Origin of the sequence: Pseudoalteromonas sp. R3 (genome assembly GCF_004014715.1) — a bacterium.
In the GTDB taxonomy this organism is placed as follows: Bacteria; Pseudomonadota; Gammaproteobacteria; order Enterobacterales; family Alteromonadaceae; genus Pseudoalteromonas.
This window is the reverse complement of the sequence record NZ_CP034835.1, coordinates 230,686-288,356: the sequence shown is the minus strand read 5'-3', so window position 1 is coordinate 288,356 and position 57,671 is coordinate 230,686. Positions and strand designations below refer to the sequence as shown.

Here is a 57,671-nt window from a genome sequence, read left to right as displayed (position 1 = left end):
GCGGTTGCCAGGCGCATACTCACTCCTAATTCAGGCTGCCGACTCAGTTAGCAAAAACGAATACTTTAATATTCGTCATCCACTGCAGGACCGGCATAATTGTCGAACCGAGAGAATTGCCCCTGGAAGGTTAACCTAACCTTACCAATCGGACCATTACGCTGTTTACCAATGATAATTTCCGCGACTCCCTTATCTGGGCTGTCGTCGTTGTACACCTCATCACGATAGATAAACATGATCAAGTCGGCATCCTGCTCGATAGACCCTGATTCACGTAAGTCTGAGTTAACCGGGCGTTTATCAGCACGTTGTTCCAGTGTACGGTTAAGCTGTGATAGTGCAATTACAGGACACTGAAGTTCTTTTGCCAGTGCTTTGAGTGAACGAGATATCTCTGCGATTTCTAAGGTCCGGTTGTCTGATAAACTAGGCACTCGCATCAGCTGTAGATAATCCACCATGATCATACTGATACCTCCATGATCTCGTGCGATACGCCTTGCTCGCGAGCGCACATCCGTTGGCGTCAGACCTGATGCATCATCAATGTACATTTGCCCCTTTTCCATCAACAAGCCCATGGTTGAGGATAACCGTGCCCAATCATCATCATCCAGCTGACCCGTTCTTACTTTGGTCTGGTTAATGCGTCCCAGTGAAGCCAACATCCTCATCATGATCTGTTCTGAGGGCATCTCCAGTGAATAGATAAGCACGGGTTTATCCTGCGTCATCGCAGCATGCTCTGCCAGGTTCATCGCAAAAGTGGTTTTACCCATCGATGGACGTGCCGCGACTATGATCAGATCTGAGGGTTGCAGGCCAGCGGTCATCTGGTCAAGATCAGAGTAGCCCGTGCTCACCCCCGTTACACCATCCTGCGGCGACTGGTAAAGCTCTTCAATTTTATCGACGGTTTTTTCGAGAATGCTGTGGATGCTCTGCGGACCTTCGGTACTCTTAGTACGCTGCTCAGCGATTTTGAATACCTTACTTTCCGCCAGGTCCAACAATTCGTGGCTATCACGTCCTTCCGGGTTAAAACCCGCCTCGGCGATTTCATTCGCCACCGAGATCATCTCACGGACCACTGCTCGTTCGCGTACAATACTGGCGTAGGCATCTATGTTCGCTGCACTGGGCGTATTTTTAGCAATTTCAGCCAGATAAGCAAAACCACCGACCGTATCCAGTTGGTTGTTCTTCTCTAGGTTTTCCGAGATAGTGATCAGATCTATAGGCTGACTGGCCTCGACCAGCTTGGTCATTGCCTCGAATATCAGCTTGTGGGTGCGGGTGTAAAAGTCCTGCGCGACAACCAGCTCTGCAACCCTATCAAACGCCTGATTATCAAGCATCAGTCCACCTAAAACAGACTGCTCTGCCTCGATGGAATGGGGAGGAACTTTCAGGGTATCGACTTGTTGATCAGGTTTCGCCATATCACTACAAACACTAAGGGACGGACCTGTTATTGTATACGCAATTGGGGTGGAAATGAATCTAGATTACAGGCTAATACTGACTAAAGGACGCCCTCGCCGAGCGTCCCTCCTGAGTATTACAATTTCTTCAACGTAATACGTCCACTGACAGTATCGATTTCTACATCCACATCACCGTCGTTAATCACGAACTCCAGTTCACGCGACGGCCCATATTTAGCCTTCTTTTCTTTGTCTGCTGACAGTTCATTGATGATGCGCCCACCGGCATGCGCATCGATATCAAAACGCGCCGACAAATTAGCGGGAAAATAAAAGTCGACATCACCACTGACTGATTCAAAACGAATATTAGCTCGCTTTTCCAGAGCTCTCATTTTTACATTAATCTCGCCATTGACGGTGCTCATTCTCAGGTCTTTCAGACTGGCAATATCGAAATCAACTTCACCATTGACGTTTTCAACCCGAATATCACTCGCCTGAGTCATACTCTCAATACCACCATTGACCGCGTTGAAACGTAGCTTTCCGCTGGATGCCATGTCCTCAATATCGCCATTGACCGTTTCGTAGCGGATGTTACCAGATAGCTCTTTACCTTCGATGTCGCCGTTGACGGTTTCCAGTTCAATTTTGCCGCTCGCCTGATTCACCTCAATGTCACCATTGACGGTGGTTACTGCCACACCTGCACTGAAGTTACTGACATCCACATCGACATTCACCCCTTCAAAATCCAGTTCACTCTGTTTCGGCATATAAATAGTCAACCGAGAACCGTCTCGCTTGTTATTCCACCCTTTGTTGCGACGTGGCATTTTGACAATAAACTCTGTTACATTACCCTGAGTTTCTAATGTATAACCCTCAGCCAGCTCATCTAGCTCGCCACTCACTTTAAAGCTTGGCTTGTCCCATGACTTAATAGTGACTTTACCACGCTGGTTTTCGATGACCACTTTGCCATTTAGCGGCACTTCAATCTGCTCGTCAATCTTGTCACCCGCCAGGGCAAACAGCGGCAGCGTGGCCAGTCCTAAAATGATTGCTTTCATGCTTCTCTCCTAAATCTGTTGCCACTGGGGCTGATGTACCTTAGTGATTAAATCTAACTGCTGCTGGTATACCTGGGCCAGCATTTTAAGCAGGGCTGCATTATCGGGATCTTTTGTCAGAGCCAGCTTGATGGCCTGCTCTGCTTCTTCCAGTTCCTGTAATGGAACCTGCCAATCCTGTGTCAGTGCAGGTTGTGTCTCATACTGAACCAGTAACGTCTGTTTTTTCTGCTCAAAGAACGCACTCATATTAGCCATCGTGTCTTGCCTGGGCTGCGTCATGATGACTTGCCAGCTCAGCAGGCCCGCAGAAACGCAGGCCGCAAAGCCTGCCAGCTTAACCCAGGGATTAGTTGAGCGAGGCTCCGCTGCGGGCAAGTTGATCGCCTTTTCAATGCCCGGCCATAAATCTTTTCTCGGCTCAGGAAGTTGATCCTGATCTTGTTGCCGTGGCAGTTGTTGCTTCAGAAACTGCTCAAATGTTGGTTTACTCATTGTCGTACCACTCCTGTAACAATTTCCTGGCCCGGTGAAACTGAGACTTACTTGAGCCCACCGCCATGTTCAACATGCCCGCGACTTCTTCATGGCGATATCCTTCAACCGCATGTAAGACAAACACCAAGCGGGCACGTTCCGGTAACCGCAGAACCAGCTTATCGAGTCCGTTGAGTGAGTCACATTGCGCGATTTCAGTTTGTTCCATACCACTGTCTTCCAGGCTGACGACTTTTTGCAGCCAGTTTTTTTGCTTACGCAAATAACTAATTGCAACATTCGACGTGACGCTGTGAAGCCAGGTTGTGAATTTCGACTGCCCCTGAAACTGAGCGATTTTATGCCATAGCTGAACAAACACTTCCTGTGTCGCATCCTCCGCGTGTGCCTGATCGGCCAGCAAACGCAAACACAGTCCATACACCCTGCGATAACACTGTTGATAAAGCTGTTCAAATGCCACCTGCTCGCCTTGCTGGGCACGTAGCACTAACGCCTCAATTTTATCTTGGTTAAATGCCTCTTTGGCATTGATTATCATAGAGTATTCCCTCGTTACCGAGCCGTCATCGTGACACATCAGATATCATAATGAAAGTGACCCGATTGTACGATGTTTGATAGATAAGACGCAGCCAAAGGAGCAAAAGGTTTAAAAAGAAGGGAAGAATTTTTCTATGCCAACAAAGCGACTATGGCACTATGCTATTCATCATCCTCGTCTGGTGCCTGGTAGTCCTCGCCAGACTCAAAGCGCCAGCCCAAAAATTCGAGCTTAGCCGGCGTAACTACACCACCATTACCAAGGTTAAAGTTTTTCAGTGCTTCATCAAAATGCACGCCACTACCGCCAGTGGCATCTATGGTTGCACCTCGGATGGTGCCGTAAAACTGACCGCTTCCCCGCATTGCGATGCTGGTAACAGGTGCATAAATCACGGCATACACGGAACTGGCACCTCTGAGAGTAATGCCATTTTGGCCAGAGTAAGAAGAGAAGATACTCAAACTTGGAAAGCCGCTATCAGTCATGCCCTCGCGTTCTGTGATCACGATACCACTGGCACCAAAATCAACCTTGCCGGTAACAAAAATCGCCAGACTGCTGCCTGCTTTGATGGTAATACTGGTGTGTCCTGTCATTTTGAAATCACCATCAACCAGCCAGATAACATCTCCTCCCTCAATGGTAATGGTGCCATCACTGGTCAGCTTCATGTTCTTCATGCCATACACATACTCACTACCAGCATTCCCCTGGCCATGATTCTGCGTTAGGTGTTGAAACAAATAAATGTCGGCAGGGCTGGATGACCAGGTGCCACTCCCCCCGCGTATATAACGACCTTCACTCGGGGTAAATACATAATCCGTCTGAGCACCGACTGTAAAGTCAGCATAATTGTTATTGCTGTCGATCACAGAGGGCATATTCAAGGGCAAGGCCAGTGGATCACATTCTTTATCGGGGTTACTGGGATCATAGTCCGGGGAACTTGGGTCGTATACCCGCACCGCCTCTACTTCAGGGTTAACGTTGAAGCGATCTGCTGAATAGTGCAGCCCATCTTGCATATGGCTGCTCTGAAAAGCTCCCGTGCCACCATACATAATGTCTAGCTCTGAGCGGTTTTGATTAAGAATCTCAGCCCCCCACTTCATCGTCACGTCGCCGTTCGCTCGCAGCACACCTGTGATCTGCCCGCCATTGTGTTTTACGAAACCCTGAGTAAGGACATCACCATCAACCCGTACGCCACTACCAGCAGAAATATCGATCCCCGTATTGGATTGCACAGTTCCGACGACGGGCGAAGAGCCTTTAAGATACAAGACACCTGACGCTTTCACATCCCCCATGATAGGAGAGTGACCATTTAGTACCACATCGGCATCGCCAATCACAGTGTTCACATCGCCATTATTGGTCTTAGTGTCTTCGTAACTGCCCTGAGTGGAATCATAACTGTCAACCAAACCACTGCCTGCAAGATTAACTCCTTTACACCCGGTAACGGCGTTTTGGAACACAGAGCTGCGCTCGGGAGGGGTGTATTTAAAGTAAGAGACCATACGCGCCTGGGCCTGATCATCATAACGTTGCCCCAGACTGGCAATCGCTACTTCATCACCGTTGACTGACAACTGCGCATTATAGCTTGTCCCATCCAGCTCGCCCGTCCCCAGCTTTGACCCAACCTGCTGTACCGCCTGCTCAAGTGTCAAATTTGGGTTATTGATAAGTGCTGCTTTGAGTGCCTGTCCCCGTTCGATCACGCCCTTTTCAGCCAATAAACGGGCATTCAGGTCTTTTTGATAATTACCACTGAGACGCTCCTGCACCAAAGTATCTTTAAATGCTGCAAATACGACGACACTGGCCACCGAGCTGAGTAGCATCACTTTTATCAGGGTAAACCCACGTTGTCGCAGTGATTGAATTACCATAATAGTCACCAATTCGCCGTCGCCAGCACCTGCTGACTTGCTGCAATATCTATCTGGATCCCCGCCGCATACTGTACGGGCACACCCACAGGAGTCACTGTTATGGATGTGATCAGGCCATCGACCGAAAAGCTTAACCCATTGACCCCTCGTAACAAGCGCTGGGCAGGCAAGTTATCTGAGCTGATATCGCATAATAAGTAGCCATCAAGCAGAGAAAAAGTCTCGGTGTAATTCACCACAGGAACGCTGCCATCGCAGGCCGGCGTATTGGCAACCTGACTGACTTCTAATGCCTCACCGTTAAGCATGACCTGAGGTGTGGACGCTGTTTGCTTAATGCTACGGGTCATTAGCTGGCTGGTATAACGGATCACTTCCTGTGCCTGTGCCAGCTCCTGATTCACGGCAATAGTGCTACGAATGGTCGAATAGGCCACGGCAATACCTCCGAGCATAAACAAGCCTATCGCCAGTGCGATCAGCAGCTCAAGTAAAGTAAATCCGCGGCAATTCATCAATCGACTCACAAACATTCATTGACAAAACTGGCGTGCAAAGAGATTTGGTCCACGCCTGTATTGGTCATACGTTCATCGTGCCAGCTAACCGTCAGGCTCATATCGAGACTGAAAGTGTCGGGCAGCGTTAGCGTGAAGCGAGGGTCATTCGGGTATAGCCAGGCTGCTGTCGGGTTGGCAACCGGATTCAGGCTGGTATTGACACTCTGATAATGGCAAATGTCGGGCCAAATACGCTCTATCGCATTCTGACCGTGGATCAAAGCCACGGTATAATTAAAACTGTTCTGTGCAAACTGCATGGCCTTGATCTGGGCTGCGGCAAGGCCAAGCAATGCAATGGCTGCGATTACCATAGACACCATCACTTCCAGCAATGAAAACCCCGAAACTACGCGCAATTGTCTGTCGCCTTACCCAACCAGCTTTGCCCACTGTGTAAGATGCATAAACGAACATCGTCCGTTGTTGCATCGTTATCCGATATCAATATGTTACTGAATGCACTGAGCTCACCGCTTGAGCGCAGTGTTCTGTCAACCAGGTTCACGGCTACTGCTGTGTGGTCAATCGTAAACCGTTTTAACGTGATTTCCTGACCCTGCTCGACCACCTTCATTACCCAGTCATTGTTTTCAAGTTCCAGTTTTACCGGCACTTCGCGCTTTACCGCTTCACTGCGGGCAAAGCGATAAAAGCTGCTTAGCTGATTTGCTGTGGTATTCACCCTGTCCTGTTTAATTTGGCCAATTAAAGACGGCGCAGCCGTAACAGCCAGGATGGCAATGATGGCCAGAACCATCAACAACTCAATCAGTGTTACACCGTGCTGGGTGTGCTTACCAACAGTCATTCAGGTTGCCTCCCTGATTGCCTAAATGGTCCAGCGTGAGTACTCCGCAAATGTCGCCATTCTGACCACCTGCAGCCAATGGTGTCGCCTTTAAAATATAGCCCATATTACGAAAATCACCGTTGGCACCTTGTGGCTTATTACGCGCTTCGTAGCTGAACGTGTAGTGTTCAGCAGCAGGCAGGCTTTGAAAAGTCTGATCATTCGGGTAACCACCATTACGGGAATAGATACGCTCCAACGTGGCACTGGTTTGTAACAGCAAGTGCTGTGCATCCAGTCGTCTGCTTTCACGTACATACTGACCATAGTTTGGCAATGCCACACTGGCCAGAATGGCGACAATCGCAATAGCGATCAGCAGCTCAATTAAAGTAAATCCACGCATTCTGGAGGTTTTAAGCATATTGGGTTTCCCACCTAAATGATAACGCTGTCATTAACGCCTGAATAAGACTGTATGACATTTAACCAATAAAAAAAAGTGCCTGTAATAAAAACAGTTAACTAAAATATCACAGAACGAAATTATCTAAAACAGGAACGCGCTTACACGAGATAACAGCCGACGATGTGCCTCAAGGCTACAAGGTGGTCAGACCATTAAATACCAGCGTCATTTGTTCCCATAAAGACTATAAGCCGTTTACGAGCGCTGTTGTTTTGATTTGGATTAAATTTCCGACTTGTGTTGTAAACCTTCCATGATGATCCCGATAATCATCAGATCCACACACTGAAAATTGGAGTTGTTATTGTCTTTCAGAGATTGGGAATACAACCGCGTGCAGATACACGCGGTTGGTGCTTAATATTATTAAGCTTCAGCGATCACGATTACTTTGATAGCTGTTGTCACGTCAGTGTGAAGCTGGATTGATACGTCGAATTCACCTGTTTCTCGGATAGTACCGGTAGGCAGACGAACTTCTGACTTAGCAACTTCCAGACCTACTGCAGTGATAGCGTCAGCAATATCGCGAGTACCGATAGAACCGAACAGCTTACCTTCGTCACCCGCTTTAGAAACCAGAGTCACTTCAGCAAGTGCTTCTAGTTTTTCAGCGCGCGCTTGTGCAGCAACTAGCTCTTCAGCGATTTTCGCTTCAAGCTCAGCACGACGTGCTTCGAAAGTTTCGATGTTAGCTTTAGTTGCAGGAACTGCCTTACCCTTAGGGAAAAGGAAGTTACGTGCGAAACCAGATTTAACAGAAACCTGGTCACCTAGGCCACCTAGGTTTGCGATCTTGTCTAGTAGAATAACTTGCATGTCTCTACACCTTTTAAAAACTGTTAATCAGCTGCTTACTTGTGTAAGTCAGTGTACGGAAGAAGGGCTAGGTAGCGAGCACGCTTAATAGCAGTTGCTAGCTGACGCTGATATTTAGCGCTAGTACCTGTGATACGGCTAGGTACGATTTTGCCACTTTCTGTTACGTAGTTTCTAAGAGTAGCCAGATCTTTGTAATCGATTTGTTGTACGCCTTCCGCTTTGAAACGGCAGAACTTACGACGTCTGAAATAACGTGCCATGAGTAAATTTCCTCAATTAATTCTTTCAATATGTTGTGCATGTAATACAAGTTGACTCAAGCCACTTCGGCTCTCATGTCGGTTTAAAAAACCGCGTACCTGTAAGGTCTGCCCAACGCATAAATGCTCTAGTTGAGTCCGGAACTGCTGTCCGCTGGCAACCACCTGAATACGTACATAACTGTTACGATTTAGGTCAGCTTCTACCTGCATCGACTTATGTTCTAAAACAAAAATACAATGCGCGATGCCCGCGGGGCTTTGACTGTACTTAGGTGGCTTACAGACCATGCCGGATAATACCAGCTGGTTTGTATACAGTTCAGACTGAGTGCTCACCAAACTACCAGGTCAATTCCGAATCAAAAACGATTAAGCAGTTGCTGCTTCTTTTTTCTCTTCTTTAGCAAGAGGAGACGCTTCAGTTACAGCGTTCTTAGTACGCATAACCAGGTTACGAAGCACTGCATCGTTGTAGCGGAAAGAAGTTTCAAGCTCGCTGATTACTTCAGTAGGTGCTTCAACGTTCAACAGAACATAGTGTGCTTTGTGAAGCTTTTCGATTGGGTAAGCCAGTTGACGACGACCCCAGTCTTCTAGACGGTGGATTTTACCGCCAGCTTCTGTGATGGCACCAGTATAACGCTCGATCATACCAGGTACTTGCTCACTTTGGTCTGGGTGAACCATGAATACGATTTCGTAATGACGCATGGATATTCCTTACGGTTAATATAGCCTTGTCCCGTTTCGGCCAGTCGGGGTAAGGCAAGGAACTAAAGTTAGTTAGGCCGAAAGAGCGCGTATTTTACGTGTCGAACTAAAAATAAGCAATCAGTTTATCGATGAAAATTGGTGGAATAAGATTTAAAGTTGAGTGCGTAAGTCAGAGTGAAAAAATAAAGATATAAAGAGAGGAGAGAGTTGGAGCGGCACACGAGGTTCGAACTCGTGACCTCGACCTTGGCAAGGTCGCGCTCTACCAGCTGAGCTAGTGCCGCATTCCTGATTACTCACGTTTTAAACGCTGATGCGCGACGGGTCGCATCTAACGTTTTAGCAGCTGAGCTAGTGCTGCATCATAGAAAATATCTAGTTTATACACCTGAAGAAGTGTTGGAGCGGCACACGAGGTTCGAACTCGTGACCTCGACCTTGGCAAGGTCGCGCTCTACCAGCTGAGCTAGTGCCGCATTCCATAATTGCTCGATTGTTTTAAACGCTGGTGCGCGACGGGTCGCGTCTAACGTTTTAGCAGCTGAGCTAGTGCCGCTTCATAGAAAACATCTAGTTTATACACCTGAAAAAGTGTTGGAGCGGCACACGAGGTTCGAACTCGTGACCTCGACCTTGGCAAGGTCGCGCTCTACCAGCTGAGCTAGTGCCGCATTCCATAATTGCTCGATTGTTTTAAACGCTGGTGCGCGACAGGTCGCGTCTGACGTTTTAGCAGCTGAGCTAGTGCCGCTTCATAGACAGTATCTAGTTTATACACCTGAAGAAGTGTTGGAGCGGCACACGAGGTTCGAACTCGTGACCTCGACCTTGGCAAGGTCGCGCTCTACCAGCTGAGCTAGTGCCGCATTCCTGATTACTCATGTTTTAAACGCTGATGCGCGACGGGTCGCGTCTAACGTTTTAGCAGCTGAGTTAGTGCCGCTTTACAATACTATGCCCCAAAGACAAATAAGCTTTGCCGTCTTAAGCGGGGCAGGATTCTACAAGATAGAAAAAGCATTGCAAGTACTTTTTCTAAATTTTTTAAAGATTGAAGAATTTTTGCTGGTAAACCTTCAACTCCATAATGGAGTCTTTGATGTCGTCCAGAGCCAGATGAGAGCTCTTTTTGTGGATCCCATTTAACAGCTCAGGCTTCCAACGACGTGCCAGCTCTTTAATTGTGCTGACGTCCAGGTTGCGGTAGTGGAAATATTCTTCCAGCTCAGGCATGTATTTGTTGAGGAAGCGACGATCCTGGCCAATTGAATTACCACACATAGGCGATTTACCCGGCGGTACCCATTGTTTCAGGAAGTCTAATGTTTGTTTGATTGCATCAGATTCAGAGTGAGTGCTGGCCTTACAACGCGCAGTCAGACCGGAACGGCCATGCTGGTTTGTACACCACTCATCCATATTATCAAGTAAGTCATCACTTTGATGGATAGCAATTACAGGTCCCTCGGCCAGTACATTCAGATCACAGTCGGTGATCACAGTGGCAATTTCGAGGATCCTATCTGTTTTAGGTTCCAGACCCGTCATTTCTAAGTCGAGCCAGATCAGGTTTGATTCATGAAAAGACATACACTACCTAACGGTACTTTCCTTTAGATCCAATGCAATTAGATATATCATATTAGCTTCATCACTCGACCAAAAGCTTTTTTTTACAAAGCGGGGCAATTTATTGAGTTATAGTCCATGATTGGCCTGTATACCACTCGATAGCAATAAATCGTGTCGCGAGTTTATAAGATATGGCAAAACGCAAAAAACTCAGTAAGGGCCAGTCCAGACGGATCAGTGCCAACCATCAAAAACGCTTGCATAAAGCGAAACAACAATCCGACACTCAGGTGACTTGGCAAACCGATAACCTGGGCCCCACAGAACCCGCGGTGGTGATCAGTCGCTTTGGCCAGCATGCCGATGTCGAGTGCGAAAATGGCGACGTGCTGCGCTGTAATATTCGCCGTACTGTCACCAGCATAGTATGTGGCGACGAAGTGATTTTTCGCCGTGCCAAAGTCAGCGAAGGCGACCTGGCCGGCGTGATAGAAGCCGTCGAGCCTCGCCGCTCTCAGCTCACCCGCCCGGATTTTTACGACGGCGTAAAAGTGGTGGCAGCCAATATTGACCAAATTTTAATGGTGTCCGCTGTAGTGCCTGAATTCACCCCGCAGATCATTGATCGCTATCTGGTCGCCTGTGAAGACATGGGTATTGAGCCAATTCTGTTGCTTAATAAAATCGATCTGCTCGATGACGAAGGCCTCGACTATGTCGATGAAGTGCTGGATATCTATCGCGAACTAGGCTATCGCGTCCTGCTGGTGAGTAACAAGACTGGCGAAGGAATTGATGAGCTCAAATCCCTGCTGACAGACAAAAACAACATCTTTGTCGGCCAATCCGGGGTGGGTAAATCCACTCTAGTGAATACCGTCCTGCCCGATGCCGCCATTCTGACTCAGGAAGTGTCTGAGAACAGTGGCCTGGGTCAGCACACCACCACGGTTTCTAAACTGCATCACCTGCCCAGTGGCGGTAACCTGATAGACAGTCCGGGGATCCGTGAATTCGGTCTGTGGCACCTCGAAGTAGAGCGGGTAACCTGGTGTTTTAAAGAATTTCGTGAATTTATCGGCGGCTGCCGTTTTCGTGACTGCAAACACCTCAACGATCCGGGCTGTCTGATCCTGGAAGCCGTAGATGAGGGCAAGATAAGCGAACTGCGCTTTGACAGCTATCACCGTATTCTGGAGTCAATGGCGGATGGCCGCGCAGGTGCGCGCGCGCCAAGAGTTTGATACTATCTTCAAAATTTTTTCAGGAATAATAAAAGTGAACTTGGATAAACTTAAGATTGCCCTGCAATATGCTTTACCCAAACATGCCGTATCACGTTTGGTGGGAAAACTGGCCGCAGCTGAGGCGGGTGCACTGACGACCACCTTAATTAAATTGTTTATCAAACAGTACAAGATAGACATGAGTGAAGCCCTGCATGAAGATCCAGCTCACTATAAAACCTTTAACGAATTCTTTACCCGTCCGCTGAAGCCGGGGATCCGCCCACTTGCAGAAGAAGCCAGCATTGTGGCTCACCCGGTCGACGGTGCCATCAGCCAGTTAGGTAACGTAGTCGATGGTCAGATCATTCAGGCCAAAGGCCATGACTACAGCCTGCAAACCCTACTGGGGGGCAAAGAGTCGGACGTAGCGCCGTACCTTGGCGGCAAGTTTGCCACCATTTATCTGGCGCCCAAAGATTATCACCGCATTCATATGCCCCTTGATGGTACGCTGAAAAAGATGATCTACGTACCTGGCGATCTGTTCTCGGTAAACCCGCTTACGGCGCAAAACGTCCCCAACCTGTTTGCACGTAACGAGCGGGTTGTCGCTATCTTTGACACTGAGATAGGACCACTGGCTATGGTACTGGTGGGCGCCACCATAGTGGCCAGTATCGAAACTATCTGGGCCGGCACTGTCACGCCACCAGCCGGTAAAGACGTCTTCAGCTGGGATTACCCGGCAGAGGGTGACAACGCCGTCAAACTGAAAAAAGGCGACGAAATGGGCCGCTTTAAGCTAGGCTCGACGGTTATTCTGGCCTGGGGAGAAGACAAGGCCGACTTCCTGGCCAACCAATTACCAGAAACCGTTACCCGTATGGGTACCCCATTTGCGACCATCCGCGACTAAGCCGGATAATTCGCTCAAAAAAGCCCGCTTCTGCGGGCTTTTTTAATCGTCTGTGGCATTAGCCACACACATCACATGCCGCATCCCTTTCCAGCGTAAACTGCCTTTGCTGCAAGCTCAAAGCATCAACCACCATCATTTCACTGTGTTTATCAGGTGAATCAGAGATAATTAAACTGACTGCTTTCATCGCCTGCATAGAGCCGATTATGCCAAGTAACGGACTCACCACACCTGCGTTCTGACAATTCAATACCGGTTGCGCCGAAGACTGTGGAAAAATGCAGTGATAACAGGGCGAGGACGCTCTGAAATCAAAGGTCATAAACTGGCCCTGAGTGCCCAGCGCAGCCCCGGAGATCAGGACCTTACGGTGTTGTACGCAATACTGATTGAGCAAATATCGCGTGGCGAAGTTATCACTGCAATCCAGGATCCAGTCACTGTCTTGCAATATGCTGTCTATATTGCTGCTGTCGAGCTTCACAGGCCGAGGAACAAGTGAGATTTGGTTGTTCAGGCTCGCTAAAACCTTACTCGCGGCTTTCGCTTTTGGCTGGCCAATATGACTGACCTTATACAAAATTTGCCTTTGCAAATTAGACAGTTCAACCGCATCATCATCACAAAAAGTCAGCTGCCCGACTCCGCTTGCCGCCAGGTAAAACAGCGCAGGGCTACCCAGCCCCCCACAGCCCACCACGGCCACCCGTGCTTGTTTAAGGCGCAGCTGACCGGCTTCCGACACCTCATTGAGCAGTAGATGGCGGCTGTACCTCAACCGCTCTTTGTCACTGAGCTCTGTACTCATGACTCGCCTGTGGCCCGTTTCAGGTCAATAATAGCCTGTTTATAATCCGCCGCCTCGGTGATGGCGCGCACCACCGCCACACTGCCCACTCCGGTGGCGGCAACCTGAGGAGCGCGAGTCAGGTCAATGCCCCCAATAGCCACAGTCGGATAGGTTTCACGCATCAGAGGCACAAAGTGCCTGAGCTTTTCGAGCCCCTGGATCTGTCCGGTCATGTCCTTGGTGGTGGTCGGGTAAATCGCCCCAAATGCCAGATAACTGGGCCGGTAGTTATGGGCTCGCAGCATTTCATAAAACCCATGCGTGGACACCCCAGGCGTAATCCCGCCTGCTGAATGGCAACCAGATTCGCCGAATCCAGATCTTCCTGACCAAGGTGTACCCCATAGGCGCCATGGCGAATGGCCAGCTCCCAATGGTCGTTAATAAAGACCCGGCCCTGATATTTCTCACCCAGGGTAATAGCACACTGTATGTCTTCTTCCAGGGTCGCATGATCAGCCTGTTTAATTCTGAGTTGCACTGTTTTTACGCCCTCAGCCAAACACTTTTCAACCCAATCTACCGAGTCTACGACGGCATAAAGCCCCAGCTCTTCTCCGACTGGGGCAAAACCGGCTGCAAAGTTAAACTCTTCACTGACGGCAAATTCCAGTTCATCACCGAGCCAGCTTCCAGGTTCTATCACCTGAGGAAAGTCCGAGATATTCTCTGGGAACCCGGCATGTGCCAGTGGCCCTCGCCCCTCGCCAAAGCGCTGCGCTAATTTCAGCCCCTGGTTGATATAAGCTTTGGCCAGAATGAAAGCATCTTTGATCGGATAACCTTTGGCCAGACAAGCCGCGACAGAAGAGGCAAAGCTACAGCCGGTGCCGTGACTATGGGGCGTTTGTATCGCCTCATTACCCAGCCAATACTCTTCATCTTCACTCCAGCAATAATCAATACAATAACCACTGGGGTAATCCCAGTGACCTCCTTTAATGATCACCGATTTGACGCCAAATTCACGCAGCTTGCGGGCAGCATCTCTGACGGCATCCGGACCAATCAGGTAAACGCCAGTCAATACTTGCGTCTCCTGCGTATTGGGTGTGATCACATCGACCAGAGGTAACAGGTACTTTTTCAGCGCATCCAGGGTATCTTCTTCGGTTAGCGCATCGCCACTGGATGCAATCGCAACCGGGTCGAACACAATCACAGGGGGATTGTCCCAGCGACTCTTATACTGCGCCAGATGTTCTGCTACCAGCTGGATCTGTGTGCTGTTGGCCAGCATGCCAATCTTAATCACAGTCGCTTTTAAATCGGCTTCGAGTGCCAGCAGCTGAGATTCCAGCACTTCACTCGAGACCGCGTTGATCTCTTCAACCGCCAAGCTATTTTGCGCCGTCAGCGCTGTCACGGCTGTGCAGGTTTGCACACCAAAACTGTGCATTGCTTTGACATCCGCCTGAATCCCGGCGCCGCCGCCCGAATCCGACCCGGCAATGGTCCATACCAGTTCAGCCACAATTACTCCTACTTACTCTGTTGAATATGGGCGCATGATTAAGTACTTTGCGCCACAAAGGCTTAGCGTCACTATAGCGCGTGTTTAATTCTGATGCCAAAAGGGCATCCCCATCGTCGGGGTGGAAGGCGCTGCAACTTCTTTCTCCGGCATGGCCTGCGCCACATAGGCGGCACGCCCGGCAACTACCGCATGATTAAAAGCACTGGCCATGGTTACCGGACAGCCAGCACCGGCAATGGCAGAATTCAGCAACACGGCATCGTAACCAAGTTCCAGGGCCTGTACAGCATGCGAGGGTAAACCGAGTCCTGCGTCAACAATCAGGGTGTGATCAGGCAAACGCTCACGAATGGTTTTCAGATTATAAGGATTAAGTAACCCTTTCCCGGTGCCAATGGGGGCACCCCAGGGCATCAGTACTTCGCAGCCCAGATCCGCCAGGCGCTGACACACCACTAAATCATCGGTGCAATACGGCAGCACTTTAAATCCCTGCTTTATCAGGATTTCGGTGGCTTCAAGCAGCGCGATCGGATCGGGTTGTAAATTGTATTCATCGCCGATCAGTTCCAGCTTGATCCAGTCAGTCGCAAACACTTCCCGACACATTTGCGCCAGTGTCACCACTTCTTTAACACTGTGGCACCCGGCGGTGTTAGGTAACACCCGCAATCCGGTGTCCTTGATCAGTTGCCAAAAGTCGTCTCCGGCTGACACTGAATTCTGGCGTCGCAGTGAGACGGTGACAATTTGCGCCTGCGAAGCCACCAGGCTTTGCTGCATAATTTCCGGCGAGGGGTAAAGTGCTGAACCTATCAGCAAGCGACTGTCGAACTGCTCACCGTAAATGGTTAACGGTTTATCACTGTGCATCATTAGCCTCCCTGAATAGGCGATAGCAACTCGATGCTGTCACCCTCTTGCAGTCGCTGCTGGGCCAACGTGCTGCGCGGCACAAATTGCCCGTTCAGCGCCACCGCAAAGGGCGCCTTTGCCCCTTGTGCTTCAATCACTTCCAGCAAAGACTGTGGCTGTGACAGCGTGAGCGCCTGACCATTGTAACTTATATTCATAATACCCCTTGTTGTAACGCTTGTTGCACTACTGCTGGTGCCAGCAAAAAGCCATGTCGATACAAACCGTTAATGCGGATCACATTATCAGTGACGCTAATATGCGGGCGATTATCTTTATACGCCGGGCGCAAACCTGCGCGCAGCGACATCACCCGTCCCTCAGCAAAGCCACTGTGTACCGTATATGCGGCAGAAAGCAACTCCAGTGTTGAGCGGACCGTGATCTCGCCTCGATCCTGAGATTCAATTTCGGTCGCACCGATAACAAACTCGTGATTTGGTTTGGGCGCGATATAGAGCGGATAACGCGGATGCATCAGACGCACCGGGCGCTGTAAACTCACTTCGGGCGCATAGATTCGGGCAACCTCACCACGCACGCCACGCAGCCCCGGGCTGTCGTCTTTGGCATCCAGCCCACGGCAGTCAATGATCCAGTCAAACGCCTCACCATTGACCCGTCCTTGTGCGATGTGTGCACTTGACCCTTCATGAAAGCGCGCGCCCCTTTTCTGCAAGGTGTTAAGGCTGGCAGCAAAGAATGCCAGATTATCGAGCTGACCCTCACAGGGTAAATACAACCCCTGATGAAAACGGCCTGCCAGCTCAGGTTCCAGCGCACCAATGCCGTGACCATCCAGGCTTTGCGCCTGATGGCCAGCCAGTGGTTTAAGGCGACGCTGGAAACTCAGCAAATCGCCCCTGTCTTGCTGATGCGCAACAATCACTGTGCCCTGCTGCTGAAAGAACACCGGCTCGTCAAGTTTGGCCAATAACTCGGGCCATAAGGTCATGGCATGTAAGCCCTGCTCTGCCAGGTCTTGTTCACAGATCACGGATTCGGCCATGGGGGCGAGCATCGCCGCCGCTAAAGTGCCCACACTGGCTGGGGTCGCGACCAGGTCGCGCTCAAATACGCTCAGCTGATACTGCTCTGCCAGCATCAGGGCTGCAACCCGCCCTGTCAGGCCAAAGCCAACAATAGCAACGCGTGGTTTGTTTGTCTGGGACATCTTGCCTCCATGCGGACCCAGGTGGGTCCGCTATCCTAAATCACAGCGCTTTGTGGTAAAGCTCCGACCCCGTCTCTTTGAACTCGCGTGATTTATTTTTCATTTCGGCTTCCACATCAATCATTTTGATGGCGATGGCTTCGCCGGCATTGTTTGGATCTATGCCCTCGGCTTCGAGCTGTTTGGCATAGTCGCGCACATCCTGGGTGATCTTCATAGAGCAGAATTTAGGACCACACATAGAGCAGAAGTGCGCCACTTTGCCCGACTCCTGAGGCAGTGTTTCATCGTGATAAGACAATGCCCGCTCCGGGTCCAGACTCAGGTTGAACTGATCGTGCCAGCGGAACTCAAAACGTGCTTTAGACAAGGCATTGTCACGGATCTGCGCACCTGGATGACCTTTGGCCAGATCCGCCGCGTGCGCCGCAATCTTGTAGGTGATCAAACCTTCTTTTACGTCGTCTTTATTTGGCAGACCCAAATGCTCTTTTGGCGTCACGTAACACAACATGGCGGTACCGTACCAGGCGATTTGCGCCGCACCAATACCGGAAGTGAAGTGATCGTAGCCCGGCGCAATGTCTGTGGTCAGTGGGCCAAGGGTATAAAAAGGCGCTTCATGGCAGTGCTTTAATTGCTCATCCATGTTTTCTTTGATCAGATGCATTGGCACATGGCCCGGCCCTTCAATGAATACTTGTACGTCATGCTTCCAGGCGATTGTGGTCAGCTCACCTAAGGTGCGCAGCTCAGACAATTGCGCTTCGTCATTGGCATCGGCGATTGAACCCGGACGCAAGCCATCGCCCAGAGAGAAACACACATCGTACTGCTTCATAATCTCGCAGATGTCTTCAAAGTGGGTGTACAGGAAGTTTTCTTTATGATGCGCCAGACACCATTTGGCCATAATCGAGCCACCGCGCGAAACAATCCCCGTCACCCGCTTCGCCGTCATAGGCACATAGCGTAACAGCACACCCGCGTGAATGGTGAAGTAGTCAACGCCTTGCTCGGCCTGCTCAATCAGCGTATCGCGGAAAATTTCCCAGGTCAGATCTTCCGCCACGCCGTTCACTTTTTCCAGCGCCTGATAAATCGGTACCGTACCGATGGGCACCGGTGAGTTACGTACTACCCACTCACGGGTCTCGTGGATATAGCGGCCTGTCGACAAGTCCATCACCGTATCCGCACCCCAGCGGGTTGACCACACCAGCTTTTCCACTTCTTCTTCAATCGAGGAAGTCACCGAGGAATTACCTATGTTGGCATTCACCTTCACCAGGAAGTTGCGGCCGACAATCATAGGTTCGGTTTCCGGGTGGTTAATGTTGTTTGGCAAGATAGCGCGGCCTCGTGCAATTTCAGAACGCACAAACTCAGGGGTAATAAAGTCCGGGATCTCAGCACCAAAGGACTGGCCCTTGTGCTGCTGCGCCAGTAACTCTTCACGAATTTTCGCGCGGCCCATGTTTTCACGAATGGCGACGTATTCCATTTCCGGCGTCACAATACCGCGACGTGCATAGTGCATTTGTGTCACATTCTGTCCGGGCTTAGCACGACGTATTTTTGGCAGGTTTTCAAAACGAATATGATCTAACCCTTCATCCGCCATACGCTGCTGAGAAAACTGCGAAGTGACCGACTCAAGTACTTCAGTGTCGTCACGGTCTAAAATCCACTGCTCACGGAACTTAGGTAAACCTTTGCGCACATCCAGCTTAAAATCAGGATCTGTATAGGGGCCAGATGTATCATAAACACGAACCGGCTCATTCTTTTCGAAGATCGGATCTTCTTCCGTCCCGCCGATAAAAGAGTCGCTCAGAGTGATTTCGCGCATACCAACGCGAACGCCTGCCTGCTCACCTTCGACATACACCTTCTCGGAATTGGGGAAAGGTTGTCCGGTAAGGTTATAGATAAAATCCGACGCGGCCTCGCGCGACTCACGACGTGATAACTTGCTACTGTTGTTTGACATGACATGCCTCATTATTAAGTTAAGGTGTCTTGTCAGAACTCCACAAAGGGAGCGAGAAGGGTCCAAACCAATCCCACAGTCTAATGCTGTGTGCTGGTTTCATTCAGTGGATCATGTTGGCACAGGCACAACATGGCTGGCAACCTAGATATCTTACGATATACCAACTTAGGTAGCTTGTTCCCTACGCAGGCATTAACCTGATCAGGTCCACGGATCCCGCAATACTGCGATCTCAGCCCAGATGGGCACTCCGACAAGTAACGAACTGTGAAAAAGTGTACTGAATCGCGCCTAGTTAGTCAAAGGCTCTGCGTCCAGTGCTTTAAATTGCCAGGTTTGCCGACCTTTCAGTTGTAGCTTGTGATTCACAAAGGTCACACTGGCACCTTGTTGTAGCATCTCTAAAAATTGCATTTCCTGCGTATCAATGGTGTCTGAGCATGACTTGCGGGTCATCCCCAATTGACTCAATGTGAGCATCTCAGATTCCATGTTGCCCTCGGCAAAAAACCGATTGCAGCCAGCGAAGCCAACCACCTGTAATGCGTCCAGAAATTCTATCTCTATGGGTGTGGCCTCTGTGACAGGACGACCATCAACCTGAATTAACTGCCAATGAGAGTGCTTAAGCTGTTCCCTGGTTACCTTCCCTGTACTGGAACATGCCATTAATAATACGCACATCAGGCATAAAAGAATGGAAGTTTTCATGGTAAACCAACCGCTTAAAATATGATTAATATTATAACGTCAGGCGGCGTGGAAAAGGCAGTAAAAATCTGTAATTTTCTGCCTTTTTAGTCAAAAAATCAGCCAAAAAGCTGATCAATTTCCTCTGGTAGGAACGGACGACCTCGTTCGTTCACGGAAGTGCCGGTAACAACCGCATCCAGCATCAGTTTGTTGTCCTCTGCACGGATAATACGCTGGATAAACGCAAACTTAAGTTTACTGACCCGCAATGTTTCAACCTCGACATAAAATGCGTCGCCTGGTTTCAATGAATCTTTGTAATTCATTTCAGAGCGGATCACCACCAGGTTGATTTTTTGCTCTGCAAGTGCAGCAAAATCGACACCATTAGCAATCAAAAACTCATGTCTTGCATGCTCCAGATAATTAAAATACACACTGTTATTCACTATGCCCTGTAGATCACATTCGTAATCCCTGACTTTGAAATCAAGCTTAAATGTCATGGCCTTTCCTCTTGACTAAGTTGCCGAATTTATAACACATATTAACTGTTAACTGGTCGGGCTTTTGCTACACTGTGCGCAATCAAAAATGGAACAAGATAAGACATGAAGCTTAAACTTTCTTCGCTTAGCATCAGCCTGTTGGCTGCCCTGTCATACCAAGCCGCAGCTGATGAACCTCGTACCGCCGCGCCCCTTGAAACCATTGAGGTCACCGGTGACTTTCAAAGAGAATCTCTACAAACATTGAGCGCCAGTGCCAGTGTAATGGGTGAAGTTGAAATGACTCATCGCGGCGCAAGTTACCTGGACGAGTTACTGAACAGCACTGCCAATGTGAACTTTACCGCAGGAGCCTCACGAGGTCGCTTCGTGCAGATCCGTGGCGTAGGCCTGCGCTCTCAGTTTGTTGACCCCATTACCCCGAGTGTAGGTATGCTGGTCGATGGCATTAACTACTCGGGACTGGGTGGCAGTGCTTTGCTGTTTGATATTGATCAGGTGACCTTGTATCGCGGTCCTCAGGGAACGCGTTTTGGTGCCGATGCAATGGGCGGAATAATTGATCTGCAGTCTCATGCTCCAACTCAGGACACGGACCTGAAACTGCGCATAGGCGCCGGAAACTACAACAGCTATGAAGCGGGTCTGGCCGCAGGTACGGGATTGACCGATAACACCGCAGCCCGGATCAGTATATATCAACGCGGCTCGGATGGTTACGTTGATAACCTTTACCTGAATAAACCCACTCAGGACCAGGAAGAGAGTCTGGCCCGTTTTAAACTAAGCAGCCAGCTGACAGACGCATTGACTGTGAACCTGGCCATACACCATATTGATATTGATAACGGCTATGATGGCTTTACGCTGGACAATACACGTAACAGTGTGGCTAACCAGCCAGGTAAAGACACCCAGGAAAGTGATGCCTTTGCACTTAGCGCCCTGTATACCGGCCTGAGTGCTTTTGATATTGAAGTCCAGGGCACAGGGCTGCAAGCCGATACAGAATATAGCTACGATGAAGACTGGACCTGCCATGACGCGACCCAGCCGAAGCTTTGCGCCGCCGGGTTACACCCGGATCACTATGTTGGCTTTGATAACTACCTGCGCGATCACGAACGTGGCACGCTGGAAGTCAAACTAATGGACAAGCAGGGCGACTGGGTGCTCGGTGCTTACGCACAGCGTCGTGATGTCGACCTGACCCGTCAGTACACCTGGCTGAGCAATGATTTTCGCTCCAGCTATGATGTCTCCAGTCAGGCGCTATTCGGTCAAAAAGTCACACATCTGAATGATCAGACCCGACTGATCACGGGATTGCGAGTTGAACGCTATGACAGCGAATATCTGGATATCAATGGTTTTGCCATAGATCAGGATGACACTATGGTCGGTGGTAAGCTAGCGCTGGAGTATCAGGTTGTGCCTCGTACCATGATCTATACCAGCCTGAGCCGGGGTTATAAGGTCGGCGGCGCCAATGGTGAAGCGCTGGCCAAAGCCAAAGATGAAGGGTTCAGCATTCCAGCCTCAGCATTTTCGTTTGAGCCAGAATATCTGTGGAATGCGGAATTTGGCGTAAAAGGCCAGTCTGAAGATAAAAAACACACCCTGTCTGTTACCGCATTCTATATGGAACGCGAAGACATGCAGCTTAAACAGTGGCGCATTGACGGTGTGCAATTTGCCGGCTTCATCAGCAATGCGGGTAAAGGCGAAAACTATGGTCTGGAAATCGAAGGCCAGCGCCTGATCACGGATCAGCTGACGCTGAACTACAGTCTCGGCTATCTGGACACAAAAATAGAAGACTTTGTAACCACCTCAGGTGCCAACTTCGATGGTCGCGAGCAGGCGCAGGCGCCCAAGTATCAGTATGCCTTCTCGGCAGACTATAGCGTGCTGGAAAACCTGGTGCTGAGTGTGGGTGTCGAAGGTAAAGATGATTACTTCTTCTCGGACAGCCACAATGAGCAGGCACCGAGTCAGAACCTGATCAATGCCAGCGTAAGTTATTATGGTGAACAATGGTCGCTGACTGCCTGGGGTCGTAATCTGGCCGACCGTGATGTCCCGGTCAGAGGCTTTTACTTTGGTAATGATCCACGCGATGGCTACACGCCGCGGAACTACGTTCAGTATGGTGAGCCGCGAGTCTTTGGCCTGACCTTCACCTACGATTTGTAAGCCCCATATCAATTCGAACGAGTATGAAACAAAAAAGGCGCTCAGTGAGCGCCTTTTTTAACGGTTAATACCCGCTAATTATTCCGGCAGGTTGCGACCGTAGAACACTTCCTGGATCTCGCGATTCAGACGCTCGCGGATCTGCTCTTCTTCATCTGCATCCAGATCATCTGTTGTGATACCGAACAAATAGGTGTTCAGATCAGTTTCTTTAAGCATCATCTTAGTGTGGAACAGATTTTCCTGATACACATTCACATCCACCATGTGATACGCCTCTTTGGTATCTTCCGTCATGTAATTCTGGATAGAGTGGATAGCATGGTCGATGTAGTGCTTTACACCATTTACGTCGCGAGTGAAACCACGTACACGATAGTCAATGGTCACCACGTCTGACTCCAGCTTATGGATCAGGAAATTCAGTGCCTTCAGTGGTGAAATAATGCCACAGGTCGAGACTTCAATATCAGCACGGAATGTACAAATACCATCATGCGGATGCGCTTCAGGATAGGTGTGCACACAAATATGGCTTTTATCCAGGTGCGCGACCACAGAATCCGGTAATGGACCTGGTGTTTCATTGCTGTCAAACGTCTGCTGCTCAACTGGCTCTTCTGATACCAAGATGGTGACACTGGCACCCTGAGGATCGTAGTCCTGGCGGGCAATATTCAGTACATTGGCACCAATGATATCGACAACATCGCGCAGAATGTCGGTCAGACGGTCAGCACTGTACTGTTCATCGATGTATTCTAGATATTCTTTGCGCTGCTGCTCGGTCTTGGCATAGCAAATATCATAGATACTAAAGCTTAAACTCTTAGTTAAGTTGTTAAAGCCGTGGAGTTTAATTTTATCAAAGGGCTTGTTCACGATAGACCCACCTTAAAACGTGAAAATCTGCGCTGCAGAAATAAAAGTTCGCGGATTTTATACGAAAATAGCGTCTCGAAAAAGCACTATTTTGCGCTGTTTTCAACCACTTCATGGCTGTGGGTAATTTCTACTGCTTTTTCAAGCATTAAGGCCACAGAACAATACTTCTCAGCAGACAATTGTACGGCCCGTGCCAGATGCTTTTCAGCCACATTATTGCCAGTCACCACAAAGTGTAGATTGATTTTGGTAAATACTCTAGGGGCACTCTCAGCGCGCTCTGCTGTCAGCTCTACAGTGACATCACTGACGTCCTGTTTGGCTTTTTTTAGAATGCTGACAACATCCACAGATGAACAGCAGCCTGCCGACATCAATACCATTTCCATCGGACTGGGCGCTGCGCTGTCAGCGCCTGCGTCGAATACCACGTTATGACCAGAATGAGAGCGACCAATAAAGGTATCTCCGTCAACCCACTTCACACTTGCTTGCATGTTTATTATTCCTCGAGTTCCTAAAACTAATAACACCGCCATTAGGCGGTGTTATATTTGATACATAGCAGCCACGACTGCATCAGTTTATTGCATTGTCGAACAGGTTTTTAACCAGCCCGGCGAACTCCTCAATAAACTCTCTTTGTTCTTCGGTGACGCGCTGCTCAGTGACGCTGGAAAGAACTTCCTGCAAATCATATACAATGCCGTCAACTTCTCTGACTATCAGGCTACGTTGTTCGGTCGTCAATCCGGTATGTTGCTCACAGAGGCGGATCACGTGCTCAGCAATCACATCTTCTATTAACTCCAACACCTTAGGTGCATTGGCTTTCACCACACCCGGCTTCTCAAACAAGGCTAAGTGTTGCGTTAGGTACATGACTAACTCATCGTATCCTTGTTTATCTAAAACCATATATTGCCCACCTGAATGTATCAATGACATCTCCTATTGATTTAAGCAGAAACTAGTTTTGATTGCTACTTTTGATATTTGCAGACCAACAAAAAAGCAGCCAAGTTTGACGCTTGGCTGCTTTTTCCAATACTAAAGAGTGAGAAAATAAGCATTTATTCTCTCTGAGTAAGATTTTACTCGATAGTCAGGCCCGGACTCAAGGTGCCTGGTAAAGTCACTTTGTCCAGCTCAACCGAAGCCACAGGGTATGCACAGTAATCTGCTGCATAGTAAGCACTTGCCCTGTGGTTACCAGAAGCACCAATACCACCAAATGGTGCGGCACTGGATGCGCCAGTAATTGGACGGTTCCAGTTGACGATACCTGCACGGCTGCGACGCAGGAAGTGCTCATAATCGGCCTGGTTGTCACCCAATAAACCGGCAGACAAACCAAAGCTGGTGTCGTTGGCTTTTTCAATCGCAGCATCGAAGTCGCTGTAACGGAACACTTTCAGTAACGGACCAAAGTGCTCATCGTCAGGGAAATCTGTGACATTGGTACACTCAATAATACCTGGCGTTACAAAACCAGTACCTTCAGTGTGTGTCAGCTCAAGCAAAATCTTACCACCGAGCTCAACCAGCTGTTGCTGTGCAGCAACCATACCAGCAGCGGCATTGTTAGAGATCATTGAGCCCATAAACGGCTGATCTTCAGCATCATAGTTACCAATCTTAATTGCTTTAGTGGCTTTAAGCAGTTGCGCCAGGATCACATCACCCTGTTCGCCTTCTGGCAGGAACAGTTTACGCGCACAGGTACAACGCTGACCGCTGGAGATAAACGCTGACTGGATGATGTCGTGGACTGCCGCTTTGGTATCCGCCACGTCTTTGACGATCAGCGGGTTGTTACCGCCCATTTCCAGTGCCAGGATTTTACCGGGCTGACCTGCGTACTGCTCATGCAATAGGTGACCAGTGCGAGAAGAGCCTGTAAAGAACAAGCCGTCGATGCCCTTATGAGACGCCAATGCTTTGCCTGTTTCAACTTCACCCTGTACCAGGTTAATTACGCCTTTTGGCAGACCAGCCTGTTCCCACAGCTTCAGCGTTAGCTCAGCGACGTATGGTGTCAATTCAGACGGCTTAAAGATCACGGTGTTGCCCGCAAGCAGTGCTGGCACAATATGACCGTTTGGCAGGTGACCCGGGAAGTTATAAGGACCGAATACCGCAACTACGCCGTGCGCTTTGTGACGAATAACAGCGCGACCCACTGGCATAGGGTTTTCAACTACACCTGTACGCTCGTGATAGGCTTTCTCAGAAATGGCAATTTTACCTACCATAGCGCCTGCTTCAGTACGCGTTTCCCACAGTGGCTTACCCGTTTCCTGAGCGATGGCCACAGCCAGAGCTTCACTGTTTTCTTTTAGCAGCTCAGCAAAACGCTTAACCACAGCCAAACGTTCTTCAAATGCCAAGTCACTCCAGCTATAAAAGGCTTCGCGTGCCGCTTTAACGGCACCGTCAACTTGCTCTGCTGTTGCCGCATTGGCACGCCAGATCTCTTCGTTATTTGCCGGGTTTACCGACGCAAATGCTGCGCCTTCACCTAAGCGCCACTCACCATTGATAAATTGTGCTGCGTGTGTTGTCATAATTCTTTCCCAATTAAAGAGTTGCAATACTAACGGTATCACCGTCAGCGATCTGCAGGGCCTTCGCCACCGCACCAGGGATGGCAACTTCAGTTGCTTTTTCCGGAAGCGTTAACGTCAGTGCCGTCGCACGATATCCCGCTAGTTTATCATTAGCTATCATCACGGGGAACCTTCTGCGTCGATCTGCACCTGATCATCAATACGGACTGTGTATTTTTGCACTTCGCGTACAGTGCGAATATTGTCGACTTTGGCCTCAACAGTTGGACCCGCATCAAAAATATCCACGTAACCATTAAAGGTAAAACCTTCACTCTTGAGTAGCTCAATCGCCGGACGGGTATTGTCGTGTACTTCACCTACAACTGACTGGGCTTCTTTGCTCAGCAGATTGACATAGATTGGGTACTTAGGCATCAATTCGGCAATAAACACTTTCTGGCCAATGCCAGTCAGGTAGTCCGCAGTCGGGAAGTCCATCGAGAAGAAGTGCTCTTCCAGCCACTGCCAGAATGGGCTGTCGCCGTTCTCATCTGATACACCACGCATCTCGGCTATGACGGTATCAGCGAACCGGTCACGATGCTGATTGATAAACATGAAGCGTGATTTAGACAATAATTTACCATTCAGCCCGCGACGGTACTTATCACGCAGGAACAATGTGCACAACTCAGTGGCACCGGTGTAGTCATTACACAGGGTAAGAATATCCACTGCTTTGTAAACATTCAAAGTCCGCGATGAGTGGATCACTTTACTCAGATGATAGTGATAAAAGGCATCATCAAGACCCACGGCGGCTTCGATAGCACTGGTGCCAACGACTTCACCCGTTTCACTGTCTTCGAGCACAAACAAATAGCCCTCATCAAAAGGAACATCTGTTTCTTTGCCAAATGAAGCAACGGAACGTTCGATCTTGTTTTGCAGCAATTCTTCATTGACTGGCAACGAAGTAAAGCCATGCCCCGACTCCTGGGCAATGTTTAAAAGCGCTGAATAATCGCTTTTCTGGATTGGGCGAAGGATCATCATGAGCCCGCTTACTCCTCAAAAAATGTAGATAGATGAGTCGCACGCACAAGTGCGACCCACATGTCACCAACTGGTATTAGGCGTTGTTCGCAACCACTTTGGCTACAGCCGCTTCGAAGCGTGCCATCCCTTCGCGGATATCCGCATCAGGGATCACCAAAGAAGGCGTAAAGCGCACAACGTTGGCACCTGCAACTAAAGACATCACGCCCTGGTTAATGCCCTCTACCAGGAACTCTTTTGCTTTGCCCTGATACTTGTCGTTCAGTACACCACCAAGCAGTAAGCCTTTACCACGGATCTCACTGAATACCTGATGTTTCTCGTTGATCTCATTCAACAATTCACGGAACAGGGCTTCTTTGGCTTTAACACCATTTAATACTTCAGGGGTATTCACTGTGTCCAGCGCAGCTTCTGCAACCGCACACGCCAGTGGGTTACCGCCATAGGTTGAACCATGAGTACCAATTTTCAGGTGCTGAGCAATTTCAGTTGTAGTAATCATCGCACCAATCGGGAAACCCCCACCCAGCGCTTTAGCTGTAGTCAGGATGTCAGGCGTAACACCCAGTCCCTGATAAGCATATAGGTCACCAGTACGGCCAACACCTGTTTGCACTTCATCAAAGATCAGCAGTGCATTGTGTTTGTCACATAGTGCACGTACACCCTTCACAAAGTCCGCTTCCGGAGAAATGATCCCGCCTTCACCTTGTAGTGGCTCCATCATAACTGCACAAGTGTTGTCTGAAATCAGAGCCTCTAATGCTGCCAGATCATTGTAGTCGCTGTGTACAACATCGCCCGGCTTAGGACCGAAGCCATCTGAATACGCAGCCTGACCACCTACCGTCACAGTGAAGAAAGTGCGACCATGGAAGCCTTTATTAAACGCGATAATTTGTGATTTTTGCTCACCGAATTTGTCTAGTGCCCAACGACGAGCCAGTTTTAGCGCGGCTTCGTTTGCTTCTGCACCTGAGTTAGCAAAATAGACTTTGTCTGCGAAGGTCGCATCAGTCAGTTTTTTCGCCAGACGTAGCGCCGGCTCATTGGTCATTACATTCGACAAATGCCAGATTTTCTCGCCCTGTTCTTTCAGCGCTGCAACCAATGCCGGGTGACAGTGACCCAGACAATTTACTGCGATACCGCCCGCGAAATCGATGTATTCTTTGTCATTTTGGTCCCATACGCGCGCACCTTCACCCTTGACTGGGATCACTGCAGAAGGTGAATAGTTAGGCACCATTACCTGATCGAAAAGTTCACGATTGATAGTCATTTTGATTCCTCATTTTGGTGAGTACAGCACTCAACCGGGGCAGGCAGTGATACATGAAATCTCAGCGACAGCGATGTAAAAGACCTGAATTTTTCCCAATTGGTGCAAAATTCATACGCTCATTATTTCAAAAAAAAGCGCATTTGTCTCATATTAAACACCGCTCTAGCCCTTTATATTCAAGGGATTAGTATATAATTGCAGTCTCAGTGAATAACTATTAAGGCGTCCATAATTAACGCCCCTATAACTTCAAGGTGTTTACTGAGATCCCTCGCTTGCCCGGAATGAATGAATAAGCGGGAAAAAAGTGTGGCTTTTTTTAAAGAATTGTCAATTGCAGGCTTTGTAGTGCTGTTTTTGACAGCAGATCCTGCTCTTCAGTGGTGAGCTGATTAAAGGCGAGCCAGTCTTTAGCTTCATCAGGCTCAAGTAAATGGGTGTCCTTAAGTACCTGATATTGGGCATAGCAATAAGCCTTGCGCACCACCTGGGTCAGTGGCAATTGCTCAGCAGCATGATTATGCGACTTTGGCAGATAGCTTTGCGAAAACTCTTCCATCGCCGCATTAAATGGCAAGTATCGGAACTCCATCCGCTCAATAAGATACTGTGACACCGTTGCCGAATGCTCCAGCAACAAGTTACGCAGAAACAAAGGATCGGGCTCCAATCCAACCAGTGCCGTATGCAGGTCTTTTTGCTTTTTATCGCGGGCAATTTTCACTTTACCCTGCCAGACCCGCTCAAAAGTACGCAGATACAGACGTGTTAGCGCAATTTTGCCGACATCCAGTAACATCCCCAGCGTAAATGCATGCTGCTCTTTTACGTCGTACAGCGGGGCCAGTGTTTTGGCGGCGATGGCAGTTGCCATACTCATATCACGCAATTTACGCTTCAACAGTGGGAAAGGCTCAGTTGAATGCGGCATCCAGTGACGCATCGCGAAGGTCGGGATCACCATTTGCAGGTTTTCCAGACCCAGATAACGCAATGCCAGTGCGGGTGTGTCAACTTTGACCGTCGTACCTTTGGCACTTTTTTTACGATACTGAGGCAGGTTAACCAAAGACACCAGGTCACGGCCTAGCCAGGACAAGTCGTTAACCAGAGGCTCCAAACGACCAACTGATGCCGATTTCACCGCCAGAATATCCAGCACAGTTGGTACCGCCTCCTGGATCCCAACTACTTCGTGGTAAATCGTGTCTAAGTCTTCCAGCTGCGTGTTGATAGCGGACTCGATAACCTGATGTAAGTGCGTACTGGCCTTGGCAATGTACTTGTGATGACTGGTACTACGCTCCTGACGTTTTGTGGCCGCAGCAAGTTCTACCTCCAGCATAGTGCGTTGAGGTATACGCTCACCGAAATTCATATCAAAAGTATGAATGTAGCCGATCTGCTGCTGAGCAAAGTTATGGCTAATTAGTACATCATGGGCACGCTCTGCCAGAGCTTGTGCTATCCGAGATTGCCTAATGTCTTCAGTCATCAATTATGTTCTTTTTTGGTATTGTCTGGATTACTTTTTTAAGGTTAGAAGCGACTTATAAAGTTATCAAGTAGCTGCAGGCCATGCTCGGTAAGAATGGCTTCAGGGTGGAACTGAACACCTTCCAACGCTCGCTCAGTATGGCATAAGCCCATGATTTCATCTAGTTCGCCCGCCGTATTTTGCGTCCAGGCTGTCACTTCAAGCGAGTCTGGTAAACTATTCTGCTGCACCACCAGCGAATGATATCGGCACACCTCAAATCGCTCAGGCAATCCATTAAAAGATCCCCCTTGGTTATGCACCAGCATTGAGGTTTTGCCATGCATCACTTGCTTCGCCCGCACGACTTTCGCCCCAAGTGCCTGTGCTATGGTTTGATGACCAAGACAGATCCCAGAATTGGAATTTGACCCCCAAACGCATCAACCACAGAGAGTGAAATACCTGCTTCATTAGGTGAGCACGGCCCTGGTGAAATCACAATGTGGTCCGGATTAAGTGCACGAATATCTGCAACCGAAAGAGTGTCGTTGCGATGTACCACAACTTCCTGGTCAAGGCGTTGAAAATATTGCACTAAATTGAACGTAAATGAATCATAATTGTCTATCATAAGTAGCATACTGCGCTATCCTTGTGATTTCATAGTCAAACTTAATTTGCCGCCTTTTATCAGGCCTAAAGACTGAGGTTGGCAGCTACTGGCCAGCCACTTTTGGTGCAGTCTGTGACTGACTCTCTTTTTGATAACCCGAGGCCCCTTTCACTATATATCTGAGTTGCCAGATCAACCGCTCGGTCAGCTCTGCACGTTGTTGGGCATCCTGGTCGAGTGCTTCCGCCCCGGAGCTGAAAACCAGAGTTACCATGGCTTCTGCTTGCATATAGGCATGATTCGCATCACAAGGGTTTCTGTTTCCAGATAATGCGACAGCTCCATAATAAAGTGTTTAATCTCTCTGGCCACCGCAGCTCTGAATGCGGGTGAAGTCCCTGAGCGTTCACGTAGTAATAAACGAAACTGGTTACTGGAAGTTTCGATAAATTCCATAAAGGTCAGCACCGAAGTATGGATCACACTTCCACCTCCTTTGGCAATTCGGCGCCGCGCCTGACGCATCAGTTGGCGCAAGGTCAGGCCTGCTTCATCGACCATTGTCAATCCAAGCTCATTCATATCTTTAAAATGACGATAGAAGGAGGTAGGTGCAATACCGGCTTCCCGAGCGACTTCCCGCAAACTGAGGTTGGTAAAGCTGTGCTCGGCACTGAGCTGATTAAACGCCGCCTCAATCAGCGCCTGGCGGGTCTTTTGTTTTTGCTGGGCACGAACACCTGACATGGTCACAGTTCCTATAATTTATTAGCTCAGATCAACATTAGGGGCAGTCTAATACTTGACGGCGCAACTTTGAAATACTATTTTAGCGTACAAGTGTACGCTGAGATTTTAAAAGATGAAAAAACCCCCTTTATTGTGGACTAATGTTTTGTTCTTTAGTCTGTCCTTTCTTGCTGCAATTACTTTAGTGCCCTGGTATGGCTTTGAGTATGGCTATACAACCACCCACTGGATTGCTTTTGTGGGCTGTATGTTTTATGCCGGTATGTCGATTACCGCAGGTTACCATCGTCTGTGGGCACATAAAGCCTACGATGCCCATCCTGCTATTCAGGTGTTTTTTGCGCTTGGCGGCGCCTTTGCGCTGCAAAACAGTGCACTACACTGGAGCAGTGACCATAGGGTTCACCACGGCCAGGTAGACGATCCCGTAAAAGACCCCTATGCGGCGACGCGCGGGTTCTGGTACAGCCATATCGGCTGGATGCTCAGAGACTATCAAGGTGAAAGCTATGGTGATTACAGCAACGCCCGCGACCTGCAGCGCAATAAGATTGTGATGTGGCAACACAAACACTACCTCAAATTAGTCCTGTTAACTAATATTGGTATCCCGCTGATGCTGGGCCTGATATTGGGAGACGTATTTGGCATGCTGCTGTTGGCAGGTGTGTTGCGTCTGGTGCTCAGCCAGCACTTTACCTTCTTCATCAACTCACTCGCCCATATCTGGGGCAAACGCCCTTACACCGAGAAAAACACTGCCCGGGACAATGGCTTTCTGGCCTTGCTCACCTATGGTGAGGGCTACCATAACTTCCACCATATTTTTGCCAGTGACTATCGTAATGGCATTCGCTGGTATCATTATGATCCAACTAAATGGATGATCCGCGGTCTTTCTTATCTGGGCCTGGCCAGTAAACTCAAACGCACGCCCATTGAACGGATCGAAAAAGCCAAAGCAGAAACCTTGTTGAATAAGACTAAAGTTACCCTGGCGAAATTGCCTTTGGCGCAGGATAAGCTTACATTGTTACAACAAGAGTATGATTTGCTGCTGAAAAAGCTTCAGCACTTCTGTGCTGTGCAAAAACAGGTACTGGAAACGAAAAAGCATGCCATGCGTGAACAATGCGAGCAATCTGCCCTGTTAAAACAGTATCAAGAACTGGAACAGGCTTGGCAGACACAAAAGCAAGCATGGCTGGCATTAAACTCGAGGTTGTTAAAGGGCGCCACCAGCTAACCCAGACACGGCCTCACAAGTCATTATTAAAGGTGAGGCCGTGACTAAGAAAACCTCCACAAAAGCACCCCGTCAAAACATATCCTACCAATATGATGCTATCATCATTGGTACGGGCCCTGGCGGTGAAGGTGCAGCCATGAACCTGTCCAAAAGCAACCGCAAGGTCGCTGTCATTGAGCGACAAAAAGACGTAGGAGGTGGCTGTGTGCACTGGGGCACTATCCCATCCAAGGCGCTGCGCCACTCCGTCAGCCGTTTAATCGAATACAAAGCCAACCCCTTGTTTCGCTTCAGTGAACGTCCGCAGCGACTGACTTTTCAGGATATCCTGCATCATGCCAGTGATGTGATCAGCAAACAATCGAGCCTGCGTTCCAGCTTTTACGACCGTAACCGGATCCATCTCTATCAGGGAGATGCCACCTTTGTTGACGCGCATACGATCCAGGTACAGCATCTGGATGGCTCTAAGGAATTGCTGACCGCACAAACCATCGTCATTGCAACCGGATCTCGCCCTTATCGCCCACCCGGTGTCGATTTCGATCATCCGCGTGTCTATGACAGTGACACAATATTAGATTTAACCCACAACCCGCAGCGTGTGCTGGTTTATGGTGCCGGGGTTATTGGCTGTGAGTATGCGTCTATATTTAAAGGCTTAGGCGCCAAAGTTGACCTTATCAATACCCGTGACCGACTGCTGTCGTTCATGGATGATGAAATATCAGATGCACTGAGTTATCACTTCTGGAACAGTGGTATCGTGATCCGTCACAATGAAGAATTTGCCAAGGTTGAAACCCAGGATAAAGGCGTGGTTTTGCATCTTCAATCTGGTAAAAAGGTCAAAGCAGATTGCATATTGTGGGCCAATGGTCGAACGGGTAATACCGATGCGCTAAATTTGGATGCTATTGGCCTCAAAGCGGACGGTCGTGGCCAGCTCAAAGTCAATGAGCATTATCAGACTGAAATAGACAATGTGTATGCCGTAGGTGATGTCATTGGATACCCAAGTCTTGCCAGTGCCGCCTTTGATCAGGGCCGAATTGCCGCCCATGCCATTGTACATGGTAAGTGTGATGACCGTTTAATTACCGACATTCCAACCGGTATTTACACCATCCCGGAAATGAGCTCAGTGGGTAAAACCGAGCAACAACTCACCGCCGCAAAAATCCCCTATGAAGTCGGCCGTGCCCAGTTCAAACACCTGGCACGCTCACAGATCACCGGCACCGAAGTCGGCTCTCTCAAGCTGTTATTTCATGCGGAAAGCAAAGAAATACTCGGGATCCACTGTTTTGGCGAACGTGCTTCAGAGATTGTCCACATTGGCCAGGCCATTATGGAGCAAAAAGGTAAAGGGAATAATGTCGAGTATTTCGTCAATACCACCTTCAACTACCCGACCATGGCCGAAGCCTACCGGGTTGCAGCCCTCAATGGTTTAAACCGCCTGTGTGACTAATCCGGATGTATTTTCTGGCTGCGCTGTTAAAAGCGCAGCTCACCACTAACGCGCCACAATTGTTCAATTTGTCGCGTCGGTAGATTAAAGTCGGCTCGGTTTGCCACCTTAGATTCCAGGTATTGGAATTCCATACCAACATGCCAACGCTCAGATACCTGCCAGCGCCCGGTCACAGTAATCGCACCGCCTTCGCTGGTATTCGGGTCAAACTCCCAGAAGTCTCTGTCTTTGACATCAAACTGCTCCAGCCTGCCACTGATGCGATAGTCCTGCCATTTATGAGTCAGCAGAACAAACTGACTGCTGAAGTCGTTATCAATCCCACGTTTAATCCCCATTGCCGTATTACCGGCCATAGCCTGCATAATAAGATGCGTAGCGCGAGTGATCTTATAACGATAAGCCGCACTGTAAAACTTGGTATCCCAGGCATACTGCCCCGTGTGATAGTTTAATACACTGGGGTCGCCATTATTATCGTACCAATACAGGCGCACAGTGTGACGCTTCTGATAATCCCAGTGTGCACCAAGGTAGTAGCCAAACCGACCATCTACCTCAGTAAATGGCTCTGTCCGCCACGCCTGTTTCGCAAGCGGCGGTGCGTTTAAGGCGTTAATGGGAGCAAACGCAATGGCTTCGTTGAATACACTCTGTCGGTCGTGCACGGCCCAGCCACGCCAGGCCAGCAAAGTCCCGGCCGGATCATTGCCTTTATACAAGGCGCCGACTAACTCCCAGTTATGACCGCTACGCTGTCTTCTCGGTAATCGGCTGTCACTGCGTTTAAAGCTCACTTCTGTACCAAAGGTTCTGATCTCCTCACCCAGCCAGGCATTAATCGCACTGTAGCTGTAGTTATAGGGAGATGACCAGCCTATATCCGGGTTTTCCAGTGACATTCTGGGATAAAACCCGCCTACCCGACCTTGCCACTGCCAGGGTCCTTTATTCAGGGTATGGTATTGGGCAAATAATTCAGTAAATCCGGCTTTGTTATCAGGGTCGGGGACATATTGTGCACTGGCTAACAGTGACCATTTGCTCCCTAACTCTGTACGCAGATCGAGTACGCCACGGCTCAAGTTGACTCGCTCTGACTCAGTGCCAAAACGATTAACTGCCACACCCCGGTTATACCAGGCTGCATGCTCACTACTGCTTTGCCAACTGGCCTGAATAGCCCCTTTGTACTGAAAGCCTTGCGCCTGTGCAGCGTTGATAGCCACCGCATTAAACCCGGCCAATAACAGCCATTGAAATGGTTTATTCATAATCATCAAACTCATCGCTGAAATCGTCCTGAAACATGCCAAGTGCCTGATTCAATTGAATACTAATCTTATCGCCAGGTTTTACCGCCGATAGCGAGTTGCTTTCTGGACTATCCAAATCCATAAATCCCTCATGCCAGACTTTTAATACCACATCGTTAAGTTGCGCAGCAGGGAGCGAGATACGCGCGATCCCCTGCTCGTCAGTCACAGCAAAGTGCGTAGAGTCAACCACCAGAATATAACCCAGCATCCAGTCGTGAATATTGCAGCCTAGCTCCACGGCACCGGTAGCTGAAAAAGTCAGGGCCTGCGGCTGATCACGATACAATTTAAATTCAAAAGTTTTCGCAGGAGAGAAGGAGTAAACATGATGCAAAATGGAGTCGTAATTAGGGAAAGACACTTCGGCTTGCTTAGGCACAATCAGTAAATGTGGTGTAAAAGCTCGGTCCTTCTGACCCATTTTATAGCTTTGCTTTAACACCGCCTGATCAGCGCTCAGCCCCTGACCTGTTAACCATACAGCCGCACCGGGCAGTGCCTTTCCCTGCTTATCTACCAAATGCACCGAGACCTGCCCACTCGCAGCAGACACACAGATTGAGGCCAGAGCTAAAGCAGCCAAAGCAGTACTAAGAATATGTTTTAATTGAATCATTGCCTGAAAGTTCCTTGCTGCATGAATTTAGTATAGGCCACAGATGTAGACCGGACGACTGTTAGTTTCCATTCATCGCATTTTCAAACTGAATACGTATGCAGAAAGTTCATCCCCCATTGAAGATAACAGTATGCTAAACGCTCACTCAAATTTGCAACCGAGATAGTTTATGCGATTAGTCTTCTCAGCAACAGGCATTGCCGCCACGTTGGTCGCCGGTTTATTTACCGGTGCGACGCAGGCTGCGACACACAGTGTTAGCTCCCCCGACGGTAAACTGACCTTTCAGATCAGCGATGATAATACCCAACCTAGCTATCAGATCACGTTCAACAACAAGGCGGTAATCGCCCCCTCCAAGCTGGGGTTTGACTTTGCCCGGGCACCATCGTTGCGTGATGGCCTGACTATCATCAGCACTCAACGTAATAGCGCGGATGAACACTGGCAACAACCCTGGGGTGAAGCACGAGAAGTCCGAGATCATCATAACGAACTGGTTGTAACTTTGGCAGACAATCAATCAAAGCAAACACAGTATACGTTCAGAGTACGAGTATTTGACGACGGTGTAGGCTTTAGATATGAAGTCGCAGCAGACTCAGCCCGCTATATCACCCGTGAACTGACGGAGTTTGCTGTTGCAGACAGTAATAAAGCCAATGCCTGGTGGATCCCGGCTCGTGGCTGGAACCGCTATGAGTACACCTACAACACCACGGCACTACACGATGCGGCTCATGTCCACACCCCCTTTACTTTGAAGAACAAAGACGGTGTTCACATCAGCATTCACGAAGCCGCTTTGGTTGACTATGCTGCGATGACCCTGAACCAGCGCCGTCCGGGCACCTTTATCAGCGACCTGACGCCCTGGTCAGATGGTATTGCAGTTAAAACTAACGGCCAGTTTAAAACCCCCTGGCGGACGATTCAGATAGGTGCAGACGCTACTGACTTGCTAAACTCTCGCCTGATCCTGAACCTTAACGAACCTAATAAGTTAGGCGATGTTTCCTGGGTAGAACCAGGTAAATATTTGGGGATCTGGTGGGGTATGCACATCGGCAAAAACACCTGGGGCAGTGGTGACAAACATGGCGCGACCACAGAGCGTACCAAAGAATATCTGAGCTTTGCCGCAGAGCATGGTTTTGATGGTGTACTGGTGGAAGGCTGGAATACCGGCTGGGACGGAGACTGGTTCTTTAATGGTGATGTATTCAGCTTTACCGAAGCTTACCCGGATTTTGACCTTGATGCCATTGCAGCCCATGGCAAACAGGTGGGTGCCCGCCTGATCGGTCATCATGAAACGTCAGGTAACGTCAGCAACTATCGTGACCAAATGGCCGACGCTTTTGCCCTGTATGAAAAAGCAGGTGTCCGACAAGTAAAAACTGGCTACGTGGCTGATGGTGGCAACATCAAACGCATTGATGAACGTGGCCATGCCCGTTTTGAATGGCACGACGGCCAGTTTATGGTCAATGAGTATCTGGACAATGTGAAACTGGCAGCCAAACATAAGATCAGCATCAATACCCATGAGCCAATTAAGGACACCGGGTTGCGTCGTACCTATCCAAACTGGCTGACCCGTGAGGGTGCGCGTGGTCAGGAGTTTAACGCCTGGGGCACCCCGCCTAACCCGCCCGAGCATACCACTATGCTGGCCTATACGCGCATGTTGTCTGGCCCTATGGACTTCACACCCGGCATTTTTGATATGAGCTTTAATGGTTTGGGCGATAAAACCAACCGGCCACAAACCACCCTGGCAAAACAACTGGCCCTTTATGTGGTCCTTTACAGCCCGGTACAAATGGCTGCCGACTTGCCGGAAAACTACCTGGCCAGAGCTGATGCCTTCCAGTTTATCAAAGACGTGCCGGCAGACTGGGAACACAGTGTCGCGCTGGCTGGAGAAGTGGGAGATTATGTGGTCTTTGCCCGTAAAGAGCGCAAGCGCGGCAAATACTCAGGTAAAGACTGGTATTTAGGCGCCATCACCGATGAGCAGGCCAGAAGCATTGACGTAAAACTCGATTTCCTTGAGCCGGGCCAGCGCTTCGAAGCCCAGATCTATCAGGATGGCCCCAAGGCTGAGTGGAAACACAACCCCTATGATCTGAGCATTCAAAAACAGATTGTCACGGCACAGGATACCTTAACGCTGAAGCTGGCCACCAGTGGCGGCACGGCTATCCGCTTTAAAGCCCTTTAAATCGATACTTTTTCGTTCAATTGAGCCGCCCGCGATGGGCGGCTTTCCCTCAGGCAGCCACGCGCTTCAAGTGCGGCGTAATAAACTGACTCAGTACCAAGGAGCAACCCGCCAATGCCGCACCAAAATAGAACACCAGAGACTGATCATACAACCACACCACACCAAAGCTGGCCGGGATCACCACAGCGGCAATATGGTTGATGGTAAAGCTGACGCCCGCAGTGGCCGCAATATCCTCTGGCTGAGCAATTTTCTGGAAGTAGGTTTTCAGTGCAATGGCCATGGCAAAAAAGATATGGTCCACAACATACAGCACAGCCGCCAGCTGGGCTGACTCCACCAGTGCATAACCCACAAATACCAATATTAATCCTGAATATTCCAATGTCAGCGCCTTTTGCTCTCCAATGCGGTTGATCATCTGACCGATTTTCGGCGCGACAAAAATGTTCACAACGTGGTTGAGCATATACAGCGCAGTGATTTCGGCCACATCAAAACCAAACTTTTCAACCATTAAAAAGCCGGCAAACACCATAAAGATCTGACGACGAGCACCGGAGAAAAAAGTCAGAATGTAATAAAGAGAATATTGCTTGCGCAGAATTAATTTCTTGTGTTGCGTTGCTTGCTGCACAAATTGTGGGTGCGTTGCTGCCATAAACAGCGTCAGCGCCAGTCCGGCACCGCCGAAGAGCAAATAAACCCATACATAATCAGTGGCCAGCCAGGTGAATGCCACCCAGATCAGGCCAAAGGTGACCAAAGAGGCCATAGATTTAATAGACAGCAGCCGACCTAACTGCTCCGGCGCTTCTTCCTTAGAAAACCATTGCAAGCTCAGCAATTGATTAAGCGTTTCAAAATAGTGAAAGCCAATAGACATCAGCACTGTTGTGGCATACAGGCCATACACACTGGGGAAAATCCCCGTCAGCGCTACCCCGATTGATAATAAACACAAACTCACCAGCGCAAAGGTTTGCTCCTTCAGCACCAGCAACACAAACACCGCCGTAAACGCCAAAAAACCAGGCACCTCGCGCAATGACTGCAACATGCCAATATGCGCGCCAGTAAACGCAGCCTGTTCAATTGCAAAGTTATTAAGCAAGGCATTCCAGGCAGAAAAGGTCATTGCCATCACAATGGTTGCCAGCACCATAAAGCTCATTGGAGACGGCACAAAGAGTCGGGTCGGGTTTTTCATTTACAGTCCTTAAGCACATTGATTGCCGTTAGTGGCCCGGTTAGTATAGGAGCTAAGCCCGCTGGCTAATATGGGAAATCATGACACAAAGTTTATCAAATCGGACAGATGCTTCCTGGCGCAGTGTGTCCAGCCGCTTTAAACGCAAGACACTGGGCAGGCCGATTTTCCCACGCCCTACCACTATGCCCGCCAATGAGCATGTGCGCTCACACAGCCATCACTGGGGGCAGATCACTTATATCAGTGATTCAGTCATGAGCATTTTCACACCGCAGGGCACTTTCGTCATTCCACCACAGCAGGCCTTGTGGATCCCTCCCAATGTGGAACATGAAACGTTCTGCCGTTATGGCGGACATTTTCGCAGCGTTTATATTGATGAAAAGTATGCCGCCATATTAGGCGACCAGGCAAAAACCCTGGTAGTTGATGCGCTGCTAAAAGAGATGATCCTGACCATCTGCACCTGGCCCGAAGACTATCTGCTCGATGATAAAACCGAGCGCTTTATCCAGGTGTTTATCGATCGACTGGAGCTGGCGCCCACCAGTGCGTTTTTCATTCCCAAGGCGGATGACCAGCGACTGTTGCCGATTGTCAGTGAACTGTATTCTAACCCAGGCTGTACACGAACTTTAGAGCAGTGGGGTGAGCAGGTGGGCGCCTCGGCCAGAACACTGAACCGGCTGTTTCATAAAAGCTTTGCCATGAGCTTTAGTCAATGGAAACAAAAACTCAGAGCACTGCGTGCGGTGGAGATGCTCACAGCCGGAGAAACCCAGCAAGTCATTGCCCAGCAACTGGGTTTCGAATCCAGCTCGGCGTTTAACAGCGCATTTAAAAAGTACTTTGGCACAACTCCCCGGCAGTATCTAAAACGGTAGCGCAGAATATTCAGATATAGAACTGTCGCACTTCCTACCAAGCACCTACCTGAAGTTCCGATCTGGTTAAACTAAACCTGGCGGGTTTAAAATCGTACAAATAATTATCTATGCCCATGATGCCTGGACAGATAGTAGGCAATCAGACTCCCCAGACTGTACACCCTCCTAAGAGACAAGTACTCTGGACCCCTTTCTTCGTTGTAACCTGTATGGGGTGTCATGAGCACAGCATTTTCGCGTCGGTTTATTACCTTAATCGACCAGTTTAGTGCCGGAAACAAGCGTCAGTTTGCGCTACTTACCGGTAAATCACCGTCGCATATTTATCGTATTTGCCGTGGTCTGAGCCGACCATCTGTTGCTTATCTGGAGCATTTGTACAGTCTATTTGGTATCGATCTAAACTGGCTACTTACAGGTGAACAGCCCGTTGAACATGGCACGCTAGCTACTGGACAGGATATGCTCATGGTCCCTAAGTTGGACGTTGAAGCCAGTGCCGGTTTTGGTAGCATCAATGGCAGTGAAGACATCACCGAACAGTTTGCCCTGAATAAGCGCTGGTTGAGCACTCAGCTGGGCGTGCATAGTGAACAGCTGGCATTTGTGACTATTCGCGGTGACAGTATGCTACCGACTCTGCAACACGGCGACATGGTTCTGGTTGATTTAAGCCAGCGTGATGCGAATAAACGCGGCGTATTTGTGCTGCAAACCGAAGATGGCCTAATGGCTAAACGCTTAATACAACATCGGGATCATATCAGCGTAGTGAGTGATAACCCCGATTACCCTGCCTGGCAGATACAGGCCGACAATGCTCAGCAGCATGGTATCGCAGGCAGAATAGTCTGGTGTGGGCGTAGTATGTAATACCAATTTCACTTAATACCTCTTCTATTTGAAGGAGCAAATATGACGCTAACGGCGTTAAAAATTTCTCATTTAGAACAGCTAAATAGCAAAATTTTTGCCTGGTTATCGACCCTATTTTCTCGCCTCAAAATAGAACACTTAATTAAGCAAATTGGTATACCCCTAAGACAGCAAAAAGCCAGCATATGCTGGCTTTTTGTTTTTATAGCTTGTTAGCTACGGGCGCGGAATAAATCCAACAGCGTCGTATGCTGCTTTCAGTGTTTTTTCTGCACGTGCCCCGGCCTTTTCAGCACCGTTACGCATAATTTGATCAAGCAGCGCCTGATCTTCACGGATCTCTCTAAACCGCGCCTGCATCGGCTCCAGCATGGCCACAACCGCATCGGCGGTGTCTTTTTTCAGGTGACCATACATTTTGTCTTCATACTCAGGTACCAGCTCAGCCACATCACGCTTGGTCGCAACGGACAACAGAGTCAACAAGTTAGAAACACCCGGTTTTTCTTCGCGGTCAAAGTAAATACGCGCCTGCTCGTCAGAATCCGTGACTGCCTTTTTAAGCTTTTTCTCGATCTTCTTTGGTTCGTCCAAAAGCATAATATACGCATTTGGATTGTCATCAGACTTAGACATTTTCTTTAATGGATCTTGTAAGCTCATCACTCGAGCACCCAGCTCAGGGATATAAGGCTCAGGTACTTTGAACACTTCGCCATACAAGTTATTGAAACGTGTTGCAATATCACGAGTTAGTTCCAGGTGCTGCTTCTGATCTTCACCAACTGGCACTTGATCGGCCTGATACAGCAGAATATCCGCAGCTTGCAATACCGGGTAAGAGAACAAGCCAACATTCACATTGTTAGTGTTCTTAGCCGACTTGTCTTTAAACTGGGTCATACGGTTCAGTTCACCCATTTGCGCATAACAATTCAGCACCCAGCCTAACTGAGCATGTTCCGGTACTTGAGACTGAACAAACAGCGCCGACTTTTCAGGGTCAATGCCGCAGGCCGCATACAGCGCGATACCATCTAACACACGCTCACGCAGGGCACTTGGCTCCTGACGCACGGTAATAGCATGCAAATCAACCAGCATAAAGAAACAATCATGATCTTCCTGTAGCTTAAGCCACTGGTTAATGGCACCCACATAATTGCCTATTGTCATACCACCGGTTGGCTGAATGCCACTTAACACTACTGGTTTAGTCATTGTGTTCCTTTACTCCTATCTAAGTTTAAGGTTGATTTAAAATGGGGATTATATCCAAGAAGCCCTCACAGAGGTACTGTGGATTCAGTGTCGCCAGGTCCAGCCCTTGATTGTACCCATATTTAAGTGCAATCACAGGCATTTTTGCAGCTTGAGCGGCCAGAATATCACTTTTTGAGTCACCCACCATGATGGCGTCTTGCGGTGCAATATTAAGTTGCTCGCAGGCAGACAGCAGTGGCTCAGCCGCTGGCTTTTTAGGGCCATCGTCGCCACACACCACCACCTCAAAGTGCGTACTCAAATTCAGGTTATCAAGCAATTGTAGTGTAAATTCGCGACTTTTATTGGTCACAACAGCCTTTGGAACATGACTGAATGCCGCCAGCACAGTTTCGACATTGGCGTAGAGCAAAGAGTACTGACCAACCAGCGCCCGATAATGTCCGGCAAAGCGTTCTTGTGCTTCCGTCACCAGACGCGGCGGTAACTCTGCGTTGATCTCATTACTACCACTGAGACCACGTTGCACCAATACATCGATCCCGTTACCCACCCACTCAAGCACCTGAGTGCGACTGACCACAGGGAATGCCACTTCTGTTAACGTCAGATTCAGTGCCATATACAAATCATGCGCACTGTCGACCAGTGTTCCGTCGAGATCAAATAAAATACCCTGATATCGCATTAGCCCACCTTAGCGAGCTCTGTACGCATCGCATCAATGACCTTCCGATAGTCTGGTTGATTAAAAATAGCCGATCCTGCGACAAACATATCCGCACCTGCTGCCGCAACCTCAGCGATATTATCGACTTTAATACCACCGTCGACTTCAAGGCGGATTTTCCGACCGCTGGCATCAATACGCTCACGTACCTGACGCAGTTTATCTAATGTCTGTGGGATAAAACTCTGGCCACCAAAACCCGGATTCACAGACATCAGGAGGATCTGATCCACTTTGTCCATGACATAGTCCAGATAATGCAGTGGTGTTGCAGGGTTAAGCACCAAGCCCGCTTCACAGCCCTGCTCTTTAATCAAACCCAGACTGCGGTCAATATGCTCACTGGCTTCTGGGTGAAAAGTAATAATGTCAGCCCCCGCTTTCGCGAATTCGGGGATGAGGCTATCTACGGGTTTGATCATCAAATGTACATCTATTGGGGCGGTGATCCCATAATTGCGTAAGGCTTCACAGATCATTGGGCCAAACGTCAAATTGGGGACATAATGATTGTCCATCACATCAAAGTGCACGACATCCGCACCCGCAGCCAATACTTTGGCGACGTCTTCACCCAACTTTGCGAAATCGGCAGACAAAATGGACGGTGCAATTAAGAACTCGGATTTATTATTGTTCTGCGACATACTACCCCCTGAAACTAAATGTCAGGGCTACTGTAACCCATCTGAATGCTAAAAACACCTGATTGTTGGGTACACATGACATTCTCATTTGCGAGTAATTGCAACTTTTGCAAGACAAAGCGATTGTTTAATAATCACCCATAGTGTACTATTTAAAGATAACTATTCACTGGGGATATGGTTATGTTAGGTCAGCTAAAAACACGGACGCTTTTGCTTACGGCTGCTGTAGTCTTGTCTGCTGGCGTGTTTTCGTTCAGCGGCGATGATGCCTTAATCGCAAAACACGACATGTGTCAATGCTCTACAACTCAGGTGAGTCAGCATGCACAAACCAATGCATGTAAGCTGGAATCACACACCAGCTGGTACGCCTGGCTGACTGGTGGCAGCAGTAACGGGCAATTCCATTATCTGGACCTGCTTGAACTGTTACTTGGTTCAGACGAGCAGACTTCAAATCAGTTTTCACAATTTTAATCGGGTACGAATACGCTTAGTTAAGACGAGTTAGTATTTGTACACTATACTGATCGGTATCTTAGTTCAGACAGGAGCCAGGACGCCGTGACAGAACGATTCTTCATACTCATCCAGAGTGTACTTGCTGCGATGTTTGGCGTGCAAAGCCAAGCCAAATATCGCGTCGACTTCAGCCAAAAACACTTTTGGCCCTTTGCCTTTCTCGCCGTTTGCTTTGTTATTTTACTGGTGCTGGTGTTGGCTTGGTTTGTCAATTCAGTGGTGCTCTCGCAGCCGTAAGCCTCAGTGCCAGCTGTTCACAGCAAGATGTCTACAGCTTAGTCGTGATACAAAGCCATCAACTCATCAACCCGATTCCGGCCTGTGCCTTTCGGACTGATGGTTCGTTTTACCTGAATGACATCCAATTTAGCTTGGCTATATATCTTGCGCGTCAGCACAGTGTCGTGGTTGGAGATGAGCACGGGAGTATGCTGTTCAAATGCAGCCGTTTCCGCCAGATTAGCAAGTTGTGCCTGATCATCCAGATTGAACCCACCTTTAGCATAAGCTGTAAATGAAGCAGTCTTACTTAAAGGCACATAGGGTGGATCACAATACACCACGGCTTTGTCTGGAATACGTTTAAATACCTGCTCATAGCTTAGACAGGTAAATGTGGCCTGCTGTGCTTTTTCTGAAAAGAAATACAGCTCGTTTTCAGGGAAATAGGGACGTTTGTATTTTCCAAACGGCACATTGAAAATGCCTTTCAGGTTATAGCGGCACAAGCCATTATATCCATGGCGGTTCATATATAAAAACAGAATAGCCCGCTCATATACGTCGACACTTTCATTAAATTGCTGACGATATGCATAGTAGGCATCAGAATGGTTGTTCAGATCCACAAACAGTTTTTTGGCATCACTGATGAACTCATCCGGCGTGCGTTGTAGCTCTTTGTATAGGTTGATCAGATCCGCATTGATATCATTGAGTATGTAGTGCTTAAAGTGACTGTTGAGAAAGACAGAACCAGCCCCAACGAAGGGCTCCACCAGAGTTTCGGCCTCTTCATTTGCGGCTTGCAAGCGCTTGGTAATATCTTCCACCAAGGCATATTTTCCACCTGCCCATTTTAGAAAAGCTCTGGTCTTTTTTTGCATGATCTGACTAGTTACCCCAAAGTAGCGCGATTCTACACTATTTTTGTGTTTGTGACTGTTGGATTTGTTGCTTAATTTGCACGATACGTTTAAAAAATGGCTGCCCTGCCAATACCGTTTCAGGTAAATTAGCCCGCGCCTGTTTCGCTTCATCTAAGGTCGAAAACGGTGCTAAAGTTACAAACCACCAGTCCTTTTTGCCACGCACCACCTGTGCTGTACGGATCTGTGACAATTTATGCTGTTCGATATACCGACGTGCTACAGTATGATCAGTCACAGCAAGTAGCTGAATTGTCCAGGCGTTACTGTCCTGAGCCATAAACCAATCATTGTCAGACATAGTCTGTGATTGCGTATCATTTGCAACCTGTACTGGTTCAGCTGCGGGTTCTGGTTTCTGTGCTTGGTCTTCCACAACTGGTTGTACAGTGTCATTAGGAGAGACTTGCTCTGACAGTACCTGTGCAACAGCCGGCACATCAGAGGCACTTTGCAAGTCTGGTACGGGTGATACATCACCTCCCTTTTCTTGTGCAGGGACCACATTTTGATCTGCATCCTGACTCTTATCACTCAGAGTTAAAGCATCCAGTATGGATTTCACATCATGCTGACCCATACTCTGAGTTCCCTCTTTTTCTTCGACTTGCGCCTGATGTTTAGGCTGCTCTGCCTCGGACAACACCTCTTGAGTTGTCAGCACCGTTGGCTGCGGTAATTCAGTGACAGCCGTTTTTTCAACATCCTGTTGCATACGCAATAGATCCGCCCAGTCTTTTTGATACACCACAGCTACCAGCGACAAAATGCCAATCGCAATAAATGCGCCCAAAAACCCATGTATTTGTCGACGGCTTATCGTTCGCTCAGACTTGAGCGTCAGTTGATGCTGAGTTTGCTGCCATTCCAACAAAATACTGGGGTTACCACCTGACTCATTTAAAAAAGTGGAAAAGATGGGGTCTTCTTGCGGCGGAAGCTCCTGAAAGAACATCGCCATCAGACGACGACTTTCTGTTAATGATAAGGGTTCCAGGTGAATATCCAGCGCTTCAGGCAGTATCTTTGGCGTTTGCCCGGTAACCAAAATATATAGAGTATCCGGTGCCTTCTTTGCCAGTAACTGGAGTTCCTGGATGAGTTCATCACTAAGATGGCGCGCACCATCAATCACCCACAGACACGGACCACAGGGTTGCTCATTGTACAGAACAAAAAAATTCTCACTCAATGACAACTTATGATCAACCAGCGGGGCGCGAAAGCTGTTCTCCAATAACTGCTGCACCAGTTCGGTATCTTTGGTATGTGCGCCGAGCTTTACAAAGGCTTTATTAAATTCAGGATACTTATCTGTGATGAAAGACTCAGCCAGGTAGCTTTTGCCTAATCCGGAGTTACCAACCAGGCAAATAAGATTCTGCCCATACTCAAACTGCATTGCAATCCGGTCGACCAGGGCGGCCCGACTCGGTAATATTTGCGACTGCATCAGTGCCCTATTAGCTGGCCTAAGGTGTCGTCAGATACGTCATCCACCAACTGACATTCGCCAAGCGCAGTTGGTACGATAAAGCGGATCTTACCTTGCTTGTTTTTCTTATCTTTACGCATGTGGGAAATAAACTGTGCCGTTGTCATAGACGCTGGCGCTGCAATCGGCAATTGATACATTTCCAGCAACGTAGCAATACGCGCTACTTCATTGTCTGTCAACGCACCTCTTAGCTGCGCCAGACGGGCTGCTAACATCATGCCCGCAGCGACTGCCTCACCATGTAACCAAACGCCATAGCCCATCTGCGCCTCAATGGCATGACCAAACGTATGGCCCAAGTTCAGCAGCGCACGTAGCCCAGCTTCTTTTTCGTCTTGCGCCACAATCTCAGCCTTAATGGTACAACAGCGATGGATCACTTGCATCAGCAGCTCGGTGTCCAGGCTTTGTAATGCCCTGCCATTGTCTTCAAGTAGAGTCAGAAAGTCTTTGTCGTAGATCAGACCATACTTGATCACTTCGGCCATACCAGCAGCAAACTCTCGAGGCGGCAGGCTCTTTAGTGTGTTGGTATCAATAAACACCGCTTTGGGCTGATAGAATGCGCCTATCATGTTCTTACCTAAAGGGTGATTAACTGCTGTCTTACCACCAACCGACGAATCAACCTGCGATAACAAAGTTGTAGGGATCTGAATAAATGGCACACCGCGTTGATAACACGCCGCAACAAACCCAGTCAAATCTCCCACGACACCACCACCTAAGGCGATCAGGCAAGTATCCCGGCCACAATTATGCTCAAGCAAGAATGCATTAACGCGCTCAAACCACTCAAGTGTTTTGTATTGCTCACCATCAGGAATACAAAAATAAAGTGGATTTGTGCCATCCAGCTGTGCAAGTAAGTTGTCGAGATACAGAGGTGCAACCGTCTCGTTGCTAATGATGACGGGGCGCGCACTGCCAATATGCTGCAATAACCGCCCCTTATCGGAGAGAAGATCTTGGCCAATATAGATAGGATAGCTACGCTCGTTTAAATCGACTTTTAATTCAAGCATGTGCTGTCACCTCCTATCTAGCCTACATGTTTAGAAATCTAACTTCTCAATAATTTGATTCGCCACCACTTTGGCGCTTTGCTCGTCTGTGCGTACAACGTGATCCGCCACTTCTTTATAAAGTGGTTCACGTTCGTTTGCCAGACGTACTAATACGTCGCGTGAATCTTCTTCTGTTTGTAGCAAAGGACGACGCTTATCACGCTGTGTACGTGCTACTTGCTTTTCAATTGGAGTCTCTAGATAGACCACAATACCACGCGCAGATAGCTTATTACGTACCTCTTTACTGATGACTGAGCCGCCGCCAGTAGCCAATACGATGCCTTGCTTTTCGGTAAGATCAGAAATCACGGTCTCTTCGCGACGACGAAACCCTTCTTCCCCTTCAATATCGAACACCCAGGAGATATCGGCCCCTGTACGGCGCTCGATTTCTTGATCTGAATCGAAGAACTCCAGATGTAATTGGTCCGCAATGTGACGACCAATCGTGCTCTTACCAGCCCCCATTGGGCCTACCAGAAATATATTACGTTTCTCAGCCATATCTTTTTAGTACAAACGAACTCTAAAATTTGAAATAAAACCCCGCCTAACGACCTGGCCCCAAAATTAAGGAGGGGATTATCTCAGCATTCACTGCGTGATTTCAAGTCAAAAGGCAACTTTCACGCCCATTATTATTATTTTAGTCTGACTAGAGCGAGTCATGCATGATCTTAGGCGTCACAAAAATCAATAACTCTCTCTTTTCATTGATTTCTCGTGTGTTCCTAAATAGGACACCTAAATATGGCACATCACCCAGTACAGGCACTTTACTCACCGCATTGGTCATTTCCTGCTGGTAAATACCACCCAGTACGACTGTCTGACCGTTTTCTACCAATACCTGTGTTTGGATCCGCTGCGTGTTGATAGCCACCGCCGGGCCATTGGCTGTCTGTACTGTATCACCGCGCGTATCCTGTGTTATGACAAGATCCAAAATAATTTTATTATCCGGTGTAATTTGAGGTGTCACCTCTAAACTCAGCACCGCTTTTTTAAACTGCACGGTTGACGCACCACTTGAGGCTGATTCCACATAGGGGATCTCGGTACCTTGCTCAATACGTGCCGTCTTTTGATTGGCCGTAGTGATACTCGGTGTGGCAATGATCTCACCCTTGTTCTCTTGCTCCAGCGCTGACAGTTCCAAGTCTATCAAAGTCCCGTCTGACAATTTGGCAATGTGCATGCCTAAGCTGCCTGCAGGGTTTTGCACCGGCAGATTCACGTTCAAACGCTCGGTCAAGTCAGGGATAGTGCCACCGGAGAGCTTATTGGTGGCTTCCAGAGTGCCCGAAATCGCATCGGTGCCTTGCTGGTCACTAAACCCCCAGCGGATCCCTAAATCTTCCTGAACATTATCAGATACCGTCACCATACGAGACTCGATACGTACCTGCTTAACTGGCACATCCAGCGTCTCAACCATGCGTCTGACATTCTCAATGCTGCGTGATGTATCCTTGATCAATAAGGTATTGGTTCGCTTATCAACCGATACACTGCCGCGCAAGCTGATGATCGAGTTTTCATCTGTTTTTAGCAGATCAGCAAACTCCTCAGCTTTGGCATAATTGAGTTGAATATACTCGCTATATAAAGGTTCAAGTTCCTCGACCTGGCGTTTCGCCTGCAATTCTTTCGCTTCTCTGGCTGCCAACTCCTCAGACGGTGCCACCATTAAGATGGCGCCTTCCATCCGCTTGTCCAGCCCTTTAACCCGCAGCACCACATCTAATGCCTGATCCCAGGGAACGCCGTCCAGACGTAGCGTAATGTTCCCGGTTACTGAGTCACTCGTGACCAGGTTAAAGTTATTGGTATCGGCAATGATCTGTAGCACTGAGCGAATAGGAATGTCCTGAAAGTTCAGCGTGATCGGCTGGCCCTGATAGTTCTTCTTGTCTGTGTAAGAGAATTCCTGGTCGTCTTTTTCGACTGTCAGCGTAAAAATGTTGTCCAGTTGCTGATAATTGAATTTAAATGCGCCATTGGGCTTAATCACCAGCCGGCTCTTGCCTTCTTCCCGGAACGTTTCTACCGTGCTGACGACAGTGCCAAAATCCACCACATCAAGTTCATACAGTAACTCATCCGGGATATCGATATGATGAAAATCAGCAAAGATTTGCCCGCCTCGCTCTTGTACATCTATTGCCGCTTGGCTGGAATCCAAAAAGGCCAGGATCTGTGCAGCCCCTTTCTCTGTGCGTCTGAAGTCAATATTCTGGATCCGATTCATCGCACTGTGCAGCGTGTCTGTCTGTGCTTCATTGCTGGCAACCGGAATGGGCTGGTCGGATACTTTGACATAAACCAGGTTGTTTTTTACCTCAGTACGATAAAGTTTAAGGGCTTTCATTTGCACACTGAGCACAAAGCCGCCATTTTCCATTCTACTTTGGATCTGTTCTATGCCAGCTTTGTTTACCTTGAGTAATTCCAGGCTTTCTTCGAACTCAGCATCAGGAAAAAATAATTCAATACGGGCGGGTTCGTTCAGAACCTGTACTTTTGGCTCAATGGCCAGCTTTTCATCAAAGACAAGCTGTAATTCTGTTTCGCCGGTTGGCACCGGATTGTAGCGAACATCGTATAGCATTGGCATAGCATGAGCGAATAGCGCAGTACCCATTAAAATGCCGCCCATCAGAGTTTTCACAACGTATTTGATCCCGTCGCGCGCAATCATATTTTCACCTTTTTATTATTCACCGGCACCGACGTCCTCGGCTTCCACCATTTCGACTTTGCTCAAGCGCTCTTTCCAACACCCAGTCCCATCCGGGATCAATTCCATCAGTTCGAGATGGTCGGCTTGTACACTGACAACTTTACCGTGATACAAGCCCATATATTCATTTTTCTTGATTCTGAACAAACCCTGCTCACCAGCACGGATCAGCGCCCAAATAGTTTCTCCCCGAGTAATGGTTCCTTTCATAATCAGGTTATCTAAAGCGTATTTTTCTAACGGATCCCGCGGCCGATTAGGGTCTGGATGCAGACAATTCTTCACTTGCACCAGCCGGCTTTCAATGACTTCAGGTTGCGGGGCTACAAAAGGACTGCGCAATTTACCCGCACTATATGGAAAGTGCTCAAACTGCGCCATTTCAGGCATAGGGTCTATACTTGGCGTCGCATTTGCCTGCACCCGATCGATAAACTCTTTTTGCTCTGCGGTGTTATCATTACATGCCAAGAGCAATACCAGGGGTAATATGGCGAACAGGCGCTTCATTAATCAGCCTCCTGCTCGTAGCGATAGGTTTTTGCCACCACACTGAATACCAGTTGATTATTGCCTGCACCTTCAATACGAAAATCGTGCAAACTCACTATCCGTGGTAACTGCGCCACTTTGCTGACAAACTCACCAAACTCATGATATGTACCGACCACCTCAAGATTGATTGGTAACTCAGTGTAGAACTCTTTTTTCACTTCTGGCAACCAACCAATTTTTAAAAAGGTCAGTCCACTCGATGTCCCCACATAGGTCAGATCGTCCAGCAGCCCCGGGGTTTCATTTGAGGTCGGCAACTTCCTTAGTAGCTGAGAAAACTGCGCTTCCATATCCTTCATTTGCTGCCGGTATAATTCCAGGTTATTGGCCCGGCCATATTTAATCCGATAGCTGGTCCGCAAGTCTTCTTCTTCTTTCACTGCGTGCTCAAAGTTTGCCACTGATGCAGACACTAACATGCTGTAGCCGACTACCAACATCACAACCACAACCAGTACACAGCAAATAGCTTTCACAGGCATCGGCCACTCGCCGATATTGTCCAGCTCAATCTCGTTCCAGTCGATCTCTTGCAGCGATTTCAGGTCAAATTTCATGGCCTAGTTCCCCGTCTGCTTAGTCTGGGCTAATTCGGCACGCTCTTTTTCCATTTGTGCGAACGTTTTAACGTAAAAATGCATTGTAAAGTTACTCAGCAAACGTTCCTCACGTTCACCAGCAACAATGCCCTGTAATAAGGGGTCTCGTAACAAATAGGATGACTCAACCGCCCGCAGCATTTGCGACAAGCGGTTATTCGATTCGCTGCGCCCAATCACTTTGATCATATTTTGCTGGCGCTCCAGACTGGTCAGATAAACCCCCGCGGGTACCACACGCGCAACTTCATCAATCAGCTGAGTGCCCAGGTTACGGTTACTTTGTAGCTCTTCAATTAAGCGGATACGACGTTGCAGGTTTTCTTTTTGCTGATTGAGTCCCTTGATCTCGCCAATTCGCTTATCCAGCTTTCTTATCTCGCTGGAAAGGTAGCGGTTCTTGATTTCCTGCCCTTCTCTGAGCGTATCGTAAAACGCGCCAATCCCATACATCAGCGCCAGACTGGCAGCAACAATCACACCTAAAATAGTCAGGAATTTTTGTTGAGAAGCTTGCCGCTGCTGTTCGCGCCAGGGCAGTAAATTTATATGTGGCATGATGAAAAGCTCCTCAATGCCAGACCAGTCGCAATGGCAAATTGTGCTCTATGGTTGCTCAGCACACCTCTGTCTACTTTCGGTGCAATTTCCATATTCGCAAACGGATCAGCAACAATCGCGTGAACGCCCAATTCATCAACGAGTAAACGATCAAGCCCTTCAACCTGAGCAGTACCACCTGTCAGTACAATATAATCAACCTGCTCCTGACCGCTGGTTGTCATAAACATTTGCAATGCACGGCGTACTTGCTGAAGCAACGAGGTTTGGAACGGCGCCAACACCTCGAAAGTATAATTTGGCGGCAGATCTCCGGTGGTTTTAGCCAGCTCAGCCTGATCAAAACTCTTGTTATAGTAAGCCACAATACTATTTGTGTATTGCTCCCCTCCGAATACCTGATCCCGGGTGTATAAAGTTTTGCCTGACTGCACAACGCTGACCAAAGTCACTACAGCACCTATGTCTATGATACCCACGACTTTATCATAAGCATCCGAGGGTAACTGGCCATATAAAACGTCTGCTGAACGCGCCAGAGCGTAGCTTTCTACATCCACCACTTTGGCTTTTAAACCGGCCTCTTCTAGTGCGCTGACTCGCGCCTGAACACTCTCGGTTCTTGCCGCAGACAGCAGCACATTCACTTTAGACGGGTCAGCTTCATTAACCGTTAACTTTTCAAAGTCCAGGCTCACTTCATCAAGTGGGTAAGGGATCAAGCTGTCGGCCTCAATGGCTATTTGCGATTCCAATTCAGCGTCGCTTAACGACACATCCATAAAAATCATTTTGGTGATGACCGTTTGTCCGGATACGGCAACGGCAGCGAAGTGCGTGGTTTTAGGAAGACGCTTACGAATTTTACTGATGACCTTACCCACCGCTTCGATATCCTGAATCGCACGCTCTTTCATCGCGCCTTTGGGTAAAGGTTCAATGGCTACGGCTTCTACCCGATATCCGGCACTCGATTCAGCCAACAAAACGGCTTTTACACAGTGTGACCCTATGTCTACCCCGACCATCATAGGTGCTTGTTTTTTTAAGAATTGACGCAACATGCGATTAGCCCAAGTATCCAGAATACAGTACTGTCTTAATTAAGAGTTTAGTCATTTAGGTACGGTTTGGCGAAAAGCGTTATACTACTTGCCAACTTTCGGCCACACTCCTTGCACCTTAATAAGGCACAAAGTAATTTACGCAAAAATTATTAATCGTTTTTTAATCAGGATATACTAACAGCGTCCGATTGTAATTGGGAGTCTCGCTAGGGATAAATTCGTGAATTTATTAAAAAGATTACTACAACTTATACTGCTTTGCACGACACTGGGCCTGCTAACCCTGTTCGGCCTTTATTACTATGTTAAATCCGACATTCCCAGTGTTAAGGTTTTAAAAGATGTACAGCTGCAAACCCCTATGCAGGTCTTTACCCGCGACGGCAAGCTGATCAACCAGTTTGGCGAAAAACGCCGTATTCCGGTTAAAATCGACGATATTCCCGAACCTTTGCTCAAAGCCTTTTTGGCAACAGAAGATAACCGCTTTTATGATCACTTTGGAATCGACCCGATAGGTATAGTCCGCTCCTTTATCGTATTGGTCAGCACAGGTGAGAAAAAACAAGGTGCCAGTACCATCACCATGCAGTTGGCACGAAATTTCTTCCTGACCCGGGAAAAAGCCTATATCCGCAAAGTAAAAGAAATCTTCATTGCCCTGCATATCGAGCGGCTACTGAATAAAGATGAAATTCTGGAGCTTTACCTGAACAAAATAGAACTGGGCCACCGTGCTTTTGGCATTGGCGCCGCGGCGCAGGTTTACTACGGCAAAGAACTTCATGAACTCACATTGCCACAAATGGCGATGCTGGCTGGTTTACCCAAAGCCCCTTCAGCACTTAACCCTATCCGTAATCCGCAACGGGCAAAATTACGCCGTAATGTGGTACTGGGCAGAATGCTCACCGAGGGGTATATCTCTCAGGCTCAATACAACGAAGCCACTCAGGCACCCATTACCGCCAAGCGCCATGGTGCAGAAATAGAGCTCTACGCGCCTTACATATCAGAAATGGTGCGCGCGTACATGGTGAAGACCTATGGTGAAGATCAGGCCTATAACTCAGGCTTTAAGGTCTACACCACGGTCGAATCAGATATTCAGGCTGCTGCACAACAAGCACTAATCGACAACCTGCACGCCTATGATATGAGACACGGCTTCCGCGGACCTGAGGCACAATACTGGCAGGCAGAAGAATTACCCTGGTCACCCTCTCAGATCCTGGAAAAGCTCGAGACAGTCACAGAAATAGACCCTCTGCGTGCCGGGGTTGTGACGGCAGTTGACGAGCAAAGTGCAACTGTCATGTTAAAGAATGGCGCTGAGATCATTGTGCCTTGGTCTGGATTAAAATGGGCACGCGCGTATATCACGGAACGCCGTCAGGGTTTGCCACCCAAGCTAGCAAGCGATATTCTGGCGCCTGGCATGCAAATCTGGGTGCGTGAAACAGCTCAGGACTGGCTGCTAAGCCAGCTGCCACAACCGGCTAGTGCACTGGTTTCTCTCGACCCACAAAGTGGCCGTATCAAAGCCTTAGTGGGTGGCTACAGTTTTCAGCAAAGTCAGTATAACCGCGCCGTTCAGGCCAAACGCCAGGTTGGCTCTAACATTAAGCCTTTCATTTATTCAGGTGCACTGGAAGCCGGTTACACCCTATCGACCATCATCAATGACGCACCTATTAATCACTGGGATAAAAGTATGGGCGTGGCCTGGCGTCCCAAGAACAGCCCCGACGTTTACAGCGGTCCAATCCGTATCCGCCGCGCACTCGCTCAGTCGAAAAACGTCGTGTCTGTGCGCCTGTTGAGAGGCATGGGGCTCAACGAAGCGGCCGACCATATTCTTAAGTTTGGCTTTGATAATGAAGACATAGTACGCAGTGAGTCATTGGCTCTGGGAAGCGCCTCTCTGACGCCACTTGAAATGGCACGGGGCATGAGCGCCTTTGCGAATGGCGGCCATTTGGTCGAAACCTATTTTATCGAAAAGCTCACCGACAGCTATGGCAATGTGTTAGGTGCTGCACAGCCACTTAAAGTGTGTACTGAGGATGAGTGGGAAGTAGATCAATATACCTGTGCACCGCGTATCATCTCCGAGCAGAATGCGTTTTTAATCGCAGATGCAATGAAGAGCGTAGTCTGGGGAGGTGGCAGCTGGAAACACAAAACCGGCTGGAGTGGCACAGGCTGGCGTGCCCAGGCACTTAAACGTAAGGATCTGGCAGGGAAAACCGGCACCACTAACAATTCGGTCGATACCTGGTTTACGGGCTTTAACCGCAACGTATTAACCACAGTATGGGTTGGCTTTGACGACCCGGGTAAGTCGTTGGGTCGCGCTGCCTACAATGCCAATCTTGGTAAGCAACAGGTAGTCGGTGCCGAAGCCGGTGCCACCTCTGCGTTACCAGGCTGGGTGCAATTTATGCGCGCGGCCTTGGAAAACGAGCCTCTGGCGCCAATTGATCCGCCTCCGGGTCTGGTGTCGGTGCGTATCGACCTGAAAACCGGATTACTGAGTGAACGCAACGATCACACCAGTCGCTTTGAATATTTTGAACGGGGTACAGCACCCAGCAAGTACGTACTGGATACTGGCTCAAGTACTCCGTTTGAGGAGCAACTGCCGGATACCGAAGAGCTGTTCTGATAATCAAGACGTTAAAAGGCCGGTCAGTGACCGGCCTTTTCTATTTCATAAAAAGCACTATTATCTCAGTTGCTGCGTTAACCAGTACAAGTCTGAATGGATCCCCGCCGCGGTGACCTCTTTACCTGCACCAGGCCCTTGGATCACTAACGGATTTTGTTCATACCACTGAGTTGTGATAACGAAAATATTATCTCCCGGAGTCAGGTTCGCAATTGCGCTGCCCTGAGCCACCTCTGCAATGCCCACTTTGGCGTGAACCGCACCAGAAACATCGATTTCTAATGCCCCCGTATAGCGTAGCACCTTGCCACTGGCCAGTGCCGCATCATTACGCTGCTGATAGAACGCATCTAACTCCGCTTTGCGTGCCAGAAAGGCTTCCCAGCTGCCTTGTGCCAGCGCTTCAGGCATCAGGGCCTCTAATACAATATCATCCAACTCCAGTTGCAGACCCAGTTCACGAGCCAGTATCAACAGTTTACGCTGCATATCCCGACCGGATAAGTCTTCTCTGGGATCGGGTTCGGTGTAACCCATTTCTTGCGCAGCCAATACCAGCTCAGAAAAAGGACGCGAACCGTCATAGCTGCTGCACAACCAGGATAAGGTGCCCGAAAATACCCCTTCAATTCGTATCACTTTGTCGCCGCTGTTTTGCAGATCGGCCAGTGCAAAATTCACCGGCAACCCAGCGCCTACACTGGTGTTATAGCGCCACAACAAATTGCGCTCTTGTAGCTGAGTGCGTAATGCCTGATACCAGTCATGTGGAGCTGTACCAGCATATTTATTGGCGCTGATCAAATGACAGTCGTGTGCTGCAAAATCAGGATAAAGCTGGCTAAATGCTTCGCTGGCAGTGATATCAATCACCACTTTGTGTTCGTAATCAAGCTCACTGATGCGATCCAGCAACTCTTCATGCGAATAATCCTGCGCTTCACTTTGCCACTGCTGCTGCCACTGAGACAAGGTCAGACCGCTCGGGCAAAAAACCATTTTCTGCGAACGCAGTAGCGCGACCACTTTGAGGTCAAATTGGCTCTGCAAACGCGCAATTTGTTGCTGACACTGACTGAGGAACACTTCGCCCACATTACCCAGTCCGGCAATGATCACTGCCAGTTCACGGCCTTTGTTAACCAGTTTGTCGTGCAAGATAGCTAATACATCGCTGTCAATAGCCTGATCTGTAAGGAATAAGGCGTAGTCAGCGGCACTATGAGTAAAGCGCACCACAACCGCCTGCTCATCCAGCACAGCCTGTGCCTGACGCACTAATGGCGCAATATCCGGACACGGCGCTACTACGGCAAACCCGCGTAAATGAGACTCAACTATGGTTACCCGGCCACTCAGGCGCAATACCACCTGATGCGTGAATTCGCTGGGCACCAACAGATAATCTTCGCCGTTCTGATTAAAGTGATGAATACCATGCTGAATAAGCTGGCTCAGCGCCCCCACTTCACCGGAAGCCAAGGTATCAACGCGCAATAAATCCAGGTCACCAAAGGTGGTAACAAAGCG

Annotated in this window: 55 protein-coding genes, 4 tRNA genes, 4 pseudogenes and 1 riboswitch (2 of these 64 only partly in view); of the genes and pseudogenes, 11 read left to right on the top strand and 52 right to left on the bottom strand. The window is 48.8% G+C overall.

Annotated elements, in window-relative coordinates; genetic code table 11:
- From alr to orn, 19 genes are all read right to left on the bottom strand, one after another.
- Positions 1 to 17 carry the 5' end (the start) of an alanine racemase gene (alr, locus tag ELR70_RS06190; protein WP_054016922.1) on the bottom strand. It extends 1,072 nt beyond the left edge of the window, so 17 of the gene's 1,089 nt are visible here — the first part of the coding sequence; it begins with the start codon at positions 15 to 17; its stop codon lies off the left edge, out of view.
- A 48-nt stretch (positions 18 to 65) separates the two neighbouring features.
- Entirely contained in the window at positions 66 to 1,445 is a 1,380-nt protein-coding gene (gene dnaB, locus ELR70_RS06185; RefSeq protein WP_054016923.1) for a replicative DNA helicase, read from the bottom strand.
- A 119-nt stretch (positions 1,446 to 1,564) separates the two neighbouring features.
- Entirely contained in the window at positions 1,565 to 2,506 is a 942-nt protein-coding gene (locus tag ELR70_RS06180; RefSeq protein WP_054016924.1) for a DUF4097 family beta strand repeat-containing protein, read from the bottom strand.
- Positions 2,507 to 2,515: 9 nt separating this feature from the next.
- Positions 2,516 to 3,001, bottom strand: a complete 486-nt coding sequence (locus tag ELR70_RS06175) for a hypothetical protein (RefSeq protein ID WP_054016925.1) — start codon at positions 2,999 to 3,001, stop codon at positions 2,516 to 2,518.
- A complete protein-coding gene (locus tag ELR70_RS06170; protein WP_054016926.1) occupies positions 2,994 to 3,545 on the bottom strand; it encodes a sigma-70 family RNA polymerase sigma factor in 552 nt (183 codons plus the stop codon). The genes ELR70_RS06175 and ELR70_RS06170 overlap by 8 nt, the downstream gene beginning before the upstream one ends.
- A 164-nt stretch (positions 3,546 to 3,709) precedes the next feature.
- Positions 3,710 to 5,452, bottom strand: coding sequence for a hypothetical protein (locus ELR70_RS06165; RefSeq protein WP_054016927.1), 1,743 nt, complete (start codon positions 5,450 to 5,452; stop codon positions 3,710 to 3,712).
- A 5-nt stretch (positions 5,453 to 5,457) separates the two neighbouring features.
- Positions 5,458 to 5,982, bottom strand: a complete 525-nt coding sequence (locus ELR70_RS06160) for a prepilin-type N-terminal cleavage/methylation domain-containing protein (RefSeq protein ID WP_160317415.1) — start codon at positions 5,980 to 5,982, stop codon at positions 5,458 to 5,460.
- Entirely contained in the window at positions 5,979 to 6,374 is a 396-nt protein-coding gene (locus ELR70_RS06155) for a prepilin-type N-terminal cleavage/methylation domain-containing protein (protein ID WP_054016929.1), read from the bottom strand. Before ELR70_RS06155 ends, ELR70_RS06160 begins: the two co-directional genes overlap by 4 nt.
- A complete protein-coding gene (locus tag ELR70_RS06150; RefSeq protein WP_054016930.1) occupies positions 6,365 to 6,826 on the bottom strand; it encodes a GspH/FimT family pseudopilin in 462 nt (153 codons plus the stop codon). Before ELR70_RS06150 ends, ELR70_RS06155 begins: the two co-directional genes overlap by 10 nt.
- The gene (locus tag ELR70_RS06145) at positions 6,813 to 7,232 is read right to left on the bottom strand and encodes a type IV pilin protein (RefSeq protein WP_054016931.1); all 420 of its coding nucleotides are present in this window, start codon (positions 7,230 to 7,232) and stop codon (positions 6,813 to 6,815) included. The genes ELR70_RS06150 and ELR70_RS06145 overlap by 14 nt, the downstream gene beginning before the upstream one ends.
- Before the next feature lie 411 nt (positions 7,233 to 7,643).
- Positions 7,644 to 8,096 carry a 50S ribosomal protein L9 gene (rplI, locus tag ELR70_RS06140; protein ID WP_054016932.1) on the bottom strand — a complete coding sequence of 151 codons (453 nt, stop codon included), beginning with the start codon at positions 8,094 to 8,096 and terminating at the stop codon, positions 7,644 to 7,646.
- 35 nt (positions 8,097 to 8,131) lie between these two features.
- Positions 8,132 to 8,359, bottom strand: a complete 228-nt coding sequence (rpsR, locus tag ELR70_RS06135; RefSeq protein ID WP_002962753.1) for a 30S ribosomal protein S18 — start codon at positions 8,357 to 8,359, stop codon at positions 8,132 to 8,134.
- Between the two features lie 12 nt (positions 8,360 to 8,371).
- Positions 8,372 to 8,701, bottom strand: coding sequence for a primosomal replication protein N (priB, locus tag ELR70_RS06130; RefSeq protein WP_082353316.1), 330 nt, complete (start codon positions 8,699 to 8,701; stop codon positions 8,372 to 8,374).
- Between the two features lie 30 nt (positions 8,702 to 8,731).
- The gene (gene rpsF / locus ELR70_RS06125) at positions 8,732 to 9,073 is read right to left on the bottom strand and encodes a 30S ribosomal protein S6 (protein WP_010386261.1); all 342 of its coding nucleotides are present in this window, start codon (positions 9,071 to 9,073) and stop codon (positions 8,732 to 8,734) included.
- A gap of 211 nt (positions 9,074 to 9,284) precedes the next feature.
- Positions 9,285 to 9,360: transfer RNA gene (locus ELR70_RS06120), tRNA-Gly, on the bottom strand.
- 116 nt (positions 9,361 to 9,476) lie between these two features.
- Positions 9,477 to 9,552 (bottom strand) — tRNA-Gly (locus ELR70_RS06115).
- Between the two features lie 119 nt (positions 9,553 to 9,671).
- Positions 9,672 to 9,747 (bottom strand) — tRNA-Gly (locus ELR70_RS06110).
- A 119-nt stretch (positions 9,748 to 9,866) separates the two neighbouring features.
- A tRNA-Gly gene (locus ELR70_RS06105) sits at positions 9,867 to 9,942 on the bottom strand.
- Between the two features lie 178 nt (positions 9,943 to 10,120).
- On the bottom strand, positions 10,121 to 10,666 hold the full coding sequence (gene orn / locus ELR70_RS06100; protein WP_046004965.1) for an oligoribonuclease: 546 nt from the start codon (positions 10,664 to 10,666) through the stop codon (positions 10,121 to 10,123).
- 173 nt (positions 10,667 to 10,839) lie between these two features.
- Here orn and rsgA point away from each other — a divergent pair, with 173 nt between their 5' ends.
- The gene (gene rsgA, locus ELR70_RS06095; RefSeq protein ID WP_054016933.1) at positions 10,840 to 11,892 is read left to right on the top strand and encodes a small ribosomal subunit biogenesis GTPase RsgA; all 1,053 of its coding nucleotides are present in this window, start codon (positions 10,840 to 10,842) and stop codon (positions 11,890 to 11,892) included.
- 34 nt (positions 11,893 to 11,926) lie between these two features.
- Positions 11,927 to 12,793 (top strand): archaetidylserine decarboxylase, encoded by an 867-nt coding sequence (gene asd, locus ELR70_RS06090; protein ID WP_054017019.1) that lies wholly within the window; start codon positions 11,927 to 11,929, stop codon positions 12,791 to 12,793.
- A 58-nt stretch (positions 12,794 to 12,851) separates the two neighbouring features.
- Here the strand turns inward: asd and ELR70_RS06085 are convergent, their stop codons facing one another.
- The 8 genes and pseudogenes from ELR70_RS06085 to ELR70_RS06050 all read right to left on the bottom strand — a co-directional run bounded on the left by ELR70_RS06085 (position 12,852) and on the right by ELR70_RS06050 (position 20,407).
- Positions 12,852 to 13,604, bottom strand: a complete 753-nt coding sequence (locus ELR70_RS06085; protein ID WP_054016934.1) for a HesA/MoeB/ThiF family protein — start codon at positions 13,602 to 13,604, stop codon at positions 12,852 to 12,854.
- Positions 13,601 to 15,120, bottom strand: a pseudogene (gene thiE / locus ELR70_RS06080) (thiamine phosphate synthase). The gene ELR70_RS06085 and the pseudogene thiE overlap by 4 nt, the downstream one beginning before the upstream one ends.
- Positions 15,121 to 15,204: 84 nt before the next feature.
- Positions 15,205 to 15,996 carry a thiazole synthase gene (locus tag ELR70_RS06075; protein ID WP_054016936.1) on the bottom strand — a complete coding sequence of 264 codons (792 nt, stop codon included), beginning with the start codon at positions 15,994 to 15,996 and terminating at the stop codon, positions 15,205 to 15,207.
- A gap of 2 nt (positions 15,997 to 15,998) precedes the next feature.
- The gene (thiS, locus tag ELR70_RS06070) at positions 15,999 to 16,196 is read right to left on the bottom strand and encodes a sulfur carrier protein ThiS (protein WP_054016937.1); all 198 of its coding nucleotides are present in this window, start codon (positions 16,194 to 16,196) and stop codon (positions 15,999 to 16,001) included.
- Positions 16,193 to 17,212 carry an FAD-dependent oxidoreductase gene (locus ELR70_RS06065; protein ID WP_054016938.1) on the bottom strand — a complete coding sequence of 340 codons (1,020 nt, stop codon included), beginning with the start codon at positions 17,210 to 17,212 and terminating at the stop codon, positions 16,193 to 16,195. Before ELR70_RS06065 ends, thiS begins: the two co-directional genes overlap by 4 nt.
- Before the next feature lie 40 nt (positions 17,213 to 17,252).
- Positions 17,253 to 19,205 (bottom strand): phosphomethylpyrimidine synthase ThiC, encoded by a 1,953-nt coding sequence (thiC, locus tag ELR70_RS06060; RefSeq protein ID WP_054016939.1) that lies wholly within the window; start codon positions 19,203 to 19,205, stop codon positions 17,253 to 17,255.
- A 164-nt stretch (positions 19,206 to 19,369) separates the two neighbouring features.
- A riboswitch (TPP riboswitch) is annotated at positions 19,370 to 19,471 on the bottom strand.
- Positions 19,472 to 19,499: 28 nt separating this feature from the next.
- Positions 19,500 to 19,919, bottom strand: a complete 420-nt coding sequence (locus ELR70_RS06055) for an META domain-containing protein (RefSeq protein ID WP_082353317.1) — start codon at positions 19,917 to 19,919, stop codon at positions 19,500 to 19,502.
- Positions 19,920 to 20,017: 98 nt separating this feature from the next.
- Positions 20,018 to 20,407, bottom strand: coding sequence for an acyl-CoA thioesterase (locus ELR70_RS06050; RefSeq protein ID WP_054016941.1), 390 nt, complete (start codon positions 20,405 to 20,407; stop codon positions 20,018 to 20,020).
- A gap of 105 nt (positions 20,408 to 20,512) precedes the next feature.
- On the opposite strand from ELR70_RS06050, the gene ELR70_RS06045 reads away from it, so the two are divergent.
- Positions 20,513 to 22,606: a TonB-dependent receptor plug domain-containing protein gene (locus ELR70_RS06045; protein ID WP_054016942.1), complete on the top strand. Its 2,094-nt coding sequence runs from the start codon at positions 20,513 to 20,515 to the stop codon at positions 22,604 to 22,606.
- 78 nt (positions 22,607 to 22,684) lie between these two features.
- Here the strand turns inward: ELR70_RS06045 and speD are convergent, their stop codons facing one another.
- The 9 genes and pseudogenes from speD to fabR form a co-directional block, all read right to left on the bottom strand.
- The gene (gene speD, locus ELR70_RS06040; RefSeq protein ID WP_054016943.1) at positions 22,685 to 23,488 is read right to left on the bottom strand and encodes an adenosylmethionine decarboxylase; all 804 of its coding nucleotides are present in this window, start codon (positions 23,486 to 23,488) and stop codon (positions 22,685 to 22,687) included.
- Positions 23,489 to 23,574: 86 nt separating this feature from the next.
- A complete protein-coding gene (locus tag ELR70_RS06035; protein WP_054016944.1) occupies positions 23,575 to 23,988 on the bottom strand; it encodes an OsmC family protein in 414 nt (137 codons plus the stop codon).
- An 82-nt stretch (positions 23,989 to 24,070) separates the two neighbouring features.
- Positions 24,071 to 24,409, bottom strand: a complete 339-nt coding sequence (locus ELR70_RS06030; protein WP_046004953.1) for a DUF3802 family protein — start codon at positions 24,407 to 24,409, stop codon at positions 24,071 to 24,073.
- A gap of 176 nt (positions 24,410 to 24,585) precedes the next feature.
- Positions 24,586 to 26,058, bottom strand: coding sequence for a succinylglutamate-semialdehyde dehydrogenase (gene astD / locus ELR70_RS06025; RefSeq protein ID WP_054016945.1), 1,473 nt, complete (start codon positions 26,056 to 26,058; stop codon positions 24,586 to 24,588).
- 13 nt (positions 26,059 to 26,071) lie between these two features.
- Positions 26,072 to 27,099: pseudogene (gene astA / locus ELR70_RS06020) on the bottom strand (arginine N-succinyltransferase).
- A 76-nt stretch (positions 27,100 to 27,175) separates the two neighbouring features.
- Positions 27,176 to 28,387, bottom strand: a complete 1,212-nt coding sequence (locus ELR70_RS06015) for an aspartate aminotransferase family protein (RefSeq protein ID WP_054016947.1) — start codon at positions 28,385 to 28,387, stop codon at positions 27,176 to 27,178.
- A gap of 322 nt (positions 28,388 to 28,709) precedes the next feature.
- Positions 28,710 to 29,885 carry an HDOD domain-containing protein gene (locus ELR70_RS06010; protein ID WP_054016948.1) on the bottom strand — a complete coding sequence of 392 codons (1,176 nt, stop codon included), beginning with the start codon at positions 29,883 to 29,885 and terminating at the stop codon, positions 28,710 to 28,712.
- 44 nt (positions 29,886 to 29,929) lie between these two features.
- A pseudogene (locus ELR70_RS06005) lies at positions 29,930 to 30,510 on the bottom strand (aminodeoxychorismate/anthranilate synthase component II).
- A gap of 76 nt (positions 30,511 to 30,586) precedes the next feature.
- Positions 30,587 to 31,230, bottom strand: a pseudogene (gene fabR, locus ELR70_RS06000) (HTH-type transcriptional repressor FabR).
- Between the two features lie 115 nt (positions 31,231 to 31,345).
- On the opposite strand from fabR, the gene ELR70_RS05995 reads away from it, so the two are divergent.
- Together ELR70_RS05995 and sthA are read left to right on the top strand one after the other, a co-directional pair.
- Entirely contained in the window at positions 31,346 to 32,479 is a 1,134-nt protein-coding gene (locus tag ELR70_RS05995; protein WP_054016951.1) for a fatty acid desaturase, read from the top strand.
- Between the two features lie 79 nt (positions 32,480 to 32,558).
- Positions 32,559 to 33,956 carry a Si-specific NAD(P)(+) transhydrogenase gene (gene sthA, locus ELR70_RS05990; RefSeq protein WP_054017020.1) on the top strand — a complete coding sequence of 466 codons (1,398 nt, stop codon included), beginning with the start codon at positions 32,559 to 32,561 and terminating at the stop codon, positions 33,954 to 33,956.
- A 26-nt stretch (positions 33,957 to 33,982) separates the two neighbouring features.
- Here the strand turns inward: sthA and ELR70_RS05985 are convergent, their stop codons facing one another.
- Both ELR70_RS05985 and ELR70_RS05980 read right to left on the bottom strand, forming a co-directional pair.
- On the bottom strand, positions 33,983 to 35,233 hold the full coding sequence (locus ELR70_RS05985) for a hypothetical protein (RefSeq protein WP_235577135.1): 1,251 nt from the start codon (positions 35,231 to 35,233) through the stop codon (positions 33,983 to 33,985).
- Positions 35,226 to 35,894: a methylamine utilization protein gene (locus ELR70_RS05980; RefSeq protein WP_054016952.1), complete on the bottom strand. Its 669-nt coding sequence runs from the start codon at positions 35,892 to 35,894 to the stop codon at positions 35,226 to 35,228. Before ELR70_RS05980 ends, ELR70_RS05985 begins: the two co-directional genes overlap by 8 nt.
- Positions 35,895 to 36,066: 172 nt before the next feature.
- Here ELR70_RS05980 and ELR70_RS05975 point away from each other — a divergent pair, with 172 nt between their 5' ends.
- Positions 36,067 to 38,124: a glycoside hydrolase family 97 protein gene (locus ELR70_RS05975; protein WP_054016953.1), complete on the top strand. Its 2,058-nt coding sequence runs from the start codon at positions 36,067 to 36,069 to the stop codon at positions 38,122 to 38,124.
- A gap of 49 nt (positions 38,125 to 38,173) precedes the next feature.
- Here ELR70_RS05975 and ELR70_RS05970 read toward each other — a convergent pair whose 3' ends face one another.
- Positions 38,174 to 39,337 carry an MFS transporter gene (locus ELR70_RS05970; protein WP_054016954.1) on the bottom strand — a complete coding sequence of 388 codons (1,164 nt, stop codon included), beginning with the start codon at positions 39,335 to 39,337 and terminating at the stop codon, positions 38,174 to 38,176.
- Between the two features lie 80 nt (positions 39,338 to 39,417).
- Between ELR70_RS05970 and ELR70_RS05965 the strand changes: the two genes are divergently transcribed.
- Both ELR70_RS05965 and ELR70_RS05960 read left to right on the top strand, forming a co-directional pair.
- The gene (locus ELR70_RS05965) at positions 39,418 to 40,224 is read left to right on the top strand and encodes a helix-turn-helix transcriptional regulator (protein ID WP_054016955.1); all 807 of its coding nucleotides are present in this window, start codon (positions 39,418 to 39,420) and stop codon (positions 40,222 to 40,224) included.
- 222 nt (positions 40,225 to 40,446) lie between these two features.
- Positions 40,447 to 41,100 (top strand): XRE family transcriptional regulator, encoded by a 654-nt coding sequence (locus tag ELR70_RS05960; RefSeq protein ID WP_054016956.1) that lies wholly within the window; start codon positions 40,447 to 40,449, stop codon positions 41,098 to 41,100.
- A gap of 219 nt (positions 41,101 to 41,319) precedes the next feature.
- Here the strand turns inward: ELR70_RS05960 and trpS are convergent, their stop codons facing one another.
- Genes trpS through rpe form a run of 3 tightly spaced genes read right to left on the bottom strand, consistent with a single transcriptional unit; the run spans position 41,320 to position 43,704 of the window.
- Positions 41,320 to 42,324 carry a tryptophan--tRNA ligase gene (gene trpS, locus ELR70_RS05950; RefSeq protein WP_054016958.1) on the bottom strand — a complete coding sequence of 335 codons (1,005 nt, stop codon included), beginning with the start codon at positions 42,322 to 42,324 and terminating at the stop codon, positions 41,320 to 41,322.
- Between the two features lie 25 nt (positions 42,325 to 42,349).
- A complete protein-coding gene (locus ELR70_RS05945) occupies positions 42,350 to 43,015 on the bottom strand; it encodes an HAD family hydrolase (protein ID WP_054016959.1) in 666 nt (221 codons plus the stop codon).
- Positions 43,015 to 43,704 carry a ribulose-phosphate 3-epimerase gene (gene rpe, locus ELR70_RS05940; RefSeq protein WP_054016960.1) on the bottom strand — a complete coding sequence of 230 codons (690 nt, stop codon included), beginning with the start codon at positions 43,702 to 43,704 and terminating at the stop codon, positions 43,015 to 43,017. The genes ELR70_RS05945 and rpe overlap by 1 nt, the downstream gene beginning before the upstream one ends.
- A gap of 183 nt (positions 43,705 to 43,887) precedes the next feature.
- On the opposite strand from rpe, the gene ELR70_RS05935 reads away from it, so the two are divergent.
- Complete coding sequence (locus ELR70_RS05935; RefSeq protein WP_054017022.1) at positions 43,888 to 44,184, top strand: hypothetical protein; 297 nt, start codon at positions 43,888 to 43,890, stop codon at positions 44,182 to 44,184.
- An 87-nt stretch (positions 44,185 to 44,271) separates the two neighbouring features.
- On the top strand, positions 44,272 to 44,466 hold the full coding sequence (locus ELR70_RS05930; protein WP_054016961.1) for a DUF2970 domain-containing protein: 195 nt from the start codon (positions 44,272 to 44,274) through the stop codon (positions 44,464 to 44,466).
- Between the two features lie 38 nt (positions 44,467 to 44,504).
- On the opposite strand, the gene ELR70_RS05925 is transcribed toward ELR70_RS05930, so the two are convergent.
- The 9 genes from ELR70_RS05925 to ELR70_RS05885 form a co-directional block, all read right to left on the bottom strand.
- A complete protein-coding gene (locus tag ELR70_RS05925; protein ID WP_054016962.1) occupies positions 44,505 to 45,335 on the bottom strand; it encodes a Dam family site-specific DNA-(adenine-N6)-methyltransferase in 831 nt (276 codons plus the stop codon).
- A 37-nt stretch (positions 45,336 to 45,372) separates the two neighbouring features.
- On the bottom strand, positions 45,373 to 46,830 hold the full coding sequence (locus ELR70_RS05920; protein WP_054016963.1) for an AAA family ATPase: 1,458 nt from the start codon (positions 46,828 to 46,830) through the stop codon (positions 45,373 to 45,375).
- Positions 46,830 to 47,900 carry a 3-dehydroquinate synthase gene (aroB, locus tag ELR70_RS05915; RefSeq protein ID WP_054016964.1) on the bottom strand — a complete coding sequence of 357 codons (1,071 nt, stop codon included), beginning with the start codon at positions 47,898 to 47,900 and terminating at the stop codon, positions 46,830 to 46,832. Before aroB ends, ELR70_RS05920 begins: the two co-directional genes overlap by 1 nt.
- Before the next feature lie 30 nt (positions 47,901 to 47,930).
- Positions 47,931 to 48,449 carry a shikimate kinase AroK gene (gene aroK / locus ELR70_RS05910; protein ID WP_046004932.1) on the bottom strand — a complete coding sequence of 173 codons (519 nt, stop codon included), beginning with the start codon at positions 48,447 to 48,449 and terminating at the stop codon, positions 47,931 to 47,933.
- A 151-nt stretch (positions 48,450 to 48,600) separates the two neighbouring features.
- On the bottom strand, positions 48,601 to 50,604 hold the full coding sequence (locus ELR70_RS05905; protein ID WP_235577139.1) for a type IV pilus secretin PilQ family protein: 2,004 nt from the start codon (positions 50,602 to 50,604) through the stop codon (positions 48,601 to 48,603).
- 57 nt (positions 50,605 to 50,661) lie between these two features.
- Positions 50,662 to 51,198 carry a pilus assembly protein PilP gene (locus ELR70_RS05900; protein ID WP_054016966.1) on the bottom strand — a complete coding sequence of 179 codons (537 nt, stop codon included), beginning with the start codon at positions 51,196 to 51,198 and terminating at the stop codon, positions 50,662 to 50,664.
- Positions 51,198 to 51,800, bottom strand: coding sequence for a type 4a pilus biogenesis protein PilO (locus ELR70_RS05895; protein WP_054016967.1), 603 nt, complete (start codon positions 51,798 to 51,800; stop codon positions 51,198 to 51,200). The genes ELR70_RS05900 and ELR70_RS05895 overlap by 1 nt, the downstream gene beginning before the upstream one ends.
- A 3-nt stretch (positions 51,801 to 51,803) precedes the next feature.
- Positions 51,804 to 52,400, bottom strand: coding sequence for a PilN domain-containing protein (locus ELR70_RS05890; RefSeq protein ID WP_054016968.1), 597 nt, complete (start codon positions 52,398 to 52,400; stop codon positions 51,804 to 51,806).
- Positions 52,388 to 53,467, bottom strand: a complete 1,080-nt coding sequence (locus ELR70_RS05885; RefSeq protein WP_054016969.1) for a pilus assembly protein PilM — start codon at positions 53,465 to 53,467, stop codon at positions 52,388 to 52,390. Before ELR70_RS05885 ends, ELR70_RS05890 begins: the two co-directional genes overlap by 13 nt.
- Positions 53,468 to 53,690: 223 nt before the next feature.
- Here ELR70_RS05885 and ELR70_RS05880 point away from each other — a divergent pair, with 223 nt between their 5' ends.
- Complete coding sequence (locus ELR70_RS05880) at positions 53,691 to 56,138, top strand: PBP1A family penicillin-binding protein (RefSeq protein ID WP_054016970.1); 2,448 nt, start codon at positions 53,691 to 53,693, stop codon at positions 56,136 to 56,138.
- A gap of 60 nt (positions 56,139 to 56,198) precedes the next feature.
- Here the strand turns inward: ELR70_RS05880 and metL are convergent, their stop codons facing one another.
- Positions 56,199 to 57,671, bottom strand: the 3' portion of a protein-coding gene (gene metL, locus ELR70_RS05875) for a bifunctional aspartate kinase/homoserine dehydrogenase II (RefSeq protein ID WP_054016971.1). 876 nt of this gene lie beyond the right edge of the window; only the last 1,473 of its 2,349 coding nucleotides appear in the window; its start codon lies beyond the right edge, outside the window — the gene reads right to left on this strand; it ends in the stop codon at positions 56,199 to 56,201.

Coding starts and splice junctions, on each gene's coding strand:
- dnaB (WP_054016923.1), bottom strand. CDS start 1,445: ATGGCGAAACCTGATCAACAAGTCGATACCCTGAAAGTTCCTCCCCAT.
- ELR70_RS06180 (WP_054016924.1), bottom strand. CDS start 2,506: ATGAAAGCAATCATTTTAGGACTGGCCACGCTGCCGCTGTTTGCCCTG.
- ELR70_RS06175 (WP_054016925.1), bottom strand. CDS start 3,001: ATGAGTAAACCAACATTTGAGCAGTTTCTGAAGCAACAACTGCCACGG.
- ELR70_RS06170 (WP_054016926.1), bottom strand. CDS start 3,545: ATGATAATCAATGCCAAAGAGGCATTTAACCAAGATAAAATTGAGGCG.
- ELR70_RS06165 (WP_054016927.1), bottom strand. CDS start 5,452: ATGGTAATTCAATCACTGCGACAACGTGGGTTTACCCTGATAAAAGTG.
- ELR70_RS06150 (WP_054016930.1), bottom strand. CDS start 6,826: ATGACTGTTGGTAAGCACACCCAGCACGGTGTAACACTGATTGAGTTG.
- ELR70_RS06145 (WP_054016931.1), bottom strand. CDS start 7,232: ATGCTTAAAACCTCCAGAATGCGTGGATTTACTTTAATTGAGCTGCTG.
- rplI (WP_054016932.1), bottom strand. CDS start 8,096: ATGCAAGTTATTCTACTAGACAAGATCGCAAACCTAGGTGGCCTAGGT.
- rpsR (WP_002962753.1), bottom strand. CDS start 8,359: ATGGCACGTTATTTCAGACGTCGTAAGTTCTGCCGTTTCAAAGCGGAA.
- rpsF (WP_010386261.1), bottom strand. CDS start 9,073: ATGCGTCATTACGAAATCGTATTCATGGTTCACCCAGACCAAAGTGAG.
- orn (WP_046004965.1), bottom strand. CDS start 10,666: ATGTCTTTTCATGAATCAAACCTGATCTGGCTCGACTTAGAAATGACG.
- rsgA (WP_054016933.1), top strand. CDS start 10,840: ATGGCAAAACGCAAAAAACTCAGTAAGGGCCAGTCCAGACGGATCAGT.
- ELR70_RS06085 (WP_054016934.1), bottom strand. CDS start 13,604: ATGAGTACAGAGCTCAGTGACAAAGAGCGGTTGAGGTACAGCCGCCAT.
- ELR70_RS06075 (WP_054016936.1), bottom strand. CDS start 15,996: ATGCACAGTGATAAACCGTTAACCATTTACGGTGAGCAGTTCGACAGT.
- thiS (WP_054016937.1), bottom strand. CDS start 16,196: ATGAATATAAGTTACAATGGTCAGGCGCTCACGCTGTCACAGCCACAG.
- ELR70_RS06065 (WP_054016938.1), bottom strand. CDS start 17,212: ATGTCCCAGACAAACAAACCACGCGTTGCTATTGTTGGCTTTGGCCTG.
- thiC (WP_054016939.1), bottom strand. CDS start 19,205: ATGTCAAACAACAGTAGCAAGTTATCACGTCGTGAGTCGCGCGAGGCC.
- ELR70_RS06055 (WP_082353317.1), bottom strand. CDS start 19,919: ATGAAAACTTCCATTCTTTTATGCCTGATGTGCGTATTATTAATGGCA.
- ELR70_RS06050 (WP_054016941.1), bottom strand. CDS start 20,407: ATGACATTTAAGCTTGATTTCAAAGTCAGGGATTACGAATGTGATCTA.
- ELR70_RS06045 (WP_054016942.1), top strand. CDS start 20,513: ATGAAGCTTAAACTTTCTTCGCTTAGCATCAGCCTGTTGGCTGCCCTG.
- ELR70_RS06035 (WP_054016944.1), bottom strand. CDS start 23,988: ATGCAAGCAAGTGTGAAGTGGGTTGACGGAGATACCTTTATTGGTCGC.
- ELR70_RS06030 (WP_046004953.1), bottom strand. CDS start 24,409: ATGGTTTTAGATAAACAAGGATACGATGAGTTAGTCATGTACCTAACG.
- astD (WP_054016945.1), bottom strand. CDS start 26,058: ATGACAACACACGCAGCACAATTTATCAATGGTGAGTGGCGCTTAGGT.
- ELR70_RS06015 (WP_054016947.1), bottom strand. CDS start 28,387: ATGACTATCAATCGTGAACTTTTCGATCAGGTAATGGTGCCTAACTAT.
- ELR70_RS06010 (WP_054016948.1), bottom strand. CDS start 29,885: ATGACTGAAGACATTAGGCAATCTCGGATAGCACAAGCTCTGGCAGAG.
- ELR70_RS05995 (WP_054016951.1), top strand. CDS start 31,346: ATGAAAAAACCCCCTTTATTGTGGACTAATGTTTTGTTCTTTAGTCTG.
- ELR70_RS05985 (WP_235577135.1), bottom strand. CDS start 35,233: ATGAATAAACCATTTCAATGGCTGTTATTGGCCGGGTTTAATGCGGTG.
- ELR70_RS05980 (WP_054016952.1), bottom strand. CDS start 35,894: ATGATTCAATTAAAACATATTCTTAGTACTGCTTTGGCTGCTTTAGCT.
- ELR70_RS05975 (WP_054016953.1), top strand. CDS start 36,067: ATGCGATTAGTCTTCTCAGCAACAGGCATTGCCGCCACGTTGGTCGCC.
- ELR70_RS05970 (WP_054016954.1), bottom strand. CDS start 39,337: ATGAAAAACCCGACCCGACTCTTTGTGCCGTCTCCAATGAGCTTTATG.
- ELR70_RS05965 (WP_054016955.1), top strand. CDS start 39,418: ATGACACAAAGTTTATCAAATCGGACAGATGCTTCCTGGCGCAGTGTG.
- ELR70_RS05960 (WP_054016956.1), top strand. CDS start 40,447: ATGAGCACAGCATTTTCGCGTCGGTTTATTACCTTAATCGACCAGTTT.
- trpS (WP_054016958.1), bottom strand. CDS start 42,324: ATGACTAAACCAGTAGTGTTAAGTGGCATTCAGCCAACCGGTGGTATG.
- ELR70_RS05945 (WP_054016959.1), bottom strand. CDS start 43,015: ATGCGATATCAGGGTATTTTATTTGATCTCGACGGAACACTGGTCGAC.
- rpe (WP_054016960.1), bottom strand. CDS start 43,704: ATGTCGCAGAACAATAATAAATCCGAGTTCTTAATTGCACCGTCCATT.
- ELR70_RS05935 (WP_054017022.1), top strand. CDS start 43,888: ATGTTAGGTCAGCTAAAAACACGGACGCTTTTGCTTACGGCTGCTGTA.
- ELR70_RS05925 (WP_054016962.1), bottom strand. CDS start 45,335: ATGCAAAAAAAGACCAGAGCTTTTCTAAAATGGGCAGGTGGAAAATAT.
- ELR70_RS05920 (WP_054016963.1), bottom strand. CDS start 46,830: ATGCAGTCGCAAATATTACCGAGTCGGGCCGCCCTGGTCGACCGGATT.
- aroB (WP_054016964.1), bottom strand. CDS start 47,900: ATGCTTGAATTAAAAGTCGATTTAAACGAGCGTAGCTATCCTATCTAT.
- aroK (WP_046004932.1), bottom strand. CDS start 48,449: ATGGCTGAGAAACGTAATATATTTCTGGTAGGCCCAATGGGGGCTGGT.
- ELR70_RS05905 (WP_235577139.1), bottom strand. CDS start 50,604: ATGGGCGGCATTTTAATGGGTACTGCGCTATTCGCTCATGCTATGCCA.
- ELR70_RS05900 (WP_054016966.1), bottom strand. CDS start 51,198: ATGAAGCGCCTGTTCGCCATATTACCCCTGGTATTGCTCTTGGCATGT.
- ELR70_RS05895 (WP_054016967.1), bottom strand. CDS start 51,800: ATGAAATTTGACCTGAAATCGCTGCAAGAGATCGACTGGAACGAGATT.
- ELR70_RS05890 (WP_054016968.1), bottom strand. CDS start 52,400: ATGCCACATATAAATTTACTGCCCTGGCGCGAACAGCAGCGGCAAGCT.
- ELR70_RS05885 (WP_054016969.1), bottom strand. CDS start 53,467: ATGTTGCGTCAATTCTTAAAAAAACAAGCACCTATGATGGTCGGGGTA.